57 protein-coding genes, 3 tRNA genes, 29 pseudogenes and 1 other annotated feature (2 of these 90 running past the window's edge) are annotated in these 51,920 nt (G+C 71.4%); of the genes and pseudogenes, 36 read left to right on the forward strand and 53 right to left on the reverse strand.

Going from position 1 to position 51,920, the window contains the following annotated elements; all coding sequences use genetic code 11:
• Window positions 1-341: pseudogene (locus C7T91_RS00510) on the forward strand (MBL fold metallo-hydrolase); its annotated part reaches 103 nt to the left of the window's first position; the annotation flags it as partial.
• Between the two features lie 331 nt (window positions 342-672).
• On the opposite strand, the gene C7T91_RS34320 reads toward C7T91_RS00510, so the two are convergent.
• The 4 genes from C7T91_RS34320 to C7T91_RS38270 all read right to left on the reverse strand — a co-directional run bounded on the left by C7T91_RS34320 (window position 673) and on the right by C7T91_RS38270 (window position 2,125).
• A complete protein-coding gene (locus C7T91_RS34320; RefSeq protein ID WP_108257571.1) occupies window positions 673-1,098 on the reverse strand; it encodes an alpha/beta hydrolase family esterase in 426 nt (141 codons plus the stop codon).
• Between the two features lie 66 nt (window positions 1,099-1,164).
• Window positions 1,165-1,386 (reverse strand): hypothetical protein, encoded by a 222-nt coding sequence (locus tag C7T91_RS00520; RefSeq protein WP_108257572.1) that lies wholly within the window; start codon window positions 1,384-1,386, stop codon window positions 1,165-1,167.
• Window positions 1,387-1,515: 129 nt separating this feature from the next.
• Window positions 1,516-1,836 carry an ATP-binding protein gene (locus tag C7T91_RS00525; RefSeq protein ID WP_330848790.1) on the reverse strand — a complete coding sequence of 107 codons (321 nt, stop codon included), beginning with the start codon at window positions 1,834-1,836 and terminating at the stop codon, window positions 1,516-1,518.
• The gene (locus C7T91_RS38270) at window positions 1,721-2,125 is read right to left on the reverse strand and encodes an MFS transporter (protein WP_330848791.1); all 405 of its coding nucleotides are present in this window, start codon (window positions 2,123-2,125) and stop codon (window positions 1,721-1,723) included. The genes C7T91_RS00525 and C7T91_RS38270 overlap by 116 nt, the downstream gene beginning before the upstream one ends.
• A 161-nt stretch (window positions 2,126-2,286) precedes the next feature.
• On the opposite strand from C7T91_RS38270, the gene C7T91_RS37650 reads away from it, so the two are divergent.
• Complete coding sequence (locus C7T91_RS37650; protein ID WP_269099284.1) at window positions 2,287-2,409, forward strand: hypothetical protein; 123 nt, start codon at window positions 2,287-2,289, stop codon at window positions 2,407-2,409.
• A gap of 13 nt (window positions 2,410-2,422) precedes the next feature.
• Here C7T91_RS37650 and C7T91_RS00540 read toward each other — a convergent pair whose 3' ends face one another.
• A complete protein-coding gene (locus tag C7T91_RS00540; protein ID WP_108257575.1) occupies window positions 2,423-2,644 on the reverse strand; it encodes a hypothetical protein in 222 nt (73 codons plus the stop codon).
• A gap of 332 nt (window positions 2,645-2,976) precedes the next feature.
• On the opposite strand from C7T91_RS00540, the gene C7T91_RS00545 reads away from it, so the two are divergent.
• The 6 genes and pseudogenes from C7T91_RS00545 to C7T91_RS38895 all read left to right on the forward strand — a co-directional run.
• Window positions 2,977-3,375, forward strand: a complete 399-nt coding sequence (locus C7T91_RS00545; protein WP_269100123.1) for a M24 family metallopeptidase — start codon at window positions 2,977-2,979, stop codon at window positions 3,373-3,375.
• A gap of 67 nt (window positions 3,376-3,442) precedes the next feature.
• On the forward strand, window positions 3,443-3,775 hold the full coding sequence (locus tag C7T91_RS00550; RefSeq protein WP_269100124.1) for a tripartite tricarboxylate transporter permease: 333 nt from the start codon (window positions 3,443-3,445) through the stop codon (window positions 3,773-3,775).
• Between the two features lie 52 nt (window positions 3,776-3,827).
• Window positions 3,828-4,277: pseudogene (locus C7T91_RS00555) on the forward strand (nucleotide-binding protein); the annotation flags it as partial.
• On the forward strand, window positions 4,259-4,786 hold the full coding sequence (locus C7T91_RS00560) for an ROK family protein (protein WP_407943252.1): 528 nt from the start codon (window positions 4,259-4,261) through the stop codon (window positions 4,784-4,786). The pseudogene C7T91_RS00555 and the gene C7T91_RS00560, both read left to right, overlap by 19 nt.
• A gap of 231 nt (window positions 4,787-5,017) precedes the next feature.
• Entirely contained in the window at window positions 5,018-5,425 is a 408-nt protein-coding gene (locus C7T91_RS00565; protein WP_108257578.1) for an NAD(P)/FAD-dependent oxidoreductase, read from the forward strand.
• A pseudogene (locus tag C7T91_RS38895) lies at window positions 5,385-5,672 on the forward strand (nSTAND1 domain-containing NTPase); the annotation flags it as partial. The gene C7T91_RS00565 and the pseudogene C7T91_RS38895, both read left to right, overlap by 41 nt.
• Before the next feature lie 252 nt (window positions 5,673-5,924).
• Here the strand turns inward: C7T91_RS38895 and C7T91_RS38900 are convergent.
• Window positions 5,925-6,065: pseudogene (locus C7T91_RS38900) on the reverse strand (hypothetical protein); the annotation flags it as partial.
• 574 nt (window positions 6,066-6,639) lie between these two features.
• A pseudogene (locus C7T91_RS00575) lies at window positions 6,640-7,050 on the reverse strand (amidohydrolase family protein); the annotation flags it as partial.
• Here C7T91_RS00575 and C7T91_RS00580 point away from each other — a divergent pair.
• Window positions 6,967-7,536, forward strand: a complete 570-nt coding sequence (locus C7T91_RS00580; protein WP_236637897.1) for an amidase family protein — start codon at window positions 6,967-6,969, stop codon at window positions 7,534-7,536. The pseudogene C7T91_RS00575 and the gene C7T91_RS00580 sit on opposite strands and share 84 nt — an antisense overlap.
• Before the next feature lie 182 nt (window positions 7,537-7,718).
• Window positions 7,719-8,756: a Hint domain-containing protein gene (locus tag C7T91_RS00585; RefSeq protein ID WP_108257580.1), complete on the forward strand. Its 1,038-nt coding sequence runs from the start codon at window positions 7,719-7,721 to the stop codon at window positions 8,754-8,756.
• Between the two features lie 316 nt (window positions 8,757-9,072).
• On the opposite strand, the pseudogene C7T91_RS38905 reads toward C7T91_RS00585, so the two are convergent.
• A pseudogene (locus tag C7T91_RS38905) lies at window positions 9,073-9,387 on the reverse strand (HlyD family efflux transporter periplasmic adaptor subunit); the annotation flags it as partial.
• A gap of 111 nt (window positions 9,388-9,498) precedes the next feature.
• Window positions 9,499-10,710, reverse strand: coding sequence for a hypothetical protein (locus tag C7T91_RS38910; protein ID WP_407943253.1), 1,212 nt, complete (start codon window positions 10,708-10,710; stop codon window positions 9,499-9,501).
• Between C7T91_RS38910 and C7T91_RS00600 the strand changes: the two genes are divergently transcribed.
• Window positions 10,595-11,119 (forward strand): RsmB/NOP family class I SAM-dependent RNA methyltransferase, encoded by a 525-nt coding sequence (locus C7T91_RS00600; RefSeq protein ID WP_145962727.1) that lies wholly within the window; start codon window positions 10,595-10,597, stop codon window positions 11,117-11,119. The genes C7T91_RS38910 and C7T91_RS00600 overlap by 116 nt on opposite strands.
• A 118-nt stretch (window positions 11,120-11,237) precedes the next feature.
• On the opposite strand, the gene C7T91_RS32010 is transcribed toward C7T91_RS00600, so the two are convergent.
• From C7T91_RS32010 to C7T91_RS34335, 3 genes and pseudogenes are all read right to left on the reverse strand, one after another.
• Entirely contained in the window at window positions 11,238-11,378 is a 141-nt protein-coding gene (locus C7T91_RS32010) for a hypothetical protein (RefSeq protein WP_161555663.1), read from the reverse strand.
• Window positions 11,379-11,425: 47 nt separating this feature from the next.
• The gene (locus tag C7T91_RS34330) at window positions 11,426-11,803 is read right to left on the reverse strand and encodes an ATP-binding cassette domain-containing protein (RefSeq protein WP_407943261.1); all 378 of its coding nucleotides are present in this window, start codon (window positions 11,801-11,803) and stop codon (window positions 11,426-11,428) included.
• Between the two features lie 35 nt (window positions 11,804-11,838).
• Window positions 11,839-12,255, reverse strand: a pseudogene (locus C7T91_RS34335) (DUF4130 domain-containing protein); the annotation flags it as partial.
• 10 nt (window positions 12,256-12,265) lie between these two features.
• Between C7T91_RS34335 and C7T91_RS00615 the strand changes: the two are divergent.
• A complete protein-coding gene (locus tag C7T91_RS00615; protein ID WP_108257585.1) occupies window positions 12,266-12,739 on the forward strand; it encodes a hypothetical protein in 474 nt (157 codons plus the stop codon).
• A 101-nt stretch (window positions 12,740-12,840) separates the two neighbouring features.
• On the opposite strand, the gene C7T91_RS37655 is transcribed toward C7T91_RS00615, so the two are convergent.
• The 6 genes from C7T91_RS37655 to C7T91_RS00650 form a co-directional block, all read right to left on the reverse strand.
• Window positions 12,841-13,422, reverse strand: coding sequence for a hypothetical protein (locus C7T91_RS37655; RefSeq protein WP_269099289.1), 582 nt, complete (start codon window positions 13,420-13,422; stop codon window positions 12,841-12,843).
• Between the two features lie 476 nt (window positions 13,423-13,898).
• Complete coding sequence (locus C7T91_RS00630) at window positions 13,899-14,123, reverse strand: hypothetical protein (RefSeq protein ID WP_161555664.1); 225 nt, start codon at window positions 14,121-14,123, stop codon at window positions 13,899-13,901.
• On the reverse strand, window positions 14,123-14,782 hold the full coding sequence (locus C7T91_RS00635) for a LysR substrate-binding domain-containing protein (RefSeq protein WP_161555665.1): 660 nt from the start codon (window positions 14,780-14,782) through the stop codon (window positions 14,123-14,125). Before C7T91_RS00635 ends, C7T91_RS00630 begins: the two co-directional genes overlap by 1 nt.
• Window positions 14,783-14,916: 134 nt before the next feature.
• Window positions 14,917-15,741, reverse strand: a complete 825-nt coding sequence (locus C7T91_RS00640; RefSeq protein ID WP_330848793.1) for an ADP-dependent NAD(P)H-hydrate dehydratase — start codon at window positions 15,739-15,741, stop codon at window positions 14,917-14,919.
• Window positions 15,742-16,125: 384 nt separating this feature from the next.
• Window positions 16,126-16,341, reverse strand: coding sequence for an AtpZ/AtpI family protein (locus C7T91_RS00645; RefSeq protein ID WP_108257591.1), 216 nt, complete (start codon window positions 16,339-16,341; stop codon window positions 16,126-16,128).
• 133 nt (window positions 16,342-16,474) lie between these two features.
• The gene (locus C7T91_RS00650) at window positions 16,475-16,783 is read right to left on the reverse strand and encodes an RraA family protein (protein WP_108257592.1); all 309 of its coding nucleotides are present in this window, start codon (window positions 16,781-16,783) and stop codon (window positions 16,475-16,477) included.
• A gap of 376 nt (window positions 16,784-17,159) precedes the next feature.
• Between C7T91_RS00650 and C7T91_RS38915 the strand changes: the two are divergent.
• Window positions 17,160-17,555, forward strand: a pseudogene (locus C7T91_RS38915) (efflux RND transporter periplasmic adaptor subunit); the annotation flags it as partial.
• Window positions 17,556-17,610: 55 nt separating this feature from the next.
• On the opposite strand, the gene C7T91_RS34340 reads toward C7T91_RS38915, so the two are convergent.
• On the reverse strand, window positions 17,611-17,973 hold the full coding sequence (locus tag C7T91_RS34340) for an MDR/zinc-dependent alcohol dehydrogenase-like family protein (RefSeq protein ID WP_108257593.1): 363 nt from the start codon (window positions 17,971-17,973) through the stop codon (window positions 17,611-17,613).
• 402 nt (window positions 17,974-18,375) lie between these two features.
• Between C7T91_RS34340 and C7T91_RS00665 the strand changes: the two genes are divergently transcribed.
• Complete coding sequence (locus tag C7T91_RS00665; protein WP_108257594.1) at window positions 18,376-18,840, forward strand: hypothetical protein; 465 nt, start codon at window positions 18,376-18,378, stop codon at window positions 18,838-18,840.
• Window positions 18,819-19,403, forward strand: coding sequence for a heme-dependent oxidative N-demethylase subunit alpha family protein (locus C7T91_RS00670; RefSeq protein ID WP_108257595.1), 585 nt, complete (start codon window positions 18,819-18,821; stop codon window positions 19,401-19,403). Before C7T91_RS00665 ends, C7T91_RS00670 begins: the two co-directional genes overlap by 22 nt.
• 37 nt (window positions 19,404-19,440) lie before the next feature.
• Here the strand turns inward: C7T91_RS00670 and C7T91_RS32015 are convergent, their stop codons facing one another.
• The gene (locus C7T91_RS32015) at window positions 19,441-19,617 is read right to left on the reverse strand and encodes a DUF6477 family protein (protein ID WP_161555666.1); all 177 of its coding nucleotides are present in this window, start codon (window positions 19,615-19,617) and stop codon (window positions 19,441-19,443) included.
• On the opposite strand from C7T91_RS32015, the gene C7T91_RS00675 reads away from it, so the two are divergent.
• The 5 genes and pseudogenes from C7T91_RS00675 to C7T91_RS38275 all read left to right on the forward strand — a co-directional run.
• A complete protein-coding gene (locus C7T91_RS00675; protein ID WP_108257596.1) occupies window positions 19,588-20,106 on the forward strand; it encodes a hypothetical protein in 519 nt (172 codons plus the stop codon). The two genes, C7T91_RS32015 and C7T91_RS00675, sit on opposite strands and share 30 nt — an antisense overlap.
• 62 nt (window positions 20,107-20,168) lie before the next feature.
• Window positions 20,169-20,321: a hypothetical protein gene (locus tag C7T91_RS32020; RefSeq protein WP_161555667.1), complete on the forward strand. Its 153-nt coding sequence runs from the start codon at window positions 20,169-20,171 to the stop codon at window positions 20,319-20,321.
• 163 nt (window positions 20,322-20,484) lie between these two features.
• Window positions 20,485-20,901 (forward strand): annotated as a pseudogene (locus tag C7T91_RS00680) (DUF4159 domain-containing protein); the annotation flags it as partial.
• A gap of 327 nt (window positions 20,902-21,228) precedes the next feature.
• Window positions 21,229-21,480 (forward strand): hypothetical protein, encoded by a 252-nt coding sequence (locus C7T91_RS00685; RefSeq protein ID WP_108257597.1) that lies wholly within the window; start codon window positions 21,229-21,231, stop codon window positions 21,478-21,480.
• Window positions 21,481-21,511: 31 nt separating this feature from the next.
• Window positions 21,512-21,688 (forward strand): annotated as a pseudogene (locus C7T91_RS38275) (2-dehydro-3-deoxy-6-phosphogalactonate aldolase); the annotation flags it as partial.
• A gap of 108 nt (window positions 21,689-21,796) precedes the next feature.
• On the opposite strand, the pseudogene C7T91_RS38280 reads toward C7T91_RS38275, so the two are convergent.
• Window positions 21,797-22,051, reverse strand: a pseudogene (locus C7T91_RS38280) (hypothetical protein); the annotation flags it as partial.
• A gap of 143 nt (window positions 22,052-22,194) precedes the next feature.
• Here C7T91_RS38280 and C7T91_RS38920 point away from each other — a divergent pair.
• The gene (locus C7T91_RS38920; protein ID WP_236637899.1) at window positions 22,195-22,521 is read left to right on the forward strand and encodes an ABC transporter substrate-binding protein; all 327 of its coding nucleotides are present in this window, start codon (window positions 22,195-22,197) and stop codon (window positions 22,519-22,521) included.
• 54 nt (window positions 22,522-22,575) lie between these two features.
• Here the strand turns inward: C7T91_RS38920 and tmk are convergent.
• The 11 genes and pseudogenes from tmk to C7T91_RS00750 form a co-directional block, all read right to left on the reverse strand.
• A pseudogene (gene tmk, locus C7T91_RS00700) lies at window positions 22,576-22,989 on the reverse strand (dTMP kinase); the annotation flags it as partial.
• 296 nt (window positions 22,990-23,285) lie between these two features.
• A complete protein-coding gene (locus C7T91_RS38925) occupies window positions 23,286-23,786 on the reverse strand; it encodes an ATP-binding cassette domain-containing protein (RefSeq protein WP_407943262.1) in 501 nt (166 codons plus the stop codon).
• Window positions 23,787-23,789: 3 nt separating this feature from the next.
• Window positions 23,790-23,966, reverse strand: a pseudogene (locus C7T91_RS38930) (hypothetical protein); the annotation flags it as partial.
• Entirely contained in the window at window positions 23,887-24,183 is a 297-nt protein-coding gene (locus C7T91_RS00715) for a hypothetical protein (RefSeq protein ID WP_108257601.1), read from the reverse strand. The gene C7T91_RS00715 and the pseudogene C7T91_RS38930, both read right to left, overlap by 80 nt.
• Window positions 24,184-24,262: 79 nt before the next feature.
• A pseudogene (locus C7T91_RS00720) lies at window positions 24,263-24,796 on the reverse strand (FAD-binding protein); the annotation flags it as partial.
• The gene (locus tag C7T91_RS00725) at window positions 24,700-25,131 is read right to left on the reverse strand and encodes a helix-turn-helix transcriptional regulator (RefSeq protein ID WP_108257602.1); all 432 of its coding nucleotides are present in this window, start codon (window positions 25,129-25,131) and stop codon (window positions 24,700-24,702) included. The gene C7T91_RS00725 and the pseudogene C7T91_RS00720, both read right to left, overlap by 97 nt.
• Before the next feature lie 281 nt (window positions 25,132-25,412).
• A pseudogene (locus tag C7T91_RS37665) lies at window positions 25,413-26,342 on the reverse strand (LysR substrate-binding domain-containing protein); the annotation flags it as partial.
• A gap of 500 nt (window positions 26,343-26,842) precedes the next feature.
• Window positions 26,843-27,211 (reverse strand): annotated as a pseudogene (locus C7T91_RS00735) (lipid-A-disaccharide synthase); the annotation flags it as partial.
• Window positions 27,166-28,221 (reverse strand): PepSY domain-containing protein, encoded by a 1,056-nt coding sequence (locus C7T91_RS34360; RefSeq protein ID WP_108257604.1) that lies wholly within the window; start codon window positions 28,219-28,221, stop codon window positions 27,166-27,168. The pseudogene C7T91_RS00735 and the gene C7T91_RS34360, both read right to left, overlap by 46 nt.
• Window positions 28,166-28,522, reverse strand: a complete 357-nt coding sequence (locus C7T91_RS00745) for a hypothetical protein (protein ID WP_145962730.1) — start codon at window positions 28,520-28,522, stop codon at window positions 28,166-28,168. Before C7T91_RS00745 ends, C7T91_RS34360 begins: the two co-directional genes overlap by 56 nt.
• 766 nt (window positions 28,523-29,288) lie before the next feature.
• On the reverse strand, window positions 29,289-29,801 hold the full coding sequence (locus C7T91_RS00750) for an SDR family NAD(P)-dependent oxidoreductase (protein WP_108257606.1): 513 nt from the start codon (window positions 29,799-29,801) through the stop codon (window positions 29,289-29,291).
• Window positions 29,802-29,808: 7 nt separating this feature from the next.
• On the opposite strand from C7T91_RS00750, the gene C7T91_RS00755 reads away from it, so the two are divergent.
• On the forward strand, window positions 29,809-30,420 hold the full coding sequence (locus C7T91_RS00755) for an ATP-binding cassette domain-containing protein (protein ID WP_201741923.1): 612 nt from the start codon (window positions 29,809-29,811) through the stop codon (window positions 30,418-30,420).
• Between the two features lie 25 nt (window positions 30,421-30,445).
• On the opposite strand, the pseudogene C7T91_RS00760 reads toward C7T91_RS00755, so the two are convergent.
• Together C7T91_RS00760 and C7T91_RS00765 are read right to left on the reverse strand one after the other, a co-directional pair.
• Window positions 30,446-30,661, reverse strand: a pseudogene (locus tag C7T91_RS00760) (cell division protein FtsA); the annotation flags it as partial.
• Between the two features lie 609 nt (window positions 30,662-31,270).
• Window positions 31,271-31,846, reverse strand: coding sequence for an ATP-binding cassette domain-containing protein (locus C7T91_RS00765; RefSeq protein WP_236637900.1), 576 nt, complete (start codon window positions 31,844-31,846; stop codon window positions 31,271-31,273).
• Window positions 31,847-31,969: 123 nt separating this feature from the next.
• On the opposite strand from C7T91_RS00765, the pseudogene C7T91_RS00770 reads away from it, so the two are divergent.
• From C7T91_RS00770 to C7T91_RS00785, 3 genes and pseudogenes are all read left to right on the forward strand, one after another.
• Window positions 31,970-32,299, forward strand: a pseudogene (locus C7T91_RS00770) (ATP-binding cassette domain-containing protein); the annotation flags it as partial.
• Window positions 32,300-32,776: 477 nt separating this feature from the next.
• Window positions 32,777-33,217: pseudogene (locus C7T91_RS00780) on the forward strand (methyltransferase); the annotation flags it as partial.
• Window positions 33,218-33,302: 85 nt separating this feature from the next.
• Window positions 33,303-33,815, forward strand: a complete 513-nt coding sequence (locus tag C7T91_RS00785) for a trypsin-like serine peptidase (RefSeq protein WP_269100126.1) — start codon at window positions 33,303-33,305, stop codon at window positions 33,813-33,815.
• A 25-nt stretch (window positions 33,816-33,840) separates the two neighbouring features.
• Here the strand turns inward: C7T91_RS00785 and C7T91_RS00790 are convergent, their stop codons facing one another.
• Window positions 33,841-34,578 carry a UDP-2,3-diacylglucosamine diphosphatase LpxI gene (locus C7T91_RS00790; RefSeq protein WP_108257610.1) on the reverse strand — a complete coding sequence of 246 codons (738 nt, stop codon included), beginning with the start codon at window positions 34,576-34,578 and terminating at the stop codon, window positions 33,841-33,843.
• A 31-nt stretch (window positions 34,579-34,609) separates the two neighbouring features.
• On the opposite strand from C7T91_RS00790, the pseudogene C7T91_RS34365 reads away from it, so the two are divergent.
• Window positions 34,610-35,019: pseudogene (locus C7T91_RS34365) on the forward strand (transposase); the annotation flags it as partial.
• A 22-nt stretch (window positions 35,020-35,041) separates the two neighbouring features.
• Window positions 35,042-35,416: pseudogene (locus tag C7T91_RS00800) on the forward strand (AMP-binding protein); the annotation flags it as partial.
• Window positions 35,417-35,528: 112 nt separating this feature from the next.
• Here C7T91_RS00800 and C7T91_RS38935 read toward each other — a convergent pair.
• The 3 genes and pseudogenes from C7T91_RS38935 to C7T91_RS32025 all read right to left on the reverse strand — a co-directional run.
• Window positions 35,529-35,891 (reverse strand): annotated as a pseudogene (locus tag C7T91_RS38935) (HAD-IC family P-type ATPase); the annotation flags it as partial.
• A gap of 60 nt (window positions 35,892-35,951) precedes the next feature.
• On the reverse strand, window positions 35,952-36,335 hold the full coding sequence (locus tag C7T91_RS38940) for a F0F1 ATP synthase subunit gamma (protein ID WP_108257612.1): 384 nt from the start codon (window positions 36,333-36,335) through the stop codon (window positions 35,952-35,954).
• Window positions 36,332-36,490 carry a hypothetical protein gene (locus C7T91_RS32025; RefSeq protein WP_161555671.1) on the reverse strand — a complete coding sequence of 53 codons (159 nt, stop codon included), beginning with the start codon at window positions 36,488-36,490 and terminating at the stop codon, window positions 36,332-36,334. Before C7T91_RS32025 ends, C7T91_RS38940 begins: the two co-directional genes overlap by 4 nt.
• Window positions 36,491-36,594: 104 nt before the next feature.
• Here C7T91_RS32025 and C7T91_RS33150 point away from each other — a divergent pair, with 104 nt between their 5' ends.
• From C7T91_RS33150 to C7T91_RS38945, 3 genes and pseudogenes are all read left to right on the forward strand, one after another.
• A complete protein-coding gene (locus tag C7T91_RS33150; protein WP_201741924.1) occupies window positions 36,595-37,266 on the forward strand; it encodes a hypothetical protein in 672 nt (223 codons plus the stop codon).
• A gap of 275 nt (window positions 37,267-37,541) precedes the next feature.
• Window positions 37,542-38,027 (forward strand): annotated as a pseudogene (locus tag C7T91_RS33155) (glycosyltransferase); the annotation flags it as partial.
• 7 nt (window positions 38,028-38,034) lie between these two features.
• Window positions 38,035-38,510 (reverse strand) — a sequence feature (23S ribosomal RNA rRNA prediction is too short).
• 155 nt (window positions 38,511-38,665) lie between these two features.
• Window positions 38,666-38,785: pseudogene (locus tag C7T91_RS38945) on the forward strand (hypothetical protein); the annotation flags it as partial.
• Between the two features lie 192 nt (window positions 38,786-38,977).
• Here C7T91_RS38945 and C7T91_RS38950 read toward each other — a convergent pair.
• The 8 genes and pseudogenes from C7T91_RS38950 to C7T91_RS32045 all read right to left on the reverse strand — a co-directional run bounded on the left by C7T91_RS38950 (window position 38,978) and on the right by C7T91_RS32045 (window position 43,007).
• Complete coding sequence (locus C7T91_RS38950; protein ID WP_108257615.1) at window positions 38,978-39,166, reverse strand: hypothetical protein; 189 nt, start codon at window positions 39,164-39,166, stop codon at window positions 38,978-38,980.
• 152 nt (window positions 39,167-39,318) lie between these two features.
• Window positions 39,319-39,849, reverse strand: a complete 531-nt coding sequence (locus C7T91_RS38955) for a calcium-binding protein (protein ID WP_161555673.1) — start codon at window positions 39,847-39,849, stop codon at window positions 39,319-39,321.
• On the reverse strand, window positions 39,804-40,193 hold the full coding sequence (locus tag C7T91_RS38960; protein ID WP_108257617.1) for a hypothetical protein: 390 nt from the start codon (window positions 40,191-40,193) through the stop codon (window positions 39,804-39,806). Before C7T91_RS38960 ends, C7T91_RS38955 begins: the two co-directional genes overlap by 46 nt.
• A 4-nt stretch (window positions 40,194-40,197) precedes the next feature.
• Complete coding sequence (locus C7T91_RS38965; RefSeq protein ID WP_407943239.1) at window positions 40,198-40,620, reverse strand: hypothetical protein; 423 nt, start codon at window positions 40,618-40,620, stop codon at window positions 40,198-40,200.
• Window positions 40,621-40,639: 19 nt separating this feature from the next.
• Window positions 40,640-40,933, reverse strand: a complete 294-nt coding sequence (locus tag C7T91_RS00855) for a hypothetical protein (protein WP_108257619.1) — start codon at window positions 40,931-40,933, stop codon at window positions 40,640-40,642.
• A gap of 711 nt (window positions 40,934-41,644) precedes the next feature.
• Window positions 41,645-42,085: pseudogene (locus C7T91_RS34385) on the reverse strand (O-antigen ligase domain-containing protein); the annotation flags it as partial.
• Window positions 42,084-42,536, reverse strand: a pseudogene (locus tag C7T91_RS34390) (HAD-IC family P-type ATPase); the annotation flags it as partial. The pseudogenes C7T91_RS34390 and C7T91_RS34385, both read right to left, overlap by 2 nt.
• An 84-nt stretch (window positions 42,537-42,620) precedes the next feature.
• Window positions 42,621-43,007, reverse strand: coding sequence for a LysR substrate-binding domain-containing protein (locus C7T91_RS32045; protein ID WP_161555674.1), 387 nt, complete (start codon window positions 43,005-43,007; stop codon window positions 42,621-42,623).
• A 418-nt stretch (window positions 43,008-43,425) separates the two neighbouring features.
• Here C7T91_RS32045 and C7T91_RS00870 point away from each other — a divergent pair.
• The 6 genes and pseudogenes from C7T91_RS00870 to C7T91_RS00895 all read left to right on the forward strand — a co-directional run.
• Window positions 43,426-43,881 (forward strand): annotated as a pseudogene (locus tag C7T91_RS00870) (aldehyde dehydrogenase (NADP(+))); the annotation flags it as partial.
• 80 nt (window positions 43,882-43,961) lie between these two features.
• Entirely contained in the window at window positions 43,962-45,194 is a 1,233-nt protein-coding gene (locus tag C7T91_RS38970; protein WP_201741925.1) for a hypothetical protein, read from the forward strand.
• 86 nt (window positions 45,195-45,280) lie between these two features.
• Window positions 45,281-45,973: pseudogene (locus tag C7T91_RS00880) on the forward strand (DHHA1 domain-containing protein); the annotation flags it as partial.
• A 75-nt stretch (window positions 45,974-46,048) separates the two neighbouring features.
• Window positions 46,049-46,123, forward strand: a tRNA-Glu gene (locus tag C7T91_RS00885).
• Window positions 46,124-46,148: 25 nt separating this feature from the next.
• Window positions 46,149-46,223, forward strand: a tRNA-Glu gene (locus tag C7T91_RS00890).
• Window positions 46,224-46,247: 24 nt separating this feature from the next.
• A tRNA-Glu gene (locus tag C7T91_RS00895) sits at window positions 46,248-46,322 on the forward strand.
• Window positions 46,323-46,454: 132 nt separating this feature from the next.
• Here C7T91_RS00895 and tolB read toward each other — a convergent pair.
• From tolB to C7T91_RS00930, 7 genes and pseudogenes are all read right to left on the reverse strand, one after another.
• On the reverse strand, window positions 46,455-47,786 hold the full coding sequence (gene tolB / locus C7T91_RS00900; RefSeq protein ID WP_108257622.1) for a Tol-Pal system beta propeller repeat protein TolB: 1,332 nt from the start codon (window positions 47,784-47,786) through the stop codon (window positions 46,455-46,457).
• The gene (locus C7T91_RS00905) at window positions 47,783-48,889 is read right to left on the reverse strand and encodes a thiamine pyrophosphate-dependent enzyme (protein ID WP_108257623.1); all 1,107 of its coding nucleotides are present in this window, start codon (window positions 48,887-48,889) and stop codon (window positions 47,783-47,785) included. Before C7T91_RS00905 ends, tolB begins: the two co-directional genes overlap by 4 nt.
• The gene (locus tag C7T91_RS00910) at window positions 48,886-49,989 is read right to left on the reverse strand and encodes an AMP-binding protein (protein WP_236637903.1); all 1,104 of its coding nucleotides are present in this window, start codon (window positions 49,987-49,989) and stop codon (window positions 48,886-48,888) included. Before C7T91_RS00910 ends, C7T91_RS00905 begins: the two co-directional genes overlap by 4 nt.
• Before the next feature lie 329 nt (window positions 49,990-50,318).
• Window positions 50,319-50,657, reverse strand: a pseudogene (locus C7T91_RS34400) (PfkB family carbohydrate kinase); the annotation flags it as partial.
• A gap of 286 nt (window positions 50,658-50,943) precedes the next feature.
• A complete protein-coding gene (locus C7T91_RS00920) occupies window positions 50,944-51,246 on the reverse strand; it encodes a type II toxin-antitoxin system RelE/ParE family toxin (protein WP_108257626.1) in 303 nt (100 codons plus the stop codon).
• Between the two features lies 1 nt (window position 51,247).
• The gene (locus C7T91_RS00925) at window positions 51,248-51,493 is read right to left on the reverse strand and encodes a type II toxin-antitoxin system ParD family antitoxin (protein WP_108258435.1); all 246 of its coding nucleotides are present in this window, start codon (window positions 51,491-51,493) and stop codon (window positions 51,248-51,250) included.
• 112 nt (window positions 51,494-51,605) lie between these two features.
• Window positions 51,606-51,920, reverse strand: the 3' portion of a protein-coding gene (locus C7T91_RS00930; RefSeq protein WP_201741926.1) for a TauD/TfdA family dioxygenase. The gene runs 696 nt beyond the window's last position; the window shows 315 of its 1,011 coding nt (coding positions 697-1,011); the start codon falls outside the window, past its right edge; its stop codon occupies window positions 51,606-51,608.

Below are 51,920 nucleotides of genomic sequence, written 5' to 3' on the forward strand. Positions count from 1 at the left end.
CCTATGGCGCGCGCGAGGTGATCATGTCGGACACCGCCCGGGCCATGGTGGCCGAGCGCGGGCAGGAGGACTGGGACAGCGAATTCGGCCGCTTCCCGCGGCTGTTCCAGGGCCATGAGGAAATCCCCGGCCTGACCTGGCCGACCACGACCTTCTCGGACAGCATGACGGTCTATCTCGGCAAGCGCCGGGTCGACATCCTGCATCTGGGCCGCGCCCATACCGCGGGCGACGCGGTGATCTGGGTCCCGGACCAGGAGGTGATGTTCACCGGCGACATCGTGGAATACCAAATTCCGGCTTCCAAGTGTCGAAGTTCGGGGGGCAGGAAGGCTAACTGGCGGACGGGGTGCGGCTGACCATGATGTCTTGCGGTTGCAGCCGCTCCGTGTTGGTTTCCGTTGTCGCGAGTGCCATGCGAAGTTCGGAACATCGTGAGATGTCGTGCAGTCCTGGTTCGCCGAATCGCTGCGGCGAGGGCGTGATGCTTCTTTGGAGCTGCAGGCCGCACCATGGAGGTTCTCGCTGCCGCTGTTCAGGCGGCGGCGGGATCAGTGCATCCGGGTCGCTTTGCGCAATGGGCGGCGCCTCACAAGTTTTCCCTTTGTTCATCGTGTGTTCCTGTGAGCCAATTCGGCTAAGGTCTTTTTTTGTGCAAATTCGTTACACGGCTTAATTTCGCATCGCGGCGCAGGCATTGGCCTGCCGCCAGAGCTCGAGCCCGGCGAAGATGTCGCCCTGCGCCAGCGTGCCGTTGCGGAGGTAGCGGCCTTCGAGCGGCACCGTCATGTCGCCCCAGCCATGGGTGTGGAACAGCCGCACCGGACCGGCGCAGGCTTCGGGCAGCGGCCGCCAGAACCCGCCCGAAACCGGGGCGAAGCCGCGCACGATCCCCGGTTCCGCACAGGCGAGGTAGCTGGTCATGAAGCCCCCGGCCGAGAAGCCCGCCATCAGGATGCGGCCGCGCGGCAGGCCGTGGCGGGTCTCCAAGAGGCCGAAGAGCTCGGCGAAATAGCCCGGCTCGTCACGGCCGCCGCCGCGGAAGGCCCAGGAATTGCCGCCGCCCTGGCCTCCCGCCGGCCGCGATGACCCTGCCATCGCCCAGCAGGGCGGCGGCCTCGGCCAGCACCTGCCGGACGGCCGCGCCGAGCGCCGTCGGAGCGATCATCCGGAACGCTGCCCTGCGAGAGACCCGGCAGGCCGGTGCTTCGGGACGTCTCTGAAAAGATGGCCCTTTGCCTGGCCGAAAGCCGCCATCCCGGCGCAGGAGACCGCGCCGCAGAGCACCGGGACGACGGCGATGAGGCACAGGTCGCCGAGGTCGCGGCGGGCATTGCCCGGGCGGGGATCGGGGGCACCGTCGAAGGCGGGGAGGAACAGATGCATGGCGTCTGCCTCCGGCGGCGGGTGTCCGCCCTCCCGACGCTGCAAGCGCGGCGCCTCGGGACCTCAGGGCCAAATGCTTTGCGCAACAACGCCGCTTTCATCCAACAGGGAAGCTAAGTTGACGCAATGTCAGCGCGCCAGCACCAGATCGGCGCGCAGCCCGCCATGTGCGGCACTGCTGCCGAGCCTGAGCTGGCCGCCATGGCTGCGCGCGATATCCGCGGCGATCGACAGGCCGAGCCCGACGCCCGGCAGGTTCTGGTTGCGCGCGGGATCGAGCCGCGCGAAGGCCTTCACCGCCTGGTCGCGCTCCACCTCCGGGATGCCCGGCCCGTCATCCTCCACCCGGATCGTCAGCGACCGCTTGCCCGCCTCGAGGCTGATCCAGGCATGGCGGCCATAGCGCACCGCATTGCCCACCAGGTTGTCGAGCGCGCGCTGCACCGCCATCGGCCGCATCTGCACCTGCCCCGATGGGCGTCGTCACGGCGACAGGCACGGCCAGCGAGGTCAGCGCCAGCGCGCCCATGCCGATCGCGGCGCCGCCCCAGACCGAGCGGTCCGCCAGCTTGCCGCCGATCCAGTTGCCGAGCGTCAGGCCGATGCCGATCAGCACCAGCATCAGCGTGACGGTGCCGGCCCCCGCGCCGCCGATCTCCTGCAGGATCGGCGCGACATAGGTGTAGATCGCGAAGAAGCTGCCGGCGAAGAGGATCGTCGCGGCGACGGTGCGCAGCATCTGCGGCCGCAGGAGCGCCCCGAGTTCGCGGGCATTGGGACGGCTGCCGCTGCCGGTCTTCGGCAGGGTCGCGGCGATCCCGGCAAGCGCCAGGAGGCCGAGCAGGGCAGTGCCCGCGAAGGCGCTGCCCGGGCTGCGGCGGCACGGCAGCAGCCCGCCAGATGTCGCGCGTCGCGCCGCCCGGCAAGGCCAAGGGCATTCTGGCCTCGGCCCGCAAGCAGGCCGCGCGGGAGGGCCATTTCAGCAATTATTCCGCCTCGGAGCGCAAGGCAGCGCTGAAATAGCCCGCCACGGGGCTCACTCCGGCAGGGCGAGCAGCTCGGCCCTGCCCGGCGCGAAACCGGCAGAGATCCAGGCGTCCTTCAACGCCGCAAGCCGCTGTCCCAGCGCCGCGCCCTCGTAGCCCTGTGCAATCAGGTCCTTCGCCGTGACCGGGAAGCGGGCTGCGGCGCCGCGGGCGATCGCCGCCTCCAGCCCTTGCGGCAACGGCTGGCCGGTCAGCGCCGCCTGGATCAGCACTACACAAAATCATTCTCAACAACTACTTTATAATATATACATTCAACTCACAAAATTTAACCTTTCTTTTCATAAAACAATTAAAAAACACTCTATTTATAAAATCTACAAATAAATATTCAAACCTCCTTAAAACCTTCGTTAAAAACAAAATTTCTTCATATTATACTAAACAAAAAAATTCTCAATAACTTCCTTATATTATATATATTCAACTCACAAAATTAAACAATCCTTTACACAAAACAAACTTAAAACACTCTTTTTATAAAATTTACAAATAAAAATTTCAACCGCTTTAAAATCAATAATAAAATAAAAAATATCTTCCTATAAAAACTAAACAAAATAATTCTCAAAAACTCCTTTATAATATATACATTCAACTCACACTCGATGCCGCGCTCGCTGCGATGGCTCCGGGGCGGCCCTGTTCGGCGGCACATGACGCGGCGCAGGCGGTGATCGATGCGGCCGGGCACACGGCCGCCTTCCGCAAGCGGATCGGCTATTCCATGGGCGCCGCCTTCGCGCCCGACTGGGGGGAGGGCGCGATCCTGTCGCTCTTCTCCGGGGTGGAGCGCGCGCTGGAGCCGGGCATGGTCTTCCACCTGCCCGCCACGCTGCGCCGCTACGGCGCTTTCACCGTCGGCGCCTCGGAGACCGTGATCGTCACCGAAACCGGCATCGAGGTGCTCTCCTCCCTGCCCCGCGGCATCACCCGCTGCTGACCCCGCCGCCCGGCTGCCCCGCCGCCGTCCCGGCGCAGAGGTCCATGAAGCGCCCGTCCCGCCGCAGCTGATGCATGTCTTCATCGCGGTGTTCTGCGTGATCGGCGCCTTCGCGATCCGCAACGACATGAACGACGTCTACGTGATGGCCGCCTTCGGCGTGGTCGGCTTCGTCTTCTCCCGGCTGTCGCTGCCGGTGACGCCCTTGGCCTTCGGGCTGATCCTCGGCCCGATCCTCGAGGAGAACCTGCGCCGCAGCCTGATGATCAGCCGCGGTTCCTGGTCGATCTTCCTCGAGCGGCCGATCTCGGCGGCGCTGATCGCGGTCTGCGCGGTCCTGGTGGCCCTGCCGCTACTCGCCGCGATCCGGACCCGTCTGCGCCAGAGAGCCGACGCCTAGCGCAAAACCAGGCAAGTTCACGGACGGAGCGACGGTGGCGCCGTCTTGATGGATGGGGCTCTTCGACGGCGCGCCGCCCGAGGGGCGCGGTGCCTCCGCCGATCTGGCGCGGCTCTTGCGGCTGCCGGTCGTTCTCGTGGTCGATGCCCGCTCGATGTCCCAGTCCGTCGCGCCGCTGGTTGCGGGCTTCGCCCGGCACGATCCGGAAGTGGAAATCGCGGGCGTGATCCTGAACCGGGTCGGCAGTGCGCGCCATGAGACGATGCTGCGCCGGGCGCTGGCGCCGCTGGGCATCCCCGTTCTCGGCGCGGTACCGCGCGATGCGGGCATCGCCCAGCCCTCGCGGCATCTGGGGCTGGTGCAGGCCGGGGAGCATGACGATCTGGAGGCCTTCCTCGGCCGGGCCGCCGCGCTGGTTGCCGGGCATGTCGACCTCGACGCCTTCGCGCCGCGCTCGCGGGGATCGTCGATGCCGAGGCCGGGATCGCCCGCTGGTCGCCCGCGCTCGATGCCCGCGACCTGCCGTTCCGCGCCGCGCTGCAGTCCGCCTCCGGCCTGCCCTGCTTCATCGACAACGACGCCAATCTGGTCGCCATGGCCGAACTCTATTTCGGCGAGGGCAAGGGGATCGAGGATTTCCTCGTGGTCACGGTGGAGGCGGGCGTCGGGCTCGGCATCGTTCTGGGCGGCCGCATCTACCGCGGCACCCGCGGCTGCGGCGCCGAGTTCGGCCACATGAAGGTGCAGATCGACGGCGCGCTCTGCCGCTGCGGCCAGCGCGGCTGCCTGGAAGCCTATGTCGCCGATTACGCGCTGCTGCGCGAGGCGGCGCTGCGCCCCGGCACGCAGCAGCAGCCGCCTCCGGCCCGGGCAGCGGCGACCGCCCGGGCTTTTCCTGCGGACCGGACATCTGCCGTGCCGGGCAAGCCGGTACCCGCGCTCTGCCTGCTTTTCCGGATCAGAACGGCCCGGAAGCCGTCCAGACAGCCCAGCGGCGCCGCACCCGCATGAAAACGGGTCCCGGCAAGCCTCCTCCGGGCGGGAGGCCCTGCCGAAACCGGCCAAGCGCGGCGAACAGCTTGCCCGTCCCCCTGCGGCGCCTGTGCCAATCCGCCCGGGGCAGCACGGGCGGAAACAGCCCGCGGCCGGAGGATGCCGGAGCGTCCTTGAGGCAGGGTCGGCAGGCTCCGGAAAAGCCGCCGGCCCGCGTCACCGCTGCCATGACCGGCGCCGACGTCCTCGCTGGCAGCCGCCTGCGGCGACCGCGTGCCGCTCGAGGCCGAGCGCGGCTACCATGTCGAGCTGGCGGGCGATGCTCCCGAACTGCCGGTGCCGGTCATGCCGCAGGACCTGAAAGCCGGGATCGTCCGCACCAGGAGCGGCTTCCGGATCGCGGGCCAAGTCGAATTCGCCACCGCCGATGCCGCCCCCGACTGGGCGCGCGCCGAGATCCTGCGCGAAGCGCTCGGTTCCTGCTTCCCGGCCCTGGCGGACTGGACGGGCGAGATCACCCGCTGGCAGGGCAACCGCCCTTCGACGCCCGACGGCCTGCCGGTGATCGGCCCGGCCAGCGGCTGCAAGGGCGTCATCCACGCCTTCGGCCATGGCCATGTCGGGCTCTGCACCGCGCCTGCCACGCCCGGCACATGAGCCGGCGCTGAAGCGGCTCCTCGCCTACCGCCTTGCCCATGTCCCCAAGGAGGGCGAGCCGGTCCGGCGCAGGGCCCATCGGAGCGACTGCACGGAAGAGGAATGGACGCTGGCCGCCGAACTCGCCGGTCCGGACTGGCGGCTGCTGGCCACGGGCCTGGACGACGACGGCGCGCCGGTGGCCGAAGTGGCGCATGAGGCCCTGATGCGCTCCTGGCCCAGGCTGTCCGGCTGGCTCCAGGCCGAGCGGGGCTTCCTGATCTGGAAGGGGACGCTGGAGGCCGCCAGGCAGGACTGGGATGCCGCGCCGCCGGATCGCCGCGACGATGCCCTGCTGATGGGGCTGCCTATGGAGACAGCGGGCCAGTGGCGAAGCACCCGGGGCGAGGCGGTCCGGCCCTGCCGCTGCAGCTGGCGGGGAGGTTGGGGGCAGGCTGGCGGAGACCGCCGCGCGCGGGGTTTCCGGCGTCGGCAGCCCCGCGGAGCGGACCTCGATCAGCGGGTTCCGTTCGGCCTGCTCCTCGAGGTAGCTGGACAGGTCCTGCTGTCCCAGCCGGAGCATCCTGAGCGCCTGGATGGTCTGCGCCGAGATGTGCAGGCCCTGTTTCTGCCGAAGGTGAATGGTGCGTTCCAGGAACATGGCAGTCCTCCCCTGCTGCTGTGTCACGAAGATCTTTTTCCTCAGTCCCGCGCCGGACGTCGCCGCGGGTACGGCGGGCCTGCGGTGCCCGCCGCGGGGACGGCGCTGTCCGATCCGGCTGGGGCCAGCGGATCCGGCGCGGAACCCCCGCGAGGCCGAGGCCTATCGCGCCGCGCTCGACGCCCGAGACCGGGCTGCCGCCGGGCTGGCCGCGAGCTATCCGATGGACCGGCTCGACACGCTGCCGCTCGACACGCTGGATGCCGACTGGCGCCGGGCGCAGGCGAAGTTCTGGCCATTCTCGTGGTTCGCGAAATCCTCGGTCCGCCGCCTGCTGCAGACCTATGCGACCGGCGGCAAGGCCGATCCGGCGCGCGACATTTCCGGGCTGGCCGAAGCCCGCCGCCAAAGCGACGCCATTGCCGCCTCGCCGCTGTCCGATGCCACCGATGCCGAACGGCTGGAGCGCTGGAGCAATGAGGCGAGCGCGCTGCGCGCCGCCACAGACGCGCTGGCCGCGGAAGCGGGGGACCCCGCCCGCTGGCATCTGCCCCCTCCCGGCCTTGTCCGGCAATCAGCCCGCCTGTCCGAGCAGCTTCAGCGCGTTCTCCTTCAGGATCAGCGGCCGCACCTCGTCGCGGAACTCCGCCTTGTCGAAGGCCGCCAGCCACTTCTCCGGCGCGATCATCGGCCAGTCCGACCCAAACAGCATCTTGTGCTTCAAGAGCGTGTTCGCGTAGCGCACCAGGATCGGCGGGAAATATTTCGGCGACCAGCCCGACAGGTCGATATGGACGTTGGGCTTGTGGGTCGCGACGCTCAGCGCCTCCTCCTGCCAGGGGAAGCTCGGATGCGCCAGGATGATCGGCATGTCCGGAAAATCCACCGCGACATCGTCGACATGCATCGGGTTCGAGTATTTCAGCCGCATGCCGTTGCCGCCGCGCTGCGCAAGGGCGCGGCGGCCGCCGACGCGGCGCTGGCCTCCGGCGCGGAGCTCGGTCCGCTGCACGGGCTGCCCTTCGGCGTGAAGGACATGATCGACGTCGCCGGACTGCCGACCACCTTCGGATCGGAGCTGTTCCGCAACAACATCGCGACCAAGGACGACGCCATCGTCGCCGCCATGCGCGGCGCCGGCGCAATCCCGATGGGCAAGACCAACAACCCTGAATGGAGCGCGGGCGGCAACACCCGCAACCGCGTCTACGGCGCCACGGCCAACCCGCATGACCTGACGCGCACCTGCGCCGGGTCCTCGGGCGGCTCGGCAGCGGCACTGGCCGCCGGCTATTTTCCGCTCGCCACCGGCTCGGATACGGGCGGGTCGCTGCGCAACCCGGCCGCCCCCGCTCCCGCCGCACGGCCAGCGCCGCCGGATGGGAGGGGCCGAGATGGCAGGCCAGCTGCGCCTCTGCCATGTCGTAGAGCCGTTCCGCCTCCGCCGGGTCGCCCAGCTCCTGCCGGATGATCGCGGCGCGATGCGCGGTCAGGGCCAGATCCTGCGCTCCCGCGCCTTCCGAGAAGAACAGCCGCCGCGCGCGGTCGTTCGACAGTTCGGCCTCGGCATAGCGCCCACGCATCAGTTCCAGCTCGGCGCGCAGATAGGCGGAATGCCCGTCCGGCGCGCCGGACGGCGCCTCCAGCACGGCGATGCCGGCCTCTGCCGCGGCGAAATCTCCGGCGGCAAGGTCGAGCTGGGCCGCGATATGGCCCTGTTGCCGCAGTGCCCCGCCGGGACAGGCAGCCGACCTGGTCGTTGCCCCCGGCCACCGGCTGGCGCTCAGCGATCCGGCACTGCTCCGGCACTGCCGCTCGGCCACGGTACTGTTCCCGGCCGCCGCCCTGGCCGATGGCGAGGCGATCGCGCCGCTGCCGCCCAACCGCGGCTGGACCTTCCTGCAGCTGCTGCTGCCGCATCATGCACTGCTCCTCGCCGAAGGATGCGCTTCGGAAAGCCTGTCAGGCAACGATGTGCAGCAGGCCGGGGGCGACATTCCGGTCCGGATCGACGGGCTGCCGGTCACCCGCGGCGGCCATCCGCTGCCCGCTCCGGAACTGGGCGAAGCCCGCCTGATCTGGCGCAGCCTGCGGGACCGCGACGGCAGCCTTAGCGCCCCGCCGCTGCAGCACCAGCCCCGGATCGGCAGCCGGATCGGCGGCACCACCGCCATGTCGGGCGCGGGGCTCTGGGTGCCGGGCAACCATCTTGCCGTGGCCTCTGGCCTGCAGGACAGCGCAGAGGAGGCCGCCGCCTATCTGGCCGCTGCCGCGCCGCCGGGCTGGGCGGAGACCGAAGCCCCCCGCTGGCATGCCATGGCGGAGGCTGCGCCGCGGATGCTGCGCTTCCTCGAAGAGGCGACGCCGCTCAGATTTGCGCTTTCGGATGACAGCGATCCCTATCCGGACCTGCCGGGCGGAAAATCCCGCGGGCGGATGGTCTCGACCCGGCCGCTGCGCAAGCTGCGCGCGCCCGATCTGCAGCCGCCGCATGTGCCGCATGTCTTCACCTATCAGGAACCCCGCGCCCTCGATCCCTGGCACCGCCCGGCCCGCCGTCCGGCGCATGGCCGCGATCATGCGCCCGCGCCGGATTTCGCGCACCCCGACGGTGCGCCGCCCCGCTGGCCCCGCGGACCGGCCTTGCCCGTGTCCCGCCATCGTCCCGCCCTGAAAAGCGGAAGGCCATAACGGAGGACTGTCTCCGGCGGCCTCCGGGACCAGCGGCATCGCGCCTTTCCGATGACAGGCGGCGATCAGGTGGCGGGCAGCTCCGCCTCGCGCATTCCAGAACGGCGCCGCAGTCTCTTGCCTTGCGACCCCGGAAGCGGGAGGCGGCCATTCGCGCAGGCATCCGGCTCCGGCAGGACCGGATGCCTGCCGCCGCCCGCCGCCGACAGAGCCGGACGCAAGGGCGATAGCCCGGCGCGCGGTGCCGACCGCGTCTCAGGTCCATGCCACATAGAGCGTTCCTTGAGCGCGTCATGCGCCAGCCGGTGATCGCGGCGCGGGCGCCGGGGCGGACCTGCACGGCGTCGCGCGACAGGAGGTCGACGGCGATCTCCAGATTGGCGAGGTCGCCGATTTCGAGGATCGGCGTGCCGGGCAGCACCACCTGCTCGTCCTCGGTCGCCACCCGCAGGATGCGGCCCGAGACCGGCGTGACGATCTCGGTGCAGCAGCTGGCGGCGGCATGGCCGTTGCCCTCGGCCAGGAGCGCCCGGGCGCTGTCGAGCTTGCGCTCCTGCACCGACAGGTTGGCATGGGCGCTTTCCACCGCGGCGGCGGCGGTGCGCTGTTCCAGAACGGCATTGTCGAGCACCTGCGCCGGGATCGCGGCGCGGTCGAAAAGCCGCTGCGCCCCCGAAGACAGGGACCATCGGCCATCCGCGGGGAGGCGCGGCCGCCGCGGCGGCGGGCCGGGGGCAGCCAGCTACGGACCGGGCTCCGGCTGTGCCTCTTCCAGCGGATAGCCCCCGAGCTCCCAGCCATCGGTGCCGTCGGGAAACCAGTGCACCGCGGTGTAGCCGTAGCCCACCGCGCGCTTGGCGGCGTTCCAGGACATCCAGCAGTCCATCTGGCAGAAGATCACCAGCGGATGCGCATAGTCGCCGCCTGCCGCGCGCGACAGCCCCTCCCGCAGGTAGCGCTCGGTTTCGGGCGCCAGCGCGCCGTAGCCGGTATTGGGCAGCCAGATCGTGCCCGGCACCGAGGGCCGCGGCTGGTCGCGCCAGATCGTGCCCTCGGGCAGGTTGGCCGGCTTCGGCCGCGATGCTGGCCCGCGACCGCGACGACCCGGCCCTGACCCTGGCGCGGGCCGAGGCGCTGCTCCGGCTCTGCCGCGACACCGGCATCCCGTTCTGGCAGCCCTATGGCAAGATCCTCGCCGGCTGGGCCATGGCGATGCAGGACGATCCGGCCGGCCTGGAGCGGCTGCAATCCGGCCTGGACGCCATCGGACAGATGGAGGTCCGGCTGATCCATCCCTACAATCTGGCGCTCCTTGCCGAAGCCGGCGCCCGGCATGGCCGGACAGCCGAGGGTCTGGGCCTGCTCGCCCGCGGATTGCGGCTGGCGCGCGCGACCGGCGAACGCTGGTACGAGGCGGAAATGCTGCGGCTCTGGGCGGAGCTGTCACTGAGGCTCGGACGCGGGTCCAGCGCCCGCCGCGCGCGGGATGGACGGGGGTGTCCGCTTGCCGGGACCGCAGCGGCCGCAGAGCATTGGGCATGCGGTGCTCCCATGCGTCCCGGGACGGGCCGCCCTCCGTCTCGTCCCGCCGTCTTCCGTCCCCGGAACGGCGCGGGGTTGGCGGCCTGCATCGCGGTCCAGCGGGACGGCCATTCCGCTGCGACCTCGGGAAGCCTGCCTCGCGCAGCGCCGTGCCATGGTCCATGGCCGCCTGCGCGCCGGAAATCGCGGCATATGCGTTTGCCATGCCGGAGGGTCTCGCGTCCGGCCAAGCCAATCCGAGGGGCAGGGACTTCCGCAAGCCGCTTCTGCCGGAGGAGGGTTGCGGTCCCGGTGCGGTGGCGGACCGGGACCGCCCAAGCGGTCCGCGTCCGGCGGGAGCCCTCGGGCTGCGCGCCAACCTGGCGAGGATTTCCGCCGCGGAGCTGACCGGGCGGCTGGCCGGGCAGGGCATCGAGACGCGGCCCGATCCGCGCAGCCCCGCAGCGCTGATCGCCGTGGGACGGCCGCGCGGGATCACCCAGCTGGCGGAGTATCACGACGGGCTCCTCGAGCTGCAGGATGCCGGATCGCAATGGATTTCCGACCTCGTGCCGCTGGAGCCGGGCCAGGCGCTTCTGGATTATTGCGCCGGGGGCGGCGGCAAGACGCTGGCCGTGGCGGCGCGGGTCAAGGGGCGGTTCCATGCCCATGACGCGCATCCGAAGCGGATGGCGGATCTGCCGGTGCGCGCGGAGCGGGCCGGGATCCGGGTCGCGCTCTGTCCGCCCGGCTCCGCGCTGCCGGCCACCCGGCCGCGGGCGATCGCGGCGGTGACCAGCACGCCATGGGCGAGGCCGGGCAGATCGTGCTCGGCGGCATAGGGGGCGCGGCCGGTGACCTTGAGCAGCCCCTCGGGACGGTCGAGCGGGCGGCCGATCACGCCCTGGCCGGTCTGGTCCAGAAGATGCGGCTGCGGGGCGTCCATGCGGAATTCGAGGGTCATGCGAAAGCCTCCGTGCGGTCGGTTCCGGTGCTGGCAGGGGCGGTGCCGGTCAGTTCGCGCAGCACCGCCTTCATCGTGCGTGCGAGCAGCGGCACCTTGAAGGCGTTGCCCTCCTCGGTCCGCGCGCCCGCGAGCACGATCCGCGCGGCTTCGTCGAACAGCGCGTCCGCGGGCCGCGCGCCGGTCAGCAGCGCATCTGCCTCTGCATCCCCCCGGCGCTGTGGCAGGCGGGATCGAGGCCGGGCGCCTCGAGCCGCGTGCCCATCAGATCGAGCGCGCCGCTGCCCGCGTCATGGCGGGCAGTGAACAGGTTGTTGCCGCCGATGAAGCCCGCGACGAAGGCGCTGGCCGGGGCGGCATAGAGCTCGCGCGGGGTCGCGAGCTGCACGAGCCGGCCCTTGTCGAAGACCGCGATGCGGTCCGACATGGCATAGGCCTCCTCCTGGTCGTGGGTCACGTAGAGGAAGGTCACCCCGGTTTCGCGGTGCAGCCGCTTCAGTTCCTGCTGCATGGTTTCGCGCAGCGTCCGGTCGAGCGCCGAGAGCGGCTCGTCGAGCAGCATCAGGCGCGGCCCGAACGACAGCGCCCGCGCCAGCGCGACGCGCTGCTGCTGGCCCGCAGCTTCGCGGCCCGTGCGGGCGGCTCGGTCGGCATCGCCGCCTGCATCTGCCGCGCCCGCTGCGGCGCGGTGCGGATCAGCTCGGGGATCAGCTCGGCCTCGGGCAGGTTCTTCCAGTATTTCCGCGGCATCTCCGACGTCATCGCCGAGACCATCAGCCGGGCCGGGTTGAAGATATTTGCGAAATAGGTCCGCCACAGATCCTCGGCCGCGTCGGCGGGCGGCGGCGCGGCGCCGTCGGGTTCGGAAAAGCTGAGCTGCCCCGTCTCGAAGCGCGCGGTCAGATGCGGCGTGGCGATCACCCAGTCCATGTCGCCGAAGCGCCTGGCGAAAAACGGCGCGGCCGCCTCCGCGATCGGGTGATCCGGTTCGAACCAGGCGGCGAAGGCGCGGCGCGCCGCCCCGGTGACGCTGGCCGTCGGCCGCCATGTCCGCGCGCCGCGGCGCTACCGCGGCCGGGAGGTCTTCGAGCTGCTCGCGGAGAGCGGCTTTCTGGAGGCCCTGCGCCCGGAACATGCCGACCCGGCTCATCTGATGGCGCTGCCCTCTTTGCAGCTCACCGGCTCCGGCGAGGGCGGGGCGCTTGGCCTCGACCGGTTGCAGGCCATGGGCCTGAAGATCGTCGGGCGGGCACTCGGAGCGGAGGGCGGGACCCTGCACCTCGATCCTGCGCTCGGCGCCGAAATCGACGCAGGCGAGCGGCGGCGGCGCAAGTTGCTGACCCATATCGAGACCCATCTGGCCGCAACCGGCAGCGCGCTGACTGCCGACCCAGGGGCCTGGTGCGCCCCGGAGCTGCCGCGCGTCGCGAAGCCGGGCGGCAACCGCCCGCGCCGCTCGCGCAGCCGGCGCCGCCCGGCCAAGGCCTCGGCTGCCTGATCGTCACTGGTCCATCCGGACAAAATGCACAGGGGGGGCAGGCTGCAAACGCAGCCTGCCCTTCGGCTTTTCGGCAGGCAACCTGATCAGCGAACCCGCGTTCAATTCTGTCCCTTGCTCGATTTCGATGCAGGCCGCGCCGGGGCGGCGGCTATCTTTTCCGGCGCACGTTCAGACGGATAACCACGATGCAACAGACCCGTTTGGCGCCATGGCTGCCCAGGGCGGAACGGGAACGGTGCGGCGGCTGCGGGAACGGCGCCGACCTCCGGCGCCGCCTGCCGTCCAGGGACGTCAGGGGCAGCCTCCGCGCCGCTTGGAGACGGCTGCCCGCCGTCGCCGGTGCCGAAGCCGCGGAAGGCGAGGGAGAGCCGCCAGGGCGGCGCCCCGCCGGCGATCTGCGCGCTCCATTCCGCCATGCCGTAGCGGGCCAGCGCCATGTCGATGGCCGCGCAGAGCGCGATGCCGAGGACGAAATGCGCGTATGTTGCCGCGCGCGCGGCCCGCGCGACGCCCAAGGTGGCGGCCATGATCAGGAAGGCGGAGGACAGGCTCAGATATGATGTGAGCACGATCCCGGCATCTTCCAGCCGCGGCGCGAGGCTGCGCGCGCCGTAGCCATAGGCATCGGCCATGTCGCGGAAAACCGAGACCCGCAGGCAGCAGACCAGCAGGAGCGGCACGATCCAGCGCAGCGGCGGCGCCCAGGCGGCAAGCAGCCTGCAGCCGCCGTCGGCCGCCCATCGACATCGAGCCCGGCCGCCGCCGCAGCCTCGCGAAGCCGCGTGAGGTGCTGCACCGGCACCGACCGGTCGCCGAGCGCATAGGCGAGGAACAGCGGCACCTGCGGCACGCCATGGGGATGCGCCGCCAGCCCGACCGGCCAGGCATCGTAAAAGGCCTGCTTCTCGGCCGGCGGATAGTCCGGCTTGCCCTCCGGAAACTTGTGGTCCCGGTGATTGGCGTTGAGCGGCGCATAGCCGATCACCGCCCCGGCCGCCTGCGGTGCGTGGCAGGCCAGCACCCCCGCCAGATGCCCCCCCGAGGAAAGCCCGACGATGAAGAGCGGCAGCGGCGCCATCGCCCCGAGATGCCGCAAAGCCGCCAGCCCGTCCTGCAGCGCCGCCTCGGCAGGCCAGGCGCCGCCCCGCGGGTGCCGTCAGGCGGTCGGCAGCGGCACCGGCCGGCCGCCTGCGCGCAGGCTGGCCTTCAGATCATGGGTGCGCAGCAGCTCCGGACGGCCGAGCGCCACCAGCAGCCAGTTGATCCCGTAGAACAGCAGCACGCCTCCGGCCTTGGTGAAGGACGTGCCCGGAAGGATCTCGCCGGCCTCGTAGCTGGCCTTGCAGGGCTCCAGCTCGGGCGCGGTCAGGTCGCGGCACATCAGCGGCCGCACCGGATGGGCGCGGCAGGCCTTGGTCCCGGGATCGAGCGCGGGGCAGGCGTCTTCGTGGAACGTGGCCGGCGGCAGTCCGGCGATTGCCTCCGCCACGGCGGCGATCTCGGCTTCGGTGGCCGAGACGCGCGGGACGAAGACGCAGCAGAAGAAGCAGCCTCGCTGCGCAGCGGCAGCGCAGCAACAATCCGGCGGGCATGGAGATGCCCGTCCGGCAAGGGCCGCGCGCCCTCGAGCCCCGGCCAGTCCGGCACCACCGAAGCCCCCGCCCCGCTTTTCACCAGTGCCGAAATCGCTTCCAGCCCGTCGAGCGCGCAGAGCCGCTGCGGCGCCAGCTCGCGATCCGCGAGATAGCGCTCGGCGATGCGCCCGCCCCAGCTCTGCGGATCATAGGCGATCAGCGGCAGCCGGGCGAAGACCTCTTCCGGCGGCAGATCCTCCATGCCCGGCGGCGCCAGCAGCACGAGCGGTTCCTGGCGCAAGGGCAGGAACCGCATCTGCGCCGGGCTGTCGCCGGGCGGCGCCACGATCAGCGCGGCATCGATCCGCCCCTCCGCCAGCGCGGCGCGCCGCGCGGCCGCCGCGCCTCGATGGCCGCAAGGCTGCGCCTGGCCGAGGCCGCCGCCCGGATCTGACCACCACCACAACCCGGAACACAGGACTTCCCGGCGCCCGGCGCGGCGGGGACACGGCCGCGCTTTGCGGCAGACAAGGAGAACAGGATGAATTTGGACGATCTTCGCCGCGCCCGGCAAGCGGCCCTCGACAGCATGAACACAGCCTATGCCGCGCTCACCGCGCTCGAGGACAATGCCGAGGCCACGGACGAGCAAATTGCTGCCGCCCAGGCGGCCTTCGAAGCCGCGGATGCGGAGTTCAAGACGGCGGACACGCGGGTCAAGCGCGGCGAGACCGTCGAGCGCGCGGCCGCTGCGGCTGCCTCCGGCGGCGATCTCGGCGCACCGGCGGCACCCCCGGTCGCCGCATGCTCCGCGCTGCCGCCGCCCGGATCGGCGATCCGCGTGACCGTGCCCTTCAGCAGCACCACCGCCTGGGCGCGCTCCACCGCCTGGAACAGCAGCCGCCGCTGCGCCAGGCCGGTCCTTGCCGCGCGCATTTCATGCGCCTCCGCCGGAAACAGCCGGGCGAATTCTCCCATATGCGGCGTCAGCACCACCCGCCGGTGCAGCATCGAGAACAGCCTCTCGGGATCGTCGGCAAAGACGGTCAGCGCATCGGCGTCGAGCACCGCGGCACGCCCCGTGCCCAGCACCGCCGAGACCAGCGCCCGGGTCCGTTCGCCGGTACCGAGACCCGGCCCGAGGCAGATCGCGTTGATCCGCGGATCGGCCAGCACGCCGCGCAGCGCCTCGGCATCGGCCAAAGCGGCCCTCGAGCCGCGACAGTTCGGCGGCCTCGTCGGACAGGCGCTGCGCCAGTGCCGCGAATTCCGTGTCGGCATGCAGCCGCAGCGCCGCCGCCGCCAAATCCGGCGACAGCTCCAGCGACAGTTCGAGGGTGCGCACGGCCTCGGATTTCTCGGCCAGCGTCGCCTCGAGGTCGCGCAGCCGCTCGGCGAGCGCGTCGGTTTCGGTGACCAGCGCATCGTATTGCCCTGCCGAGATCAGCCCGGTCTGGCGCTGCAGGCGGGAAATCTCCGCGCGTGTGGCCTCCACCGAGGCCTGGTAGTCGCGGATCGCGGCGCCGGCCCCGGCCTCGCGGGTGGCGATCTCGTCGCTGCGCAGCGTGTCGATGCCGTCGAAGAAGGCCGCGAGCAGCGCCGCGGCGCGGTCCAGCGGCAGCGCCCCGAGCTGCGCCAGTCCCGCGAGCACGGCCCCGAGCAGCGCCAGCCGCCCCGCCTGCAGGAGGACCGCCCGCCCGGCATGGGTCCCGCCGAGATACATCTGCGCGATCCGCCGGAGCGTCAGGAAATGCAGCAGCCCCGCGCCGAGACCGCAGGCGAAGCCGATAAGGGAGAGAAGCCAGTCCGTCATTGCCGGTGCATCCATTTCCAGGCGGCGCGGAGCCCCAGCCCCGCGCCGATCATGATCGCGGGCGCGGTGAAGAACACCCCCGTGCCGAGCTGCCGGTCGGCGAAGCGGCCGAGCAGGATGCCCAGCAGGATCGGCGTGACCACCGCCCAGCCGAGAAAGCCGATCTGGCCGAAGCGGCGGCCCAGCGACGGCTCGGGCTCGTCCTCGCGCACCCGCCGCCACGGTTCCGCCGCTGCCGGATGGACCGGCCATCGCCCCGGGCATGTCCCGCGTCAGGCATGGGCGGCAGCCCCGATGCCTCGCCCGGGGACGGGCGGAACTGCCCCGCCTGTCCCGCGCTCCCGGCTAGAACCAGACGGTCTGCGGCCCGTCGAGGATGTGGTCGATGGCCGAGAGCGAGGTCGCGCCCGCCTCCACAGAGGCCTCGGCTTCGGCCTCCAGCGTCCTGACGGTCTCGAGCGCCGCGATCACCGCGTCGATGCGCTCGAAGGGCACGACCACCACGCCGTCGCGGTCGGCCACGATCATGTCGCCGGTCGCGACCTGGCGGCCGCCGATCATCAGCGGCTCGCCGACCTTGCCCGGTCCCTTGGCCGAGGGCGAGGCCGGGTTCAGCCCGGCGCCTTGACACCCGGTCCGAAATCCCGCGACCACCTCTCATGGTGCTGGCTGCCGTGCCGGAGCGGCTCTGCCGGCAGGGACGTGACGGATCGGCTGCGGCGCGGAACTGGCTTGCATCGGAGGATCGGCAACATGTGGCGTTCTGCGGGCGCAGCCGTGCTGTGGCGGGATTGCTTTTGCCGCTTCCTGCCGGGGGGCATGATCCGCTATCCTCCGGCCTCTCTCGGCCGGTGGCCGGCGCGCGGGATGCCCCGACGGCCGCTGCCGGCATCGCAAGAGGCGATGCTGCTCCGGCATCGCGCACCGGGAGCAAGGGAATGACCTCCCGCACCCATGTCGGGACCGATGCGCAGCTCCCGCGCGCCACTGCCGGGTGCGCCCGCATCCGCTGCCCGATCAGGCGGGGGCGGTGCGGGCCCAGTTGCGCGCCGCGGCCGAGCGCGACATGGCGGCGGCCGAACTGGGCGACCGGAGCCTGCGCGCGCCCTTTTCCGGCGTGGTCGGGCTGACCTATCTGTCGCGCGGCCAGATGGCCGACACCTCCACCGAGGTCACCACGCTCGACGACATGGGAACGCTCGAGGTGGCCTTCAGCGTGCCCGAACGCTTTCTCGCGCGGCTCGATCCGCGGCAATCCGTGACGCTGCTGTCCCCGGCCTATCCGGGCGAGGAATTCGCCGGGCGGCTGGCGGCGATGGACACCCGCGTCGACCCGGCGACCCGCTCGATCGCGCTGCGCGCCGAGGTGCCGAACGGCGACGGCAAGCTCCGGCCCGGCATGTTCCTGCGGGTCTCGCTGGTGCTCGACGAGCGCACCGCACAGGCCCCGGCGCATGCGGGCAGCCGGGCCGGCGCCGCGCTCAGCTTGCGCAGCGGATCAGGGTCTTCAGCCCGGCCACCTCTCCCGCCAGATGGCGGCGATAGGCCCCGGGCACGTCGTCGAGCGCGATCTCGGCATCGATCAGCGGGTCGAGCGCCGGGCCCAGCTCCGCGATCAGCCCGCCGATCCGCTGCAATTCGTCTCCGAAGGCATGGCAGCCGACCAGCGCCATCTCCTTCTCGACCAGCAGCACCGGGTCGAGATCGAGCACGCCATGGCCGATCCCCACAAGCCCGACCGCGCCGCCGGGCAGAAGACCCTCGGCCAGCGTCCGGATCACCCCGGGCGCACCGGTCGCATCCAGCGCGTGGCGCGCATCGGGCAGCGCATCGAGCGATGCCACCGCCGCCCCAGCGGCCTCCTGTTTTCACGAAGAATAGTGGAGATGTCGCAACCCAGGATGGAATGTACCCGCCTACAAGACCTCCACTCGATAGGCATGGTTATGAAAAGTTATATGTAGAAAATCCGGTGGAATGGGGCGTTTTCCGGAGCCGCCGGTTTCAGCCGCATTTGGCCTTGCCACATAACGGGATCAGGAGTCACCAAGAGACTTCAATGCAGAAGCCGGATGGCATGGACAGACCTCCGAACATGGCGTGCAAGACCGCCAATTGGCACTCTTGCAATCGGGCGCTGAGGCAGCGAGGGGCGCTGACCGTTTGGTTTGATCCCCCGATGCAGCGGACGCGGCGCGTCCGGATGGCGCTGCGACACGAGCCAACCATATCCTCAGGGGGCGCTGTTGCGCAAATCAAGGGGATTCATCTCGACCGGCGACAATGACGCGACCAGCGAAAGCGATGCCGGGTCGGGCGGCGCGGGCGGCTTTGCCGGGTCGCGCCTGGCGGCGGAGGTCGGCGGCGGCGTCCATGCGTCGATGGATGGCGATGTCAGCGGCGGAACGGACTCCGTCTCGGTGACCGCAACCGGTGCCAATGACGCGATTGCCAATGCGCTGACCATCACCGTCGGTCTTGTCGGCGGGGCGGGGGCAAGCTCCGAGGCGATCGTCACCTCGGCGGCGGATGTCGAGGCCAGCATCGGCGACACCGCGACGCTGACAGTGCCGGGGGCGCCGATCACCGTCACGGCCACCGGCGACAACAATGCCGAGGCCGAGGCCAATGGCGGCGCGGCCGGGCTCGGCCTGGCGATTGCCGCGATGCTGCCGACGGCGGAAGTCGGATGGCGGAGCGCGAGCGGCTGATCCGCGAGGTGCCGGAACTGGTCACCGGCATGGTGCCGGGCGCCGACGCGGCGGCCGCCGAGCTTCTGGACACTGTTCTTGCCGAGCTGGCGGGCCATCCGGACTTCCGCGTCGGTGCGGCCGAGGTCGCCTGTCCGGACGGCCGCATGGTGGCGATCGACCGCGCGGAGCCGATGGCGACGGCAGGGCGGCTGGTGCAGGAGGATCTGTGCCTGATGCAGCGCCCCGAGGGAGCGGAGGAGCATCTGCTGGCCGCCGCCGTGCTGTGCTTTCCGGCGAATTGGACGCTGGCCGAGAAGCTCGGCCGCCCGATGCTGCGCATCCACGCGCCGGTGGCGCAGTATGGCGACGGCGTGGCGAAGCGGGTGCAGCGGCTGCTGGACGGGGTGCAGCCCCGGAGGGTGCCGGATGTGCATCCTGCCGGGTCTGCGGGGCCCGGAGCACCGGCATCCGGCTGGTGCCGGGCGAGGAGGTCCCGGTCTCCGGGCGGAGCCCGGCCGGCAGTCCGCCGGGACTTGGCGGGCGGCGGGCGATCCCCGGCTGCAATGGACTTGTCGAAATGAAATCAATTTCTTGGCGGGCCGTGATCCGGCCCGGCCGTCAGGCAATGCGCAGATCGGGTGCCGCTGCGGGGCTGCGCTCCTGGCTCTCGGCGAGGATGGTCCGCGCCTCGGAAAGCAGGGCGATCAGCACTTCCAGGTGGCGCGCGGGCGAATAGGCGGCCAGCCCCGCGCGGCGGGCCTCTTCATGGCCCTGCTCGAGGCAGACGAGCTGCATCGCGGCTTGGCGCGGGCCGGGCAGGGCGGGGTCATCGAGGGCAGCACCTTCTACGGCGATGCGGGCGACAACCTGATCGCCGGCAGCACGCTCGGCGATTATCTCGAAGGCGGCGGCGGCGCCGACACGGTCGGCGGCGGCGCGGGCGACGACATCTTCGGCGATATCGCGGCCGATGGCGCGGTCGACAGCCTGACCGGCGGGCCGGGCCGCGACACCTACCGCTTCCTGCCGGTCTTCTCCGCCGAGGGCATCGCCGAGGATGTGATCACGGATTTCCAGCCGGGCGAGGCGGGCGACGTGATCGTGCTGGAATCCGCGATCCCGAACCCCTTCGCCAATGGCCGCCTGTCGATCCTGCAGGACGGGGCCGACACGCTGCTGCGGCTGGACGGCGGCACCGGGGGCGCTTCGGTGCTGCGGCTCCGCGGCGTGACGGCGGCGGCGCTGCGCGGACCGAGCGGCCGCTCTCCGGACGGGTCGAGCTGATCTCGGCGGAGCTGAGCACGGCCCCGGCGGATGCGGCTGCCGAGGGCGAGCGCAGCTATGCCGTGCGGATCGCGCTGGCTGGTCTGCCGCCCGGGCAGCGGCTGGAACCGGGCATGCCGGTCACCGCCGTGGTTGCGACCGGCGAACGGACTGCCCTGCAATACCTTGTCTCGCCGCTCTCCGATGCCATGTCGCGCGCGATGCGGGAGGAATAGCATGGGACAGCACCGGCAGATGCCCGCCCGCCGCGAGATCGCCGAGGATCTGTTTCGCGACCATGTCGATCTCGGCAAGCTGCGGCGCGCCCTGGCAAAGCAGGCCGCCGCGCCGCCGACGGTCGCTGCGGCAGACTGTGGCTCCGCCCCGCCGGTCGCGGGCTCGGTGGGCGGCGCGATGAGCTGGGGCGCGCCGAAGACGCTGATGCCCTTCGGCGAGGAGTCGCCCTTCTACGGGCTGGCGGTTCCCGAGGAGGTCACCGTCACCGCGCAGGTGCTGGCCCAGCCCGATCCCGAGCTGGCCGGGCGGACCATCGCCGCGCTGCGTGACGGCACGCCGCTGGTCACCCGCAAGGCCCTGGGCGAGGGGCAGGTCGTGCTGGTCCATGTCACCGCCAATGCCGAATGGTCGAACCTGCCGCTTTCCGGGCTCTTCATGTCGATGCTCGAACGGCTCGCCGTCGCGGCGGGCAGCGCTCGTCCCGACGCCGGCGCGCTCGAGGGCACGACCTGGGTGGCCGAGGAGCTGATCGACGGTTTCGGCGCGGGGCGCGAGGCCGGAACCATGGCGGGCGTGCCCTTGGGCCCGGAGCAATGACACGTCAATGGCGGCCGTTCACAGGCGCGCCCGCCCGGGGCGCAGACTCCGGGCGGCCGGCAGGCCCGGGGCAGGACAGCGGCGTGCCGATCGGAATGCGGGCCAGGCCGGGACAGCCAGCCAAGCGGCACCGGAACACCCAGGCTGCCGTCCCCCGGAAAGGGGCAGAGCGCCCAAAGGTCCCGGCCGGAGCATCATTGCTGTCCGGATGATTTGTGCGATGGTGAAGCTGTGGAGCGGGACCGCCCCCGGACCCCGGGCCCGTCCGGAAGCAAGTGCCCTCCGCGTCGCCGCCACGAATCCGGACGCATGGACAGAAACGATCGTCATGCCAATGCGCGTCGTCGCCGGCAGCCCTGCGCGCCCCCGGCCCGGCACCCGCAGCCCGTCCGCCGGCCCATCGGCGAGGGCCCGCTCTGCGCCCGCTACGCGCAGGCCTTCCGCCAGCTTCTCGGACGCGGCCCCGCCGCGCAGCCGGGCAACACCGCCCCTGCCGGGCTGTTCGGCTTTGCCGCAGCCGCGGGGCTTCTCGACGGACCTATGGAGACCGGCCATGACTGACCTTCCTGCCGCGCAACGTTTCGAGGCGGCCATGGCCGCGCTGCCGCTGGTGGCGATCCTGCGCGGGATCGCCCCGGACCAGAGCGTGGAGACCTGCCGCGCCCTGGCGGAGACCGGGTTCCGGCTGATGGAAATTCCGCTGAACTCGCCCGATCCCTTCGACAGCATCGCCCGGGTGCGCGCCGCGCTGCCCGCCGAGGTGATTGTCGGCGCGGGGACGGTGACCTCGGCGGCGGCGGTGGCGCAGCTTGCGGCGGGCGGCGCGCAGGAACGCCGGGACCGCCACCGGGCGGCGGGTGCCGAGATCGATCACCAGCATCAGCTGCTCGATCGTGGCCAGCGCCTCGCCGGTCACCGCATCCGCCAGGTCATGGCGCGCCGCGAAATGGCGCGGCCCCGCCTCGGAGACCCGCGAGGACACGTCGAGCAGCGTTCCGGCGCGGCAGGGCGCATGGACCGTCGCGGCCATCTCCACGGCCATCCGGTTGCAGTTGGTCTCGTTCACCCAATCCGCGGTCAGGCCGATCCGGCCGAGGAAGGCATAGGAGGCCGCCGAGCAGAAATTCGCCATCGCGTGCCATTGCAGCAGGCCCTCGTGATCGACATCCGCAGGCCGCACCGCGCCGACGGAGCTCGCCCCCCCTGCCGCCGCCGGCAGATGCGGCCGTCCGGACCCGCGCGCTGTTCCTGATGTCGGCCGAAGGCGGGCGGCTGATGGCGGCGGGCGATGGCACCGGCGCGGACGGGATGCTGCGGCTGGCCGGGGCCGAGAACGTCATGGCCGGCGCCTTCGACGGCTACAAGCCGGTCAATGACGAGGCGCTGCTGAGCGCGGCGCCCGAGATCGTGGTGATGATGCAGCCCCAGGGCGATCATGGCGGATCGGCGGAGGATGTCCTCGCCATGCCCGCCCTGGCAGCCACCCCGGCCGGACGGGACGGCGCCTTTGTGACCATCGATCCGGCGGCGCTCGGCTTCGGACCGCGGACCGCGGAGTTCGCCCGCGGTCTGCACGACGCGCTCTATCCGGCCGGGGACTGAGACCGATGGCGGCGATTTCTGCCTCCCGGCCGGTCTCCGCTCCGGCGGGCGCGCGGCGCGGGCGATCCCGAGGAAGCCGTCGCGCAGCCTTTCCTGGAAGGCGAGGCCGAAGCCCTCGAAGCGGTCCTCGGCTCCGGCGCGGTCCGGCGCGGCGGTGCGCGCCAGCGCGGTGGCCGGATCCATGTCGAAGATCAGCGTCACGTCGGGCTCGCGCCCGATCATCATGTCATGCAGCCGGTCGACCAGCGCGCGCAGGTCGCCCCGCGTGCTGCCCTGGTAGACCCGGGTGGAATCGGCGAAGCGGTCGGTGATCACCGTCTCGCCGCGTGCGAGCGCCGGGTCGATCAGCCGTTCCAGATGGTCGCGCCGCGCCGCGGTGAACAGGAGCAGCTCGGTCTCCGCCGACCAGCGGCCGGGCTCGCCGGTCAGCACGAGCTGGCGGATCTCCTCGGCGCCGGGCGATCCGCCCCCGGCAGCCGACGGGTTCGGGGCCGGGACCCCCGAGCCCAGCCCTCAGAGCCAATCCTTTTCCCGAAGTTACGGATCCGTTTTGCCGACTTCCCTTGCCTACATTGTTCCATTGGCCAGAGGCTGTTCACCTTGGAGACCTGATGCGGTTATGAGTACGACCGGGCGTGGACGGTACTCGGTCCTCCGGATTTTCAAGGGCCGCCGGGGGCGCACCGGACACCGCGCGACGTGCGGTGCTCTTCCGGCCGCTGGACCCTACCTCCGGCTGAACCGTTTCCAGGGTTGGCGGGCCGTTAAGCAGAAAAGATAACTCTTCCCGAGGCCCCCGCCGGCGTCTCCGGACTTCCTAACGTCGCCGTCAACCGCCACGTCCCGGCTCGGGAAATCTTAACCCGATTCCCTTTCGGGGCACGCGCGCGGCCGGGCGCCAGGCCCGCCACGCCGAAGGCCGGGATTTGCGTGCCGCCGACCGAGGCCAGCATCCGGCCTTCGGGGCCGGGCGCGATCCCGGCGCAGGCCAGCACGTTCGCCTCGCCGGTGAAATCGGCGACATAGCGTTCGGTCGGGCGCTGGTAGATCTCGCGCGGGGTGGCGAATTGCGCGACGCGGCCCGCCTTCATCACCGCGACCTTGTCCGACATGGCCATCGCCTCGGACTGGTCATGGGTCACGTAGAAGGCGGTGATGCCCGATTGCTGCTGCACGTCGCGGATCAGCCAGCGCACCTCGTCGCGCAGACGCGCATCGAGGTTCGCGAGCGGCTCGTCGAGGAGCAGCAGCCGCGGCTTGAGCACCAGCGCGCGCGCCAGCGCGACGCGCTGCTGCTGGCCGCCCGACAGCCGTCGGCCCCGGCATCGCCCGGCTGCAGGCGGCGTTTCCGCAGGCCCGGCAAGCTCAGGCCGCGCTGATCCCTTCGGCCGGTTTCGGTGCCGGATGGCGGCAGGGCAGGAAGCGCACGCCTTCGATCGCGGCATCGAACATCCGGTCGGGCTGCGCCCGCAGATAGCCCGGCAGCAGCGTCTTCACGATCCGGTCGACCCCGGTGAGGAACTGCACCGTCGCCTCGGGCGAGGCGTCGCGGTCGCGGACCAGCGCCAGATAGCCGCCCAGATGGGCCTCCAGCCAGTCGCGCAGCGCCATCGGGCTGGCCTCGCGCGGCAGGTCGCGCGGGAGATCGCGGTCGATCACCACCAGCCCGCCGTCGAAACAGGCGATGTGGAACTGTCCGGCGCGGTGGCCGGTGGCGCGGCAGGCCTCCGTTGAACCGCGCCACCGTGGCCTCGAGCACCGCCGGGTCGAGCCCGCATTCCGCCGCGAGCCCCGCCAGCGTCGGCGCTGATTTCAGGTAGCCCGCGCGGCGGTAGGGGGCGAGCGGGAAGGGGAAGGGCTTGGCCCAGCCGAGCCCCCAGCGGCGCTGCGCCTTGTGGTCGGCGATCAGCCAGCAGCCGGGATCCTCGCCCTCGGGGGTGGTGTCGAAGAGGGTGCGGACGAAGGCGTGGTAGCTTTCGGCCTCGTTGACGAAGCGCGTGCCCTTGCCGCGCACCGCGATGATGCCGGGCTTGGCGCGGTCGACGAGATGCGGGAAATGCGTGGTGCCGCCCTTGCCGTCCGGGACCAGCGAGACCGGCGCCCAGGCCCCGGCATTGGCGAGGTCGCGGCAGAGCTGGCCGCCGGCCTCAGCGGCTGGTGCGGCTGCCGCCGGAGCGGCTACGCGACATTGACACTCTCGGCGACCTCGCGGCCGCGCAGGGCGGCTAGCGGGGCCAGCCGGGCGCGGGCCTCGCCCGGGGTCATCGAGGTCCAGGCCTGGAAGGCGCGGTAGAAGCTGTTCGGGTCGCGATAGGCCAGCAGGTAGCTGATCTCGGGCACCGACATCGAGCTGTCGCGCAGGTATTGCAGCGCCAGCGTCTCGCGGGTGCGGTCGAGCACGCCGCGGAAACTCTCGCCTTCTTCCTGCAGGCGGCGCTGCAGGCTGCGGCGGCTGAGCCCGAGCTGGGTGCAGACATCGTCGGCGCCGGACTTGCCGGAGGGCAGAAGCTCCGCGAGGGCGGCGGCGACGCGGGCGGAGATCGGAATCGCGGCGGCGCGGTCGCGCAGGCGCGACGGCGAGCCACAGGAGCGCCAGGCCCGCGGCGGCATCGCCGAGCCCGTCCCGGCCGGCCGCGGCGCCCGCCACGAGGCACAGGATCATGCCGGTCTGAAGCGCGGCGGAAAACGGCAGGACGGCATGGCGGAAGCTGGCGGTCGCATCGCTCATCGGGTCGGCTCTCCGGAAACGGCCGGAATTCGGCTGCCGACCCTGAATGGTGCCGAGCATAGGGCTTCCGGGGCGGCGGAGGAATGCCCGATGCCGCGCCTGGCGCCGGTGACGCAGGGGGCGGCTACGGAATCGCGGACCCGTGTCATGTGCTGCGCTCCCGTCACGTCCACGGACCCGGCGCCCCGCAGGCAAGGCGGTCGGCACTGGGGCTGCAACGGGGCAGCCCGCCGGTGTCCCCGGCTCCGGCTCGCAAGGGCTGGCCCGGCAGGCGCGTCGGCAGCGGCTCGGCGGCGAAGCCGGGCGCGATGCCGCCGGTGACGCCCATCGCCATCTCTGCGGCGGCGATCCCGGTCAGCGTGCCGCGCACCGTGCCCAGCCCGTTCTGCACGCAGGCAGAATAGAGCCCCGGCTCCAGCTCGCGGCAAACCGAGACATGGTTCATCGACAGGCAGAGATGCCCGGCCCAGCGATGCGCCATGCGGGTTCCCGCGAGCATCGGGAAGCGGTCGTCGAACTTGCGCTGCATGATCCGGGCGGCGCGGGCCATCTGCGCAGCGGTCGTCTCCATGCTGGGACGGAACTCGGCCGCCGCGCGGATGACGATGCGGTGGCCGCCCTGGCCGGGATCGATGCGCCGCACGGTCGTGCCCATCGGGTCCGACGGCGTCAGCGCCCAGCGGGGGGCCGCGGGCGTCGTCGTCATGCTGGCCACCGGCTCCATCCGCACCCGCTGCGCCCGGCCCGCCGCATCGGTGAAGGTCCAGGACGCCGGATCGGCCAGCGCGGCATTGGCGACCAGCGGCACCCCGCCCAGATCGGCGGGGTCCTGCGGAACGGCACGGCCCTCCATGAGCTCGCGCGCCACCACCAGATATTGCGCGAAACTGCCGACCCGCCGCGATTTCAGGCTCGAGTCCGACAGCCAGCCCAGCCGCACCGACAGATCCCAGTCGCCGCTCTGCAGGTCGACGATCTCGTCGCGCAGATCCAGCACGACCCTGCAGTCGGGGTGGCGCCGCCGGAACTCGGCGGCCAGCGGCACCAGGACCGCCTGGCCGTAATCGAGGGGCGCCGTGACCCGCAGCACGCCGCGCGGCGCGTCCTGCGCGCCGACGGGCCGGCGGGCCGCCCAACCTGCCCGCGGACGGCACCGGGATCAAAGTCCCCGGCGAATGAAGAGGGAGCGGGGCGCCAGCAGCGCCGCAGAAGCCCGATGGCCGAATGGCTGGCGCGCAAGCTCGGGGGCCTGCGCCAATGGCGCAAGCTGCATCCGGCGATGGGTCCGGCCGCATCCGGCATCCCTGCCGCCGAATTTGCCCATGGCCGTGACAGCGGCAGCCCTGTGCCCCCGACCTGCTCAGCCAAGTCCCCGGGGGTGGGCAGACCGGCACCGTGACCGTCTGCGGTGCCCAGGACACGCGGCGGTGCCGCAAGGCCATGAACGGACGCGATGCCGTTCCGATCCTCCCGAGCCGCAGGACCGGACGCGGCCGGCAAGACGGCTGGCCTGCTGCGCGCCGGACACGGCCTCCCGCCGCCGCGGCCGAGCCGCTCCATCGTCAGCCGCGCGGCGTCGCGCTGCGGCTGCGGATCGGCCAGAACGTCCAGCAGCGCCGCGGCGATCGGGGCCGGACGGCACTCCTCCATCAGGAATTCCGGCACCACGCGGGTATCGGCGACCAGGTTGACCAGCGTCACCGTGTCGATCAGCGCCATCCGCTTCATGATCGCATTGGTGAGCTTGGTGAAGGTATAGGCGATCACCATCGGCGTGTCGGTCGCCGCCAGCTCCAGGCTGACCGTGCCCGAGGCAGCGAGCGCGGCATCGGCGGCGGCGAAGGCGCCGGCTTTCTCGGCCAGCGTGCTGCCGCGGGTCGGATCGAGGATCAGCGGCTTCACCGGCCAGTCAGCGGTCAGCTCCCGCACCAGATCGGCCACCGGCCCCGCAGCAGGCAGCACGAAGCGGGCAGGGGGGTGCCGCCCGGACCGCGGCCCTGCGGCGGGGTCTCGCCCGCGGCGAGGTAGACCAGCGACGAGGCCCAGGGATAGCTGATCACCACGCCCGACAGCGCCAGCACGAAGAGCGGCACCAGCGCCCAGGCGCCGAAGACATGGTGCCAGTTGAAGTCCCGCGCCTGCGCCGTCGGCAGGCCGCGCCGGAACAGCAGCCGCAGCTTGACCTGCGACCAGCGCATCACCGGCGGCAGCCAGAGCCATATGCCGGAGAGCACGAGGAACAGGAAGCCGAGATTGGCCGCGGCGTTCGCCGCGCCGCCCGTCGCCGAGGGGCCGGAGAGGCTGAGCCAGCGGTGCAGCCCGGTCACTTTGCGGAAGAACGCCCCGGTTCCGGCGGCAGCCTCCGGCATCGGCGCGCCGGACCAGGGATCGAGCCGCACCCCCACTGCGGCGGGGGGAGCCGGGATGTCGGGCCGCATCGGGGGAGAAGGGGGGGCGGTGCCTGGCCTTCTCGGACCGCCCCCTTCGAGGTCCGCTTGCTGCCCGGGCGATCCCGCGCGGGGCGCGGGCTCGCCGGATCGGGACAAGGCCCTTGCGGCGCGGAGATGTGCCGACGGGGACGGTGCCGGACATCCAGAGGATGACCTGGGGTCGAAGTCTGGGCGCTGGCGCTGTGCCGGAGCCGCCTTCGGCTGAGGGTCCTGGCCGCGTGGTGCCTGAGGGGCCTCGACGGAGTGCCGTGCCTGCCTTCGAGGCCCCTCCGGCTGGCTTCGAAGACAATCTCCGCGGCAGCCCCCGTGGAGCCTGCGGAGCTGCCGGTGCGCATCGGGCGCATGCGGGAGCGGGGTGCCCGGCCCGTTGCCGCAGTGAATCCTGGAGCATCTTTGTGCAACAAGGCCGATCGGTGCCTTCCTCTTCTCGACCGACATAGCTTCTGTCGGAGACAACCTCCGCGAGCTAGGCGCTCTCCTGCTCGGCCTCGTCGGCGCCCCCTTCATCGTCTGGCGCGCCATCGTCGCCCAGAAACAAGCCGATATCGCCGAACAAGGCCTGATCACCGACCGGATCAACAAGGCGGTCGAGGGATTGGGTGCCGAAAAGACCGTCAAAACAATAGTCAGCCGGGAAGATGCTAACGGCACCGCGATAAAGCACACCGAAGAAGAGTCCCGAGCGAATATCGAGGTACGCATCGGCGCGATTTATGCGCTGGAGAGGATCAGCCAAGACAGCCAGCGCGACCATATCCGCATCATGGATTGAACCGCCGCGGGTCTGTCGGAGGCTTTGACTCGCGAATGCCCGCGCCTTCACGGCGGCGTTTCCCGGGTTGGCAGACCGCGCCTGACGGCCGGCATCGGCAGGACAGGGCACGCGATCCGGCGGAACGGGCATGGATCGGGCTGGGCGATGCGCGCCGGCTGGGTGTCCGCGGCCGTTTCGGACAGAGCCTGTCCCCGGTGATGGCTCCGTTCCCCGAACGGGAATGGCAGGCGCCTGCCGGGGCAATCTGCGCTTCGGGGGCCGGAGGCCGGGCGGAGGCCGCCGTTCGGACCTCCTGCTCCGGCACGCCGCGGAAGATGCAAGGGAAGATTGCGCCTGAGGCCCGCCGCTGAAGGCAGCATTGGCTGTGGCGGTCCGGCGATCTGGCGCAGATGCGCCGACCGGCGGGATGGTCCCGCCGGGCCTGGCTCTGGCACGGGCCGCGGGGGCGCTGCCGCTTCGGATCCGGCCGCATCGTGCCGCCGCCCGTCCATGCCCTGGGGACCGCACCAGCCGCCCCCCGCCGGACCGCAACCCAAAATGGCGGGCCGCCGGCAAGCGGGCGGCGCAAAATGGCGGAAACAGGCCGCCACCGGGCGGACGGACCGCTCCCTGCCTTCCCTCCGGCCTGCCGGGCGCCTAGATGTCAGCGGAACGCATATCGGCGCAGCGGAGACGGAACATGGCGATGGGCAACACGCAGCAGGCAGGCACCGGCCGCAAGGTGCGGGAACGATGAGTGCAGCGCCCGGCATGATCGGCCCCGTCCTCTTCCTCGACGATCTCGGCGCCGCGGAGATGCATCTGGCGGCGCTGTTCATCGCGCCGGCGGGCGCCGAGCCCGGCGCAGTGGAGATCGGCGGCACCGCGGCGCCGCCGCAGCTCCTGGCGCCAGCGCGGCGCCGGCCACGTCTCCGGGGCGGCTCCAGAGCCAGCGCGGCACTGCGACCTTCTCCACCGTGCCGCCCGCCGCCGCCTGGAAGCCGGTCTCGGTGAAGCCCGGGCAAACCGCCGAGACCCGCACGCCATGCGGGCGCATCTCGGCATGGAAGGCCAGCGAGAACTGCAGCAGGAAGGATTTGACCGGGTAGTAGAGCGTGCCCCCGGCATGCGGCGGCAGGAGCGCCGAAAGCGAGGAGACATTCACGATCCGGCCGCGTCCCCCGGCCATCATGGCGGGGGCGAGCAGGTGGCAGAGCCGCACCGGCGCGGCGGCCATCACCTCGAGGCAGGCGCGGTGCCGCTCCCAGGGCACGTCGCAGAGCATCCCGGGCACGCCGAAGCCGGCATTGTTGACCAGCACTTCGGCCTGCAGCCCGCGGTCCGGCATCGCGGTCGTGCCCGAAGGCCATCGCGTGCTCGGCCGGCTCAGCGTCGACGAGAACCTGCGCGTGGCCGGGGCGCTGCTGCCCGCGGCCGAGGTGGCGGGCGTGCTCGGCCATGTCTACGCGCTCTTTCCGGAGCTTGCGCAGCGCAAGGGCCAGCAGGCGGGCACCATGTCGGGGGGGCAGCAGCAGATGCTGGCGATCGGCCATGCGTTGATGTGCCGGCCGCGCTACGTGGTGATCGACGAGATGTCGCTGGGGCTCGCGCCGCTGATCGTGCAGCGGCTGGTCGGCACGCTGCGCCAGCTGATGGCGGAGGGCGTCGGCATCCTGCTGGTCGAGCAGTTCACCGAGATCGCGCTGTCGGTGGCGACGCAGGCGGTGGTGATGCGCCGCGGCCGGGTCGCCTTTGCCGGTCCCGCCGCGGAGCTGAGGATGCCCTCGCCCGGCACCGGTTCCAGCCCGCCGCACGCGCTCGCGAGCAGCGCATCGAGGTCATCGCCGAGCGCCGCGGCGGCCCAGCCGGGATCGGTGCTGCGGCGCAGGAGCGCCTTGGTGCTGTCCATCTCCGCCTCCTCCGCAGGGCGATGCCGTCGCCCCGGAGTTTGTGCAGAGACATGGTAAAGGAACGGTCAATCCCGGCGCGGGATCACCAGTTCTCCTTGAGCCATTTCACCGCGCGGCGCAGCGAGCGGCCCGGATAGCGTTCCGCCGGGATCTCGAAATCCCACCATTCATCCTGCGGATGGGCGGCGAACATCGACAGCCCGACCGCCGCCGAGAAACCCGGCCCGGTCGCCGCCTGCGGCAGGCCCTGCACGCGCAGCGGACGGCCGAGGCGCACCTGGTGGCCGAGGAGCCGCGCCCGGGCGGCGCATCCGGGCGAAAATCGGCGCCCCCCCGATGCGGATGTCCGGCCGATGCTGCCAGCCGCTTCTGCCGGAATGGTCTCGGATCGACCGGCCGCGGAGCATGATCCGCGCAACCTGCCGGTCCCGGCCTTCGAGAGGCATTCGCCCGCTCCCATATGCGCCGCGACCGCCGCCGAGGCACTCACAGAGACGGGCCGCCTTCGGAAAGGCCGCCCGCAGGCCGCGCCCTGCAAGCTCGGCGGCAACCGCCCGGAAGCACTTGAGCTTCGGCCGCAGGGCCATGCCACGGCCCGGCCCTGCACTCTCCTGCAGCCGCACCGCCATCCGATCCGGCAGCGAGGGGGCGCATATCGGGCATGGCGCAACCCGAACGGCCGCTTGGACGGATTTCCTGCGGATGCCGTCGCGCGGCAGGAGCGCCTCCAACCTGAGATCCCGTGAGCCCGGAGCACCGCTTGCCAACGGTCGGGCATGGATGCCCGGCTGCCCCGCCGCGCTCGCCATGGCCCTCGGACCAATGGCGGACAATGGCTTGCCCCGCAACGAAACCTTGCGGGCGGCACGATGCCTGGGGCGGCCGATCCGGAAGATATGGGCGGCTGTCACGCGCGACGCCGCGTCGAAGCCCGGATGAACCGTCTCGAGCAGTTCGCCGACCGGATCCTGTCACGAGCCCCCGGCCGCCAGGCTGCCGACATGCAGATCCGCATCATTCGCAGCCGCGCTCGGACCGGTGGCGCCTGCCGCGCATTCAAGGACCGCTGATCGGCCCTCGGAAAGGCCGACATCGACGCCCCGACTGAAACCGGGGGAAAGGGGCTCAACCCCCGCTCGCTCGAATGGCGCAAATAGGTCGATGCTGCGCGCCGCGCCGTGCGGCCGCGCACCCGCGGCGACAGGCCGAAGGCCAGATTGTCCCCGACCGAGAGATGCGGAAACAGCACCGCCTCCTGGAACATCAGGCCGATGCCGCGCCGCTCGGCGGCAATGCCGGACAGGTCGCGGCCGTTCAGCATCACCGTCCCGGCCAGGCGGAAGCCGCCGCCCAAATGGCCGCCGACCGCCGCCAGCAGCGTGGATTTTCCCACCCCGGAAGGACCGGTGATGCAGGCCACCTGGCCGGGCGGAACCGCCAGGGACAGCGGCGCGAACAGCGGCCGACCATCCGGCGCCAGCACGGAAACCGCGCCGAGATCGAGGCTCATGCCGCGCCTCCGAGACCGCTGCGGTTGCGGTGCAGGACAGCCGGAACGGCCAGCGCGGCGAGAAACACGCCCCAGGGCAGCAGCGCCACGGCGGAGGCCCCGGCACGCGCCCGCGCCGCATCGCTGCTCGGGCGGCTGAACGTTCCCGAACGGCTCTGGGGGCTCTCGCCCACCACCTTCTCGGGCGGCGAGCAGCAGCGGGTCAACATCGCCCGCGGCTTCGTCCATCCCTATCCGGCGCTGCTGCTCGACGAGCCCACCGCCAGCCTCGACCCGGCGAACCGGGCGGTCGTGCTGGACCTCATCCGCGAGGCCAAGGCGCGGGGCTGCGCGATCATCGGCATTTTCCACGATGCCGCGGCCCGCGACGAGATCTGCGACCGGGAAATCGACATGACCGCCTTCTCGCCGGAGCGGGCGCAATGAGCGGGCCGGGACGCCTCGTCGCGGTGGTCGGCGCCTCTGGCGTCGGCAAGGACAGCCTGATCCGCGCCCTGGCCCGCGCCGCGCCGCATCTGGCGCAACCGCGAACAGGCTGTCCCCGCGCCGCCAGGTCCCGGCGCAATGGTCCGACCAGCGGCACTGGCTGCACTCGGCGCAGGGGACCGGCCGGGTCGCGGACGGATCGGCAAGAAAGGCCTCGAGCCGCGCCCGCGCGCGGCGCGCATAGCCCGCGTAATCCGCAAGCCGCAATGTCATGCGGCTGCCGTCCGCGAGCTCCAGGAGGACCTGATCCGGAACCGCGCCCTGCACCCCGGCCAGCAGGTCGGACAGGAGCATCAGCTGCAGGACATCCTCCGGCTCGGCGTGCGGTCCGGCCCCGGTGCAGACAACCTCGTAGCTGAAAGCGCCGAGCGCTGACGGCCGCTCCCGCCGCTCGAGGCGGCCGACACGGCCGCCCCAATGTCCGGCCGCCAGCGCGGCAGGCCGGATCACGTCCTGCCCGGCGGCAAGCCCGAGCCGGTGTCGCAGATCGTCGGCGAGCGCGCCTTCTTCGGCCGCCGCTTCCGCGTCACCCGCGACGTGCTGGACCCGCGCCCGGAAACCGAGGCGCTGATCCTCGAGGCCTTGCGGGCGCCCGCGTCGCGGATCCTCGACATCGGCACCGGAACGGGCTGCATCCTTTTGACATTGCTGGCGGAATGGCCGGAGGCAACCGGCGTTGCGACGGATGCTTCGGAGGCCGCCCTTGGCGTGGCGCGCGGCAATGCCGCCGATCTGGGCCTCGCGGCGCGCGCCGAATTCCGCCATGGCGACTGGGCAGCGGCGGCGGAGGGGCCTTTCGACCTCGTGGTGTCGAACCCGCCCTACATCGCCGAGGACGAGCTGGCCGCGCTGGAACCGGAAGTGACCCGCTGGGAGCCGGCCATGGCGCTGTCACCGGGGGCGGACGGAGCCGGGGCTGCCCGAGGGCTCGGCGCGGCATATCCTGGCGGAGGCCGACCAGGCCCGCTACGGTGCGGTCGGACAGCTCCGCACATCGCCGCAGGGCGTCCATTGCACCGCCACGCTGGTCGCGCCGGATCTGGTGCTGACCGCGGCCCATTGCGTGTCGAACCCCGAGAAGGATTGGGTGGCGCCGGCCTACCGGGCGATCTTCAGCCCGGATTACCGCGAAGGCCGCCAGGGTGCCGCTGCGATCGGCGCGGCGCTGGCGATCGGCCGCGGCTATGCCGAGACCGGCCATGTCAGCGGCGACCTGGCGCTGCTGCGGCTCAAGGCGCCGATCCCCGAGCGAATCGCCCGGCCGATCCCGGTGGCCGGGACCATGCTGCTGCGCGGGCGGGAGCTGGCGACCTATTCCTACGGCTACGACGCGCCCTTCGCGCTGGCACCCGTCCGGGTGCCGGGGCAAGCCCGGCGGCGGCCGGCACAGCGCGGGTGCCTTCCGGGAAGTTGCGTATCTTCGCGGACACGCCTGCGGCCGGCCGTGCCGCCTTGACCCGTTTCAAACTCCGGCTCACCTGCTACTCCTGTGCCCGAACCCCGGCAGCCGGAGGACCGCCATGACCCTGACCGACCTGATCCGCCGCCATCCGCGCCCGCATGATCCCGCACGGGCGGCGGATGTCCTCGCCAAGCTGCCCGATCCCGGCGCGGCGCGCGATCTGTTGGAGGGCGTGGCGGGCTGCAGCCCCTATCTGGCGGGGTTGATGGAGCGCGAGGCCGCCTGGCTGGAGGAGGCGCTGGTCCGCGATCCGCAGGAGAGCCTGGCCGGGGTGCTCGACAGCCTGGCGCCCGGCCCGGTCAAGGAGGCGGGGGCCGATCTGCGCCGCGAGGATGGCGCGGCCGCGCGCGGCATCGCCGAGCTGGGACGCGCTCGGCGCGCTGCGGGTCATCGGGCCCTTCGGCGCGACGAAGTCCGGCAGGAACTCATGCGCGCCGCGGATGCGGAAGCCGTTCTCCTCGAAGATCGCGATGACCAGCCGCAAGAGCGCGTCATCCCCGGCCTTCAGCCCGCGGAAGATGCGCGGCACCAGCCGCAGGGTCTTCAGGTCGAAGCGGCGGGGATCGAAATCGGGACGGTGCAGGATGCCCGCCATCGCGACCTCTTCGACGCCATGGGCGCGAAGGCCTCGGAACAGCGCGCCGAGGCGCTCGACCCGGAAGGGCACCACCGGATGGCCGCCCGGCACGCCGGAGGGATGGCCCTCCATCTCGGCCAGCACGACGCCGCGGCCCGAGGCGGCGACCGCTCCGGCCAACGCCGTGATTCCGGGCCTCCTCTGGAGGTGCATGGGGAAAGACCTGTTCCGGCTGGCCGAGGCCCGTATGGACCGGATCCGTCCGTTTCACTCAAAGTCTCACGGACGCCCGCGGGGCGATGACCGGCGCGTGCTCAGCGGCATTATCTTCATCAAACGCAACGGCTTGAGATGGAGAGACGCTCCGGCTGGGCACGGCCCCCGCAGTTGAAGGAGACCGTGGCGCCAGTGGCGCCGCGAAAGCCCCGGCAACACTCTGCAGCCGCTGGCTCGGCTGGAGCCGAAGGGGGTGTTCGCCCGCATCATGGACGGTTTGGCCTCCGCAGGCCGGGACACGAAGCCCGTCATGATCGATGCGGCCTGCCTCAAGGCTCACCGGACGGCGTCCAGCCTCCGGGTGGGTAAGGCGGGCGCGGAAGGCTGACCGGCCTGAGTTCGGGGGCTGGCGGATGGCCGGATGCGGATGATCTGCCATGACCGCCCGGCCGCGATCCATCCCGACCTGGCGCTGCTGCCCAGCACCTCGGGCAGCACCGGGCAGGGCCGCGGCGTGCGCCTGTCGCGGGATGCGCTCGCGGCCAATGCCGCCTCGATCGCAGAATATCTGGAGATCGGCGCGCAGGACCGCGCCGCGCTGGTGCTGCCGCTGCATTATTCCTATGGGCTGTCGGTGCTGCATTCGCATCTGGCGCGCGGCGCCAGCCTCTGGCTCGCGGGCGGCACCGTGCTCGATCCCGAGTTCCTGCCGGAGCTGGCCGCCTCCGGCGCGACCAGCCTGGCCGGGGTGCCGCATCATTTACGCATGCTCGAGACCGCGCTGGCAGGGACGGAGCTGCCCGGGACGCTGGACTGCCTGACCGTGGCCGGCGGCGCCATGCCGGCCCCTGCGCTGGCCCGACTCGGCTGCCCTCCGGTCCAGAGTGCCAACCGCAGCCGGGTCGGGCCTTGCTTCACCTGCCGGCCGCGCGGCGCAGGCGGAGGGCGTTCGTCAGCACGAAGACCGAGGACAGCGCCATCGCCCCCGCCGCCAGCATCGGCGACAGCAGCGTTCCGTTCGCCGGATAGAGCAGCCCCGCAGCCACCGGGATCAGCGCCACGTTGTAGCCGAAGGCCCAGGCCAGGTTCTGGCGGATGTTGCGCAGCGTCGCGCGGCTGACCTCGAACGCCGCGGGCACGCCGGCCAGGCTGCCGGACATCAGCACGACATCGGCGCTTTCGACCGCGACATCCGTGCCGGTCCCCAGCGCCACGCCGATATCGGCCGCCGCCAGCGCGGGCGCATCGTTGATGCCGTCGCCGACGAAGGCGGTGCGGCCCACGGTTCCGCCGCCGCACCGTCCGAGAGCGGCGCCGCCCGTCCCCCCAAGCTGCCGTCATCCGGTCCCGTCCCCTGCCTGGTCCTGCGACAGGCTGGCTGTCGCCAGTTCGACGATCTCGCCGGTGATCTCCTCCTGGCGCAGCCGCCGCGCCAGCCCGGTCAGCGCCTCCAGCGTCTCCGCCGTGTTGTCCCGCGCCGCCACCATGGCGCGCATCCGCGCCCCGTTCTCGGCGGCAAAGGACAGCATCACCGCTTCGGCCAGCTCGGCGAAGACATGCTCTTCGGCCAGCCGCTCCAAGAGGTCGCGCGGCGGCAGCGCGATCCGCGGCGGGATCGCCGAGGGGCGCAGCGGGAAGCGCGCATAATCGAAGGGCGCCAGCCGCTTGACCGCGATCTCCGGCACGCCGCCGGGGCGCGGATCGGCATGGACCAGCGTCACCGCATTTCGACCGCCACGAGGCCGCGCCGCTTCGGGAAGCGCGCCGCGAAGCGCACCGCGGCGGCGGCAAGCGCGGAATAGCTGGTGACGCGGCCCCGGAAGAGCAGCGCCGGGGCCTCCCCGAAGGCGCTGAGGGCATCGGACGTATGGAACATGGTTACCCGGATCTTGATGGCGGCGATCCGGGCTACAATATCAGAGCATTTTAGTCAAGCATAGGTGGAGCCATTGCGCGGCAAGTCGCCGATGGCGCGACTTCGTGGCCAGCCCGGAACGCGGAAGGCCCGCCGGTGGCGGGCCTTCGGGAACGGCGGACGCGATCCGGCGGGGATCAGGCGCAGGCGCCCGAGGCCATCGGCGCGCCGCGGATGCCCAGCTCCTCGGGGAATTCGGCCTTCAGCACCGTGCCGGTATCGGATTCGGTGATGAAGAGCGTGCGGAAAGCCTGCCTGCGCTGCGCGAGGAAGAGGCGATCGCCGCCGCCGTCCTCCAGCGCGCGCTGGTCGAACGGGACTCGCTGGCCGAACGCCGCCGCGCCGCCGAGGCCGAGATTGCCCGGCTCGATGCCCGGCTCGCCGAATATGCCGGCGAGGCCGAGCGCGAATCCGGCCTTTCGGAGGACGCCGAGGCGATGCAGGCGCGGCTCGTCGAGGAAGCCGAGGCGATCAAAGAGGCCGCCGAGGGCCATGACGAGAAGCTGGAGCTGGCCGCCGAACAGGCCGAGGAAGCCGCCGAGGCACTGGCCGAGCGCGAAGAGGCGATGCAGGTGCTGAACGAAGCCGTGGCGACACTGGCCGCGCGGCACCAGGCCGTCGCCAGCCTGGTCGCCGACAGCCGCAAGGTGCTGGACCGCGAGACCGCCGAGGCCGCCCGCGCCCGCCGTCGAGGATCACGCCGTTGCCGGGCCGCGAGCCGAAATCGAGCCCGGTGACCTCCGATCCGGAGCCGAGCGCCACCTGCGGGTCCGCCGCGGCGCTGACCACCGGGACGAAGGCCATGGCGCTGTCTTCCGCCGGTGCGGAGACCGTCAGCGCGGCGTTGCCCGCCCCGTCGGCAATCCCGGCCACCGCTGCGGCGATGCCCTCTAGGCTGCGGTAATTCAGGGCGATGCGGCCGTCCTCGTGGAGCTGCACCTGGAAGCTCGCCGATCCGCCGCCGCCATAGGGCGCGACATCGCGGTATTCGATCACCATCCGGGTGCCGCCCATGTCGCTCCAGGACCGCACCTGGCCGGCCGATGCGTCGAGATCGCTCCAGAGCGCGGCGATCATCGCGCCGGGCAGGCCGGGCCCGTCCAGCGCCCGCGGCTCTGCCGCGCCCGCAACCTCTGCCCGGCAACGGGCGCCGAAACCGCGGCCCGGCTGCCGGGCCCTGTGCGCCGCCGGGCCGCGGACCGGTTCGCGGTTTCTTCATCCCTCGGCCGCTAGGCTCGCACAGGCATGGGAGGCCGCCTTGGAGATCGTCTACCAGACCCGCTTTTCCTATCGCGGCCTGTCCGGCTGGCGCAGCCCGGCGGCGGGCGATCCGGTGCTGCTCTATGATGCGGAGCGGCTTGCGCACCGCTTCGCGCTGTTCGAGCGGATCACCCTGCCCTCGCTGCTGGCACAGGAAGACGCGGCTTTCCGACATGTCGTCCTGGCCGGATCCGGGATGCCGCGCCCCTGGCGGCTGCGGCTGCGGGCGCTCTGCCTCGACACGCTGGGAGCGGCCCGCGCCACGGTGATCTTCGCCCCGCCCGGCCGTGCCGCACGGCCCTTCAACCAGGCTTCCGGTTCATCCCGCATCGCCAGTTCTGCTTACCAAAAATGGCCCACTTGGAGCTCCCGATTCCGTGGCGCGGCTCACCGGAGCAGCCGCGCCGTCCTACCTATTTAAAGTTTGAGAATAGGTCGAGGGCGTTGCGCCCCCGATGCCTCTAATCATTGGCTTTACCCGATAGAACTCGTAATGGGCTCCAGCTATCCTGAGGGAAACTTCGGAGGGAACCAGCTACTAGATGGTTCGATTAGTCTTTCGCCCCTATACCCAAGTCAGACGAACGATTTGCACGTCAGTATCGCTTCGAGCCTCCACCAGAGTTTCCTCTGGCTTCGCCCCGCTCAGGCATAGTTCACCATCTTTCGGGTCCCGACAGGCGTGCTCCAACTCGAACCCTTCACAGAAGATCAGGGTCGGCCAGCGGTGCGGCCCGTGAGGGCCTCCTTACCTCGGCCTCGCGCAATCTCGGCCGCGCCGGGGTCGACCGGATTGCCGCCGCCAGTGCCGAGCTCGGCACGCAGTCGGATGCGGCCGGCCGGAAGATGTGGGCCGTCGCCGCTGCCAGCGGGCTGATGGTGGTGCTGGCCCCGGTGGCGCTCTACCTGCTGCTGGTCGGACCGCTCGGCAAGCTGATTGCCGCCACCGGACGGCTGGCGGAAGGCGACACCGCCGAGGTTCCGGCCTTCTCCCGCCATGGCGGCGAGATTTCCAAGCTGGCCGCAGCGCTGCAGGTGTTCCGGCAGAACCTCCTCGACGGCCGGCGCATGCAGGAAGAAGAACGGCTGCGGGCCGAACAGCAGCGCGAGGAAGACGCCCGCCGCGCCCTCGAAGACCGCGAGCGGGAGGCTGCGGACCGCGAGCGGGAGGCGGCGGCCGAGGCGGCGCTACGGGGCGGAGGCGCTGTCCTCCTGGCTGGCGGGCGATCCCGGTCCCGGCGACCGGCCCGAGCCGCAGGCCGAAATGGCGTTCGGCCATGGCTTCGGCGCCGAGACCAGCCCGTTCCGCCGCGGCGCCTCGATGATCAAGGTCTCGCCCGACGGGCGGTTCCTGGCGATCTCGGGCAGCGTCGGCACCCCGGCGCAGAGGCTCTACCTGATCGACATCGCGGCCTTCAACGGCGGCGGCGTGACGCCCGAAACAGCGCGGGTGGCGGATCTGGCGATGCCGGGAAGCGAGCGGCTGGCGGCACTCGACTGGTCGCTCGACGGCAGCTATCTCTACCTGCTCAGCCAGGAACCGGCGGGCGGCGGCACGGTCTTCCTGCGCCGCTTCGCGCTGACCGGCGACGGCAACGCGCTGGAGCGCGCGGGCCAGGGGGTCCGGCTCGCGTGCCGTCGGCAAAGGCGATCTCCTCGATCCGGGTGTCGCGCGGGCTGGCGGCGAAGAAGTTGCGCAGCGTGACGCGGTCCTCGCTGCCCGCGACGCCCAGCACCAGATCCGCGGGCCCGACGGAAAGCGCGCGGATGTCCTCCGGCGCGATCCCGGCGCCGAAGCGCAGCCGGTCGGGCGCCGTGCCGGAATTCTCCGAAACGTCCTCGATCGTGTCCTGCCCGTCGCCCGGGGCGAAGAAATTGGTGTCGCCGCCGCCATGGCCCAGGAGCAGGTCGTTGCCGGTGCCGCCGGTCAGGATGTCGTCGCCCGCGCCGGTCTCGATCCGGTCATTGCCGCCGCGGCCGAAAGCGTCGGTTCCCGCCCCCGCAGTGCTCGGGATCAGGATGCGGTCGTCGCCTCCGGTGCCCGGAATGCCGCGCGCCACCGCCGCCAGCGCCAGGCTGGGTGGTCGAGGGGGCAGGGGTCCGGCTCTATGCGCCCGACCTGCGCTCGCAGCGCGGCCGCCGCCAGGTGATGGGCCCGGAAGGCTGGGACATGGCCGAAGCGGTGGCCGCGCGCGCCCATGCGGGCGACGGCCACACCTTCCTGCTCTCCAGCGTGCCGCTTCTCGGGCCGCGCCTGTCCCTGCTGGAATTCGCGATGATGGCCGTGCCGCACATGCAGAAATACGAGGACGACCTGCGCGACCAGTGGCAGAGCCGGGCGCATCGCGGCGAATGGCGGCGGATGCTGGGACTGGCGCGCGACATGGCCGCGGCCGAGGGCCATGACATCACCGCCGTCTCGGGCGAGATCCACCTGGCCACCCGGGCGGTGATGGAGCTCGGCGGCGGGCGCGTGCTGAACCAGCTCGTCGCCTCGGGCATCGCCCATCGCGCGCCAGATCGCCGAGCCGCGGCAGCGCCGGGTCGGCCGGCAGGGCGGCGAAGGCCGCGCGGGCAGCCGGGTCCAGCTTCGACGGGTCGAGCACCGAGAAGGAGCCCAGCACGTCGATATCCTGCATGTGCGCCTGCACCTCCGGATCGAGCAGCAGGTTCGCCACGACCTGCGCGCCCTCGGGATGCGCGGCGTTGAAGGGGATGGCGACGAAACTGACATTGCCGATGCTGCCGGCCTCGGGGACGTGGATGCGCACGCTCGGCGGCAGCAGCCCGTCGCGGATCGCCGCGGCGGCCGAGGCCGGGTCGAAGGACATGGCCAGGTCGATCTCGCCGTCATTCAGCAGCTGTCTCTGCGCGAACTGGCTGGCCGGAAACGACGTGCCGCCGCGCCAGAGGTGCGGCCGCAGCGCGTCGTACCACTCCCAGAGCGGCGCCGCGGCGGCGCATGCCGCTCATCACCCAGGCCTGTTCGGACGCCGTGAGCCCGAGCCCGGCGGTCATCGCGTCGAGCGTGGTCAGCGGAGCGGTGAAGACCACCAGCGCCAGCATCGTTGCCAGCGCGACGATCGCCAGCGGAGCTTGGGGCGGGCGGTTGCCCGGGGCGGGAAGGGGGCGGGACGGTGCCATGGCTGTGGTCCTCCTGTCGGGCCCGCCGGGCGGGCTCAGCCTGCGGATTGGGGGCGGCGGACGAATCGCGCCCGGCCGGACACCCCGACAATAGCGCTTTGCAGATGCAGCATTAGGCCCGCGGCACGATTTCCGGTCATGACGCATTTTCATCAATCGGCCATCCTTGCAGAAAACGCATGGCGGTGATGCACCCTTGCGCGACCGGCGGTCCCGTGCGGCACCGGTCCGGCGTCCGGCGTCCGGCGTCCGGCGTCCGGCATCCCGCCGGCCGTCCGGCACCTGCCGGGGAGGCTGCCGGAGGCCGCTCCGGGTTGCGCTCTGGGCAGGCGCTGCGGCGCGCTGCCAGTCCCTGATGACGGAGGTCATCCAGCCGCCTCTTTTGCCGGTCATCGGGCTGGGCCCATGCTGCAAGCGGGACCCGGAACGGGCGGCAGGATCGCGCGGCCCGCTCACGGATGGGCGGGACTTGCCGACCGCGTCCGCCAACGGTCCCTTTGCCGGCGTCTGTCCGGGAAGGCCCGCGGGAAAGCAGGGGAGGAGCGCGTTGTCCTGCAGGTCCGCCGCGAGGGTCTTCTATGCGTTTTGCGGATCACGCCGCGCGGCCACGGCCGCGGATGGCGCGCAGGCCGGTGTTCCGCCGGACGGCGCCGCGCCGCAGGGCAGGCCGTTCAAGAAGGTTCTGCTCCAAGTTCGGTCCCCGATCGCGGATCATGGCTGCACCGGCGCGGTTCCGCCGGGTGCAGGGGCTGCCGCAGGGCGGGGCGCCGCGGCCTGCATCTCCCGCGCATGGATGCCCAGCAGCAGCAGGCCCGGCCAGAGCATGTAGGCCTCGATCTCGAGATTTTCGCCGAAGGACAGCAGCACGATGGTCATCACGCTCCCCAGGGGCAGCCTGCCGCGCGGGCCGCGCGCCGCATCGGCCAGCACCAGCGCGGTCTGCCACAAGAGCGGCACGAGCAGGGCGCAGAACCCGGCCACGCCCTTGACGAAGAGCAGGCCCCACCAGGTGTGATGGCTGCCGATCGGCATGTATTCGACCACATGCGCGCCGGGCTGCACCGTGCCGTGGCCGGTCCAGAAGGCCTCGGCCTGCCAGCGCTCTCCGGCGATGCGCTGCAGCGTCTCGCGGACCCGGGTGCTGTCGGCCCTCCGCGGCGCGGCCCGTGCCGACCATGATCGAAACCGGCGTCGCCAGCCCCATCGCGCAGGGACAGGCGACGATCAGCACCGCGACCCCCGCGACCAGCGCATGGCTCAGCCGCGGCTCCGGCCCGAAGAGCAGCCAGGCGGCGACCGTCAGCGCCGCAATCGCGAGGATCGCCGGGACGAACCACAGCGTCACCCGGTTGACCAGCGCCTGGATCGGCAGCCGTGCGCCCTGCGCCTCCTCGACCATGCCGATAATCCGGCTCAGCACCGTGTCGGCGCCGACCGCGGTGGCGCGGATGACCAGCGTGCCGGTGCCGTTCACCGTGCCGCCGGTGACCTTGGCGCCCAGGCCCTTCTCCACCGGCAGCGGCTCGCCGGTCAGCATCGCTTCGTCGACATGGCTCGCGCCCTCGGCTACCTCGCCGTCGACCGGCAGCCGCGCTCCACGGCGGGACCGGCACGGCCGCCGGGTCGACGTGCTTTCCGGCGCGTCGGAGATTGGCGCCGCCGCCGGAGGCGCGGACGGGCTGGCGGGCTATGGGTCCAAGGCCGCAGCCTGCCCTCCGGTCTCCGGCACCGGAACCATGCCCTGCAGCGCGGGCTCGGCTCGGATATGCGCCTCCATGTAGTCGCACAGCACCCGCGCCCGTTCCGACAACAGCCGCCCCGAGGGCCAGACCGCGAAGATCTCGCGCTCGGGCCCGCGCCAGTCCTGCAGCACATGCACCAGCCTTCCGGAGCGCACCGCATCGTCGATCTGCGCGACGGGCAGCAGCGCCAGCCCCAGCCCCGCCTCGGCCATATGCGCCCCGAGCCCGATATCGTCGAGCACCGTCGACGCCCGCAGCCCGGGGATTGCCTCGCGCCCGCCATCGAGCGGCCTGAGCAGCCAATGCCGCGCGGACCGTCGACGCGCGGTCACGGCCTGTCCGCGCAAAGGCTGGACGTGCGGAGAACCTGCGCCTCCTGTGCTGCCATGCGCAACGGCCTCCGAGGACGGCGGACGGCGCAAAGCAGCGCCTGCCCCGCCCCGGACGGGACTGCTGTCCTGCGCAGCCATCCGGGTCGGCGGCTGCGGGATCATTGGCCGCATCCGCAACGGCGGCAACGCGGCAGCCGTGCTGCAGACGGCAAGGCCCCCGATCCAATGGCGACTGAGCTTCGCCAACATTGCGGAAAGGCCGCACATGCGTCCTGATCGCCCGCCGGAGCCTCCGCCGCAACAACCGCTCCTCCACCGGACCGGATCGCGGGGCCCACCGAGATGGCGGTGCGGCCGCAACCCGGAAACTGCCCCCGGGGGCCGAAGCCCGACCGGGGCAGCAGCCGGTCAGGCGGCGGACGGCCAGGCGCGGGTCCGGGGCCGCAACGCGGTCACGCCGGTGCTGGAGACCGAAAGCGAAGGCCGCAGCGCCGCGCCGAACCTCTACGAGACCGATGCGGACTCCTACCTGCAGGACCACGCGCTCGGCGAAGAGGTCTTCGGCCCGCTGGGCCTCGTCATCCGCACCGGCACGGCGGAGCAGATGGTGGCGCTGGCCAAGGGCTTCGAGGGCCAGCTGACGGCGACGCTGCACATGGACGCGGGCGATGCCGGGCTGGCGCGGCAGCTCCTGCCGGTGCTCGAGCGCAAGGCCGGCCGGGTGATGGCCAACAACTTCCCGACGGGCGTCGAGGTCTGCGACGCGATGGTCCATGGCGGGCCCTATCCGGCCTCGACCAATTTCGGCGCCACCTCGGTCGGCACCCTCGCCATCCGCCGCTTCCTGCGCCCCGTCTGCTTCCAGACCCGACCGCCCGGCGGCTGCTGCGCGGCGGCCGCATCCGCGATGCCGGGCGGCTGCCGCGCTACCTGCTGGTCTTCCTGTTCGGCGCCGTGGCGCTCTGGGCGCCGGTCACGCTCTACCTGACGAAGATGCCGCCGAGCTACCGCTCCGGCCTGTCGCTGATCCTTCCGGGATCCGGCGCGGCGGCCTCGGTAAATCTCGACCGGATCGGCCAGGCCTCCTCCTCGGCCAGCTCGCCCTATGCCAGCAGTTCGGTCAGCCCGACCGAAACCTACAAGCGGCTGATCGGCGCCGAACGGATCCTCGCCGCGGCGGCGCAGTCGCTGGGGCTGGAGCCCGAGGAGTTCGGCAAGCCGCGGGTCGAGCTCGTGGACCTGACCGGGCTGATCCATGTCTCGATGACCGGCCCCAGCGCCGAGGCCGCCCGCGACCGCGCCGCGGCGCTGCTCGCCGCCGGGCTGAACGGCGCGAGGCCGTCCGGCCCCGCCACGCCGAACAGCGGACCCTCTGCCGGAAACGCCGCGCGCCGGTCCAGCCAGGACCGGAACACGGACGCCTCCTCCTCCGTCATGAGCGCGAAGGGCCGGACCCCGCGCCGCGCCCAGGCCGTCTTGTTGCCGCCGAAAGGCGTCCGGACAATGAACAGCACCGGATCCCGGTCCGTCCGTTCGAGATCCGTGGCCCGGGCCTTGCAGGCTTCCCCGATCCGCAGCCCGGCCCGCCATTGCAGGATCAGCAGCGCCTCGATCGCCAGGCGCTCGTCCGCGCCGAGGTCCGGATGGGTCCGGATGGCGCATCGGACGGCGAGGATCGCTGCGGCCGGAACGATCAGCGCCCGAACCCGCGTGGCGACGCCCTCCGCCTCGAACACCTCCGGCGGCACGGCGCCGGACACGCGGGAGCGGCACATCCCGTTCCGCGACAACGACCGGCCCGGCATCCTGCTGGCAGGCGCGCTGCGCGCCTATGCCAACCGCTGGGGCGTGACTGCGCAGCGCCGGGCCGCCGATCCGGTGGCGGTCTTCGCCGCCAATGATGACGGCCACCGCACCGCGCAGCAGCTTGCCGCGAAGGGCGTGCCGGTTCTGGGCGTGATCGACCCGCGCGAGGATGCGCCGAATTTCGGCGGCTACGAGACCTTCGCCGGGGCAACGGTTACCGGCACGAAGGGGCGGCACGGGCTGACCGCGATCCAGATCACCCGGAACGGCCGGTCGGACTGGCATGGCTGCGGCGTGCTGGGCGTCTCGGGCGGCTGGAACCCGAATGTGCATCTCGCCTCGCATCACCCGATCATGGGCAATGGCTGTCATGGCGCCTGATAGGCAGAGGCCGGTCCGAGTTCAAGTGCCCGCGTCCCCGGGCCCGGGCGGTTTTTCGCGGGGCGGGCCCGGGCCCTTCCGCCACGGCTGAGGAGCGCGGCTTCGACGCGCCGCTGGTCTGGGCGGCCGGGCAAGGCTGGCATCCGGGCGTGGTCGGCATCGTGGCGAGCCGCATGAAGGAGGCCACCAACCGCCCGTCGATCGTGATCGGGCTGGATGACGGGATCGGCAAGGGCTCGGGCCGCTCGGTTTCGGGGATCGACCTCGGCAGCGCCGTGCAGCGCGCCGCGATCGACGGGCTGCTGGTCAAGGGCGGCGGCCACAAGATGGCGGCGGGGCTCACCGTCGAGGAAGGCAAGCTGGAGGAGGCCATGGCGGCGATCTCCGAAGCGCTGGCGCGCCAGGGTGCCGCCGAGCTCGGGCCGAAGGACCTGACGCTCGACGGCGTGCTGATGCCCGCTGGCGCCACCGTCGATCTGGTCGGCGCGATCGAGGCGGCCGGTCCCTTCGGCGCGGGCGCCCCTGCACCGCGCTTCGCCTTTCCCTCGGTGCGCATCCAGAGCGCGCGCCAGGTCGGCGAAGGCCATCTGCGCGTCACCGCCACCGATGGGCACAGCCGGATCGACGGCATCGCCTTCGGCGCCTTCGACACCGATCTGGGCCGTTTCGTCTGCGAAAGGCAGGGCATGACTGCCCATTTGGCGGGCCGCCTGGACCTCAATACCTGGAACGGCCGCACCACCGTGCAGCTCCGTCTGGAGGACGCTGCGGAAGGCTGAAAAAACGCAAGATATCCACAGCTTTCCTGTTGCGCTGCCCCGGCTCTTTTTCTAAATAGCCCCTCACGCAAGCACGGTCCGTTCGTCTATCGGTTAGGACGCCAGGTTTTCAACCTGGAAAGAGGGGTTCGATTCCCCTACGGACTGCCACTTGCGGGCGCTGCCACCAGGCTGCGGTCCGTTCGTCTATCGGTTAGGACGCCAGGCTTTCAACCTGGAAAGAGGGGTTCGATTCCCCTACGGACTGCCATCTGGGGCGCCGCCACGAAGCTGCGGTCCGTTCGTCTATCGGGTAGGACGCCAGGTTTTCATCCTTGAAAGAGGGGTTCGATTCCCCTACGGACTGCCACTTCCTCCCTTCCCGGAAATGTGCCCCTCATCCCGCAGCAGGCCAGCCGTTACGTGCTGCATGCGGTCCATCCGCTGCCGCGTTCCTGCCTGCGGATATGGAAAGGCCCCGCCTTGCGGCAGGGCCTTCGCGTCATTTCAGCAGGGCCGACCATGCCGGATCCGAGGCCGAGCCCGGCGTCGGCACGCGCTGCAGGTTGCGCCCGGTGATGTCGACCGAATAGATCTGCGCCGCGCCGCCCGAGCCGGGGGTCTCGCGGGTGAACATCAGCACCCGGCCGTTCGGCGACCAGGTCGGCGCCTCGTCGAGGAAGGCCGCGGTCAGCAGCCGCTCTTCCGAGCCGTCGGGACGCATCACGCCGATATGGAACCGGCCCTGGTTCTGCTTGGTGAAGGCGATGTAGTCGCCCTTCGGCGACCAGACAGGCGTGCCGTAGCGCCCGGCGCCGAAGCTGATCCTCTTCGGCTCGCCGCCGCCCGCGGGCATGACATAGAGCTGCGGCGCCCCGGAGCGGTCGCTCTCGAAGACGATGCGGCTGCCGTCGGGCGAAAAGCTCGGCGCCGTCTCGATCGAGGCGGCATCGGTCAGCCGGGTGCGGCTGCGCGAGCCGAGATCGAGCTTGTAGAGGTCGGTATTGCCGCCCTGCTCGAAGGAGAACAGGATCGACCGCCCGTCCGGCGCATAGCGCGGCGAGAAGGCCATGGACCCCGGCTGGTCGTCGATCGCGGTGACGCTCAGCGAGTTCAGGTTCATCTCGTAGATATGCGGGAAGCCCGAGGAATAGGAGGTGTAGAGCACCCGGTCGTTGTCGCGCGAAATCCGCGGCGCGATCACCAGCGCGCGCCCGTCAGTCAGGTACTTCACGTTGGCGCCGTCCTGGTCCATCACGGCAAGCCGCTTGACCCGCGCATCCTTCGGCCCGGATTCAGACACGAAGACCACCCGGCTGTCGAAATACGGCCCCTCGCCGGTGATCCGGCTGTAGATCGCGTCCGCAACCTTGTGGGCGATGCGCCGCCAGCCCTCGGGGCTGCCGTTGAACTGCAGCCCCTCGCCGAGCTGCTGCTCGGAGAAGATGTCGAACAGCCGGAACTTCACCGAGATGGAATTGCCGCTGTAGTCGAGCTCGCCGGTGACCAGCGCCTGGGCGTTGATCGTCTTCCAGTCGGCATAGGCGACCGGACTGTCGAAATTGGTGACCGGCGAGATGAAGGCATCGCGGCTGATCGTGCGGAACAGCCCGGTGCCCTCCAGATCGTTGCGGATCACGCCCAGCATGTCCTGGGCCATGGTCTGGCCCTGCATGGAGGAGGTGACGAAATCCGACAGCGCGATCGGCACCGGCTCGATCACGCCGTCGGTGATCTCGATCCGGAGCGGTCCGCGCGGGGCATCCTGCGCGGCGGCAAGGGCCGGCAGCCCCAGGCACAGGGCGGCGAGGCAGGCAGTGGTGAGGCGTCTCATCGGAGGCGCATCCTTTCGGGGTTGAAGACCAGTTCGATCTGACGCCACTGGTCGTATTTGTCCACTGGCAAGGGATAGCCGGTGCGCTGGCATTGCAGGATTGCCCGCCGCGCGACCTCATAGGCCTGCTCGGCGGCGCTGCCGGTGCCTCCGGAATAGTCGGCCATGCGCATCGAGGCGGCAACCGGCTTGCCGTCCGGCGCCATCTCCATCGCCACCGTCACGGTCACCTGCGCGGCCTCGGTCGAGAGCGCGTTGAAGTTCCAGCATTGCGACACGGCCACCATGAAGGCGTCGCGCTCGGAGCCGGTCATCGGCGGGCCGGAGCGCGGCTGCGCCTGCGGCGCGGGCGTGGTCTGCGCCTCGGTCAGAGCCTCGGCAATGGCATCGGCGATCGGGTCCGCAGGCGCGGGGATCGCCGCGACGGCGCGGCGGGCGGCGACCTCGACGGCGACCACGTCCATGCCGTCCACCGCCTGCCCGGCAATGCCGTAGCCCGCCACCTTGCGGGCGATGTCGGTTTCCGCCTCGGTCCGCTCCAGCGCCGAGCCCATCGCATAGCCGTTGTTCTCGCAGACGAAGAGCACCGGCAGCTGCCAGAGCGCGGCGAGGTTCACCGCTTCGTGGAACTCGCCCTCGGCCACCGCCCCCTCGCCGAAGAAGCAGGCGGTCACCGCGTCCCGGCCCTGCATCCGGTCGGCCAGCGCCAGCCCTGCCGCCAGGGGCAGCCCGCCGCCGACGATGGCATTGCCGCCGTAGAATTTCGCCGCCGCGTCGAAGAGATGCATCGAGCCGCCGCGCCCGCCCGAGCAGCCCTCCGCCTTGCCGAACATCTCGGCCATCACCGCGGTCATCGGCAGCCCGCGCACCAGCGCATGGCCGTGCTCGCGATAGGTGGCGACCACCCGGTCGCGCGGCTCCAGCACCGGGATCACCCCCGCCGCCACTGCCTCCTCGCCGTCATAGAGATGCAGGAAGCCGCGGATCTTCTGCTGCGTATAGAGCTCGGCGCAGGCATCCTCGAACTTGCGGATGCGGATCATCTGGCCGAGCAGCCCCAGCACATGGGCGCGGTCGAGTTTCGGCTTGGCGGTCGCGGTCATGACTCGTCGGTCTCCAGCGTCGAGATGTCCCCCTCGGGCAGGCCCAGCTCGCGCGCCTTGAGGAGCCGCCGCATGATCTTGCCCGAGCGCGTCTTCGGCAGGCTCTGCCGGAAGGCCAGCTCGCGCGGCGCGACTGCCGGACCGAGCACGCGCCGGGCATGGCCGCGCAGCTCGCGCTCCAGCGCCTCCGAAGGCGCATAGCCGGGGTTGAGCGTGACATAGGCCTTCACCGCCTCGCCCGCGGCCGGATCGGGAATGCCGATCACCGCCGCCTCGGCCACCGCCGGATGCGCAACGAGCGCGCTTTCCGCCTCGAAGGGGCCGATGAGGTGGCCCGCGCTCTTGATCAGGTCATCGGCGCGGCCGACGAACCAGAAATACCCGTCGGCATCGCGCATCGCCAGATCGCCGCTGAGATACCAGCCATCGGCAAAGCATTTCGCATAGCGCGCCTCCTCGTGCAGATAGGCCCGCATCATCGACGGCCAGCCGGGACGCAGCGCCAGCTCGCCGGTCTCGCCCGGGCCCAGCTCGCGCAGGTGCCCGCCCTCTCGGGCGACGATCCCCGCCTCGATCCCCGGCAGCTGCTTGCCCATCGAGCCCGGGCGCAGCTCCATGCCGGGACGGTTGGCGATCATGATCCCGCCGGTCTCGGTCTGCCACCAATTGTCGTGGAACGGCCGTCCGAAGACCTTTTGCGACCAGATCACCGCCTCGGGGTTCAGCGGCTCGCCGACGCTGGCGAGGAAGCGCAGCGACGAGAAGTCGTGCCCCTCGGCGGCTGCCGCGCCCGCGCGCATCATCATGCGGATCGCGGTCGGCGCCGAGTACCACACCTCCACCCGCTCGCGCGCGATGGTCGCGTACCAGCGCCCGAGGTCGAACTCCGCCTCGTCGACGATCATCCGCACCCGGTTCGCCAGCGGCGAGATGATCCCGTAGGACGTGCCCGTCACCCAGCCGGGATCCGCCGTGCACCAATAGACCCTGCCGGGTGCCAGCCCCAGCGCTTCGCGGCCGGACCGGACATGATAGCGCACGGCGGCATGGACATGGACCGCGCCCTTGGGCCGCCCGGTCGTGCCGGAGGTGAAATGCACCAGCGCCGGATCCTCCGGAGCGGTCGCCGCGGCCGGGCGGTCCGGCGACGCCGCCTCCAGCGCCCCATGCCGAGGAGCCGGGCCACCGCGTCGCCGCCAATCAGCGCCGCGGCGCGGTCATTGACGAAGAGCATCGCGGCGCCGTCGATCGCGTAGCCGAGGCTGTCGATCCCGCCGGAAAAGGTCGACGGCTCCAGATCCAGCGACCAGCCCGCGCCGCGGCGGCGGGCCTCCGCGATCAGCGCACGCGCAGCCGGGCCGTAGATCGCGGTATGGACATGACCGATGCCGTCCCAGCCGATCAGCGCCAGGTCTTCCTCGGCGGGATAGAGCGAGATGCCGGGATAGAGCAGCAGGCGCTTCTCGCCATGCGGCTCGATCATGGTCACGACCCGGCAGATCGAGCCCTCGCGCCGCGCGAGAATCGGCGCGACGCCAGCCGCAGCCAGGGCGGCGGCGGCGGTTCCGGAGAGCGCATCGGTCCCGGCCGCGCCGAGAAAGCAGCTCTCCGCTCCGGCGCGCGCCGCCGCGACGGCGGCGTTGCAGGCGACGCCGCCCGGGCCTTCGAGATAGCCGTCGGCATGGACCTTCTCGTCCGGGCCGGGGATGGCCGGGGTCAGGAAGGACATGTCCCAGCTGACATCGCCTGCGAAAAGTATCCGGTGCATTGCATCTCCTTTTGATGCTTCATTTGATCTATTGTCATGCCATTTGTGTCAAGGGAGAGGCGGTGTTCGGGCGAGGTCGCGATGACGCCCGTTTTCCGGAATCGCTTTATGTGGCCAAATTATGTGCGGATAATTCCAGATATGATCGCAAAATAATCAAAGATGGGCGCAAGGGTCCCCTAGGTTGTGCGGCGCCTCCGCAGTGCATTTGTAATGATAATTTGACTGTTCCCGCCAGCCGCGCGCCGGATGGGGCGCCCGAAGGCAGCCGGATTGCGGTGTCCGGCTAGCCGTCGAGGTCGGGCAGCGCCCGCCAGTTCCGGCGGCCGCCGAGCACGCGGTAGATGGAGATGCCCTCCGCCTCGATGCGGTAGAGGATGACATGCTGGCCGCTGGGATGGATGCGGATCGCGGGGCTGAATTCGCGGTGCTCCCGGCCGATCTCGGGCATGGCCGCGATCGTGTCGAAACTGGCGGCGAGCGCATCGATATAGCGCTCGGCCTGCGCCTCCGACCAGGTGCGCGCGGAATAGAGCCAAATGTCTTCCAGATCGGCCGCGGCCGCGGGCGCAAGCCGGTAGCCGGACATCTCAGTCCGCGGCGCCGCGCCCGCGCATCCGGGTCTTGAAGGCGCCGAAATCGAAGGGCTGCGGCGCGCCGCTGGCCAGCGCCTCGTCCAGCGCCTGCTGGATCTCGCCGATCGCTTCGCTGCGCTCTTGGTCGCGGCGGATCAGGTGGCGGACGTAATCGCTGGTATTGGCGAACTTGCCGTCCTTCATCCGGGTCTCGACCCAGTCCTTCATCGTGTCGGGCAGCGAGACATTCATGGTCGCCATGGCAGGGTCCTCCATGGGCCGACTCTAGGGCAGCCGTTCCGCTGCCGTCAACGCCGTTGGCAAAGATTGGCAAGACACCCCCGCCGCGGCCCCGACCGCGGCGGGGGCGGGATCAAGCGGGCTCGGCCTGCCGCGCGGGCAGCGGAAAGCCGTTGCGGCCGGGGAATTCCGGCGCCAGCCGCCTTGCGCCCGGCATCTTCAGCCAGAGCCGCAGCAGCTTGCGCCGCTCCTCCGGGGCGTCATGGTCCTGGAAGGCATTGCGCGAATGCAGCACCGCGTAATTGTTGGCGAATTGCAGGTCGCCGGGTTCCAGCATCATGTCGAGCCGCAGATCGGGCCGGGAGATCACGCTGTCGAAAATGTCGAGCGCCTCGATCTCCACCTGCGAGAGCGGCGCGCCCATGATCTCGTGGCCCAGCTCGGCATA

Source organism: Mangrovicoccus ximenensis (assembly GCF_003056725.1).
Lineage (GTDB): Bacteria > Pseudomonadota > Alphaproteobacteria > Rhodobacterales > Rhodobacteraceae > Mangrovicoccus > Mangrovicoccus ximenensis.

Coding starts and splice junctions, on each gene's coding strand:
- C7T91_RS34320 (WP_108257571.1), bottom strand. CDS start 1,098: ATGGCAGGGTCATCGCGGCCGGCGGGAGGCCAGGGCGGCGGCAATTCC.
- C7T91_RS00520 (WP_108257572.1), bottom strand. CDS start 1,386: ATGCATCTGTTCCTCCCCGCCTTCGACGGTGCCCCCGATCCCCGCCCG.
- C7T91_RS00525 (WP_330848790.1), bottom strand. CDS start 1,836: ATGGCGGTGCAGCGCGCGCTCGACAACCTGGTGGGCAATGCGGTGCGC.
- C7T91_RS38270 (WP_330848791.1), bottom strand. CDS start 2,125: ATGCTGCGCACCGTCGCCGCGACGATCCTCTTCGCCGGCAGCTTCTTC.
- C7T91_RS37650 (WP_269099284.1), top strand. CDS start 2,287: ATGTCGCGCGTCGCGCCGCCCGGCAAGGCCAAGGGCATTCTGGCCTCG.
- C7T91_RS00580 (WP_236637897.1), top strand. CDS start 6,967: ATGCATCGGGTTCGAGTATTTCAGCCGCATGCCGTTGCCGCCGCGCTG.
- C7T91_RS00585 (WP_108257580.1), top strand. CDS start 7,719: ATGCCGGCCTCTGCCGCGGCGAAATCTCCGGCGGCAAGGTCGAGCTGG.
- C7T91_RS38910 (WP_407943253.1), bottom strand. CDS start 10,710: ATGCCCTGCCCGGCCAGCCGCCCGGTCAGCTCCGCGGCGGAAATCCTC.
- C7T91_RS34330 (WP_407943261.1), bottom strand. CDS start 11,803: ATGCTGCTCGACGAGCCGCTCTCGGCGCTCGACCGGACGCTGCGCGAA.
- C7T91_RS00630 (WP_161555664.1), bottom strand. CDS start 14,123: ATGTGCCGCGACCTGACCGCGCCCGAGCTGGAGCCCTGCAAGGCCAGC.
- C7T91_RS00640 (WP_330848793.1), bottom strand. CDS start 15,741: ATGCGCTGGTCACCGAAACCGACGCGCTCGCCGAGCGGCTGCGCGACC.
- C7T91_RS00670 (WP_108257595.1), top strand. CDS start 18,819: ATGGCGGAGCGCGAGCGGCTGATCCGCGAGGTGCCGGAACTGGTCACC.
- C7T91_RS00675 (WP_108257596.1), top strand. CDS start 19,588: ATGGCCCTGCTCGAGGCAGACGAGCTGCATCGCGGCTTGGCGCGGGCC.
- C7T91_RS32015 (WP_161555666.1), bottom strand. CDS start 19,617: ATGCAGCTCGTCTGCCTCGAGCAGGGCCATGAAGAGGCCCGCCGCGCG.
- C7T91_RS00685 (WP_108257597.1), top strand. CDS start 21,229: ATGGACAGAAACGATCGTCATGCCAATGCGCGTCGTCGCCGGCAGCCC.
- C7T91_RS38920 (WP_236637899.1), top strand. CDS start 22,195: ATGGCGGCGGGCGATGGCACCGGCGCGGACGGGATGCTGCGGCTGGCC.
- C7T91_RS00725 (WP_108257602.1), bottom strand. CDS start 25,131: ATGCCGCCGCGGGCCTGGCGCTCCTGTGGCTCGCCGTCGCGCCTGCGC.
- C7T91_RS34360 (WP_108257604.1), bottom strand. CDS start 28,221: ATGGCGCGCCAGACGATGAAGGGGGCGCCGACGAGGCCGAGCAGGAGA.
- C7T91_RS00750 (WP_108257606.1), bottom strand. CDS start 29,801: ATGCCGGACCGCGGGCTGCAGGCCGAAGTGCTGGTCAACAATGCCGGC.
- C7T91_RS32025 (WP_161555671.1), bottom strand. CDS start 36,490: ATGTTCCATACGTCCGATGCCCTCAGCGCCTTCGGGGAGGCCCCGGCG.
- C7T91_RS38960 (WP_108257617.1), bottom strand. CDS start 40,193: ATGGCCCTCGGCCGCGGCCATGTCGCGCGCCAGTCCCAGCATCCGCCG.
- C7T91_RS38965 (WP_407943239.1), bottom strand. CDS start 40,620: ATGTCCTTCGACCCGGCCTCGGCCGCCGCGGCGATCCGCGACGGGCTG.
- C7T91_RS00855 (WP_108257619.1), bottom strand. CDS start 40,933: ATGGCACCGTCCCGCCCCCTTCCCGCCCCGGGCAACCGCCCGCCCCAA.
- tolB (WP_108257622.1), bottom strand. CDS start 47,786: ATGAGACGCCTCACCACTGCCTGCCTCGCCGCCCTGTGCCTGGGGCTG.
- C7T91_RS00905 (WP_108257623.1), bottom strand. CDS start 48,889: ATGACCGCGACCGCCAAGCCGAAACTCGACCGCGCCCATGTGCTGGGG.
- C7T91_RS00920 (WP_108257626.1), bottom strand. CDS start 51,246: ATGTCCGGCTACCGGCTTGCGCCCGCGGCCGCGGCCGATCTGGAAGAC.
- C7T91_RS00925 (WP_108258435.1), bottom strand. CDS start 51,493: ATGGCGACCATGAATGTCTCGCTGCCCGACACGATGAAGGACTGGGTC.